The sequence below is a fragment of the Pseudomonas sp. CNPSo 3701 genome (assembly GCF_028674975.1).
In the GTDB taxonomy this organism is placed as follows: domain Bacteria; phylum Pseudomonadota; class Gammaproteobacteria; order Pseudomonadales; family Pseudomonadaceae; genus Aquipseudomonas; species Aquipseudomonas straminea.
Map to the genome: position 1 here is coordinate 112,834 of NZ_JAQZSI010000006.1, position 56,592 is coordinate 169,425.

Sequence of the window (56,592 nt, forward strand, 5' to 3'; positions counted from 1 at the left end):
GCCTAAGCGCCTTCGACCTGCATAGCCTGGAAGATCCGCTGTTCGGTGCCGGCGGCATTCGCGCGGTGCTCGACGGCCTGGCCGGGTTGCTCGCGGATATCGGTCAGGGCGCTGGCGCGGTCTCCGAGCAACTGAGCCTGCGGTTTTTTGCCCACGTGGCGGCCAGCCAGGGAACCCAGTCTTCATGAGCCGCCGTTACCAGGTGCTGCACGACACCCATTACCGCTACGCGGCGCCGGTTTCTCTGGCCCAGCAACTCGCGCATCTTTGGCCGCGGGAATGCGCCTGGCAGTGCTGCGATGCGCGGCAGCTGCTGGTCAGCCCCGAGCCCTGCCAGCGCCGCGATGGCGTCGAAGTATTCGGCAATCCGCTGACCCGTCTGGCCTTCGAGCGGCCCCACGATGCGTTGCACGTGCGGGCCCAATTGAGCGTCGAGGTGTTGCCGCGCCGCCCGGTCAACCTGCAGGGCTCACCTTCATGGGAATCCGTGCGTCAGGCGCTTTGCTACCAGCGCCGCGCCTTGTCCGCCGAGATGCTGGATGCGGTGCGTTATCGATTCGCCTCGCCCTATGTGGGGCTGGATGTGGCCTTCGACGCCTTCGCGGCCGACTGCTTCGCGCCCGAGCGCCCGCTGCTCGAAGCCGTACAGGCGCTAATGCACAAGATCCATGGCGAGTTCGCCTTCGACGCCAGCGCCACCTTGGTGGCGACGCCGCTGCTGACGGTACTCGAGCAGCGGCGCGGGGTCTGTCAGGACTTCGCTCACCTGATGCTCGCCTGCCTGCGCTCGCGGGGGCTTGCCGCCCGCTACGTCAGCGGCTACCTGCTGACCCAGCCGCCCCCCGGGCAGGCGCGGCTGATCGGCGCTGATGCGTCCCACGCCTGGGTATCGGTGTATTGCCCGCATAACGGTTGGGTGGACTTCGACCCCACCAACAACCTGTTGCCGGCGCTGGAGCACATCACCCTGGCCTGGGGCCGCGATTTCGGCGATGTATCACCCCTGCGCGGGGTGATTCTCGGCGGTGGCCATCATGATCCAGTCGTTCAGGTAACGGTCACGCCGCTGTAGGGTGGGGTTCAGGCCGCGATCACGCGGAGGACGGCGACCAGCTGGAAGGCGCAGAAGAAGCCCAGGGCGATGCGCAGCGGGGTGGACAGGTTGGCGCCGAGGCTGTCGCGAAGTGGCTTGAGCATGAAACTCGGGGTCAGGGCCAGGCCGATCACCAGCGAGACCACGGCGAACATCGAAAAGAACTCGCTGCTCATCGGCGGCACGCCCGAGGCGAAACCGTACAGGAGGCAACCAACGGCCACGGCGAAAAAGGCCGCAGAAATCAGGCGCTCCTTGGGTGTCCAGGACGAAAAGTTCACAGGCAGGCTCCACAGGCGAAAACGTTGGGGCGCAGTATAAGGAATGGCGTCTGCCTGGGCAGCCGTCGGTAACAAAGTAGCGGCAGCGGGCGAACGGCGCGCTCGGCCTAAAGACCTGTTCACGATCCTTCGGTTCGACTTCGGGATGTTGGCTGCAATGTGGCGAGAGCAGCATTTCACGAACTTGTGGGAGGGGCTTTAGCCCCGAGCTCTTTGTTTGCCCTGATAAAAGACTCGAGGCTAAAGCCTCTCCCACAAAGATCCGTGCCTGCCGTACGCTTTTGCTTTTTTGCAGCCGCTTTATGTCGCTTAAAAAGACCCTGAGCAGGCTCTAGAGAACGCCCGCCTTTTTCCAGGCCAGATAACGGTTGACCAGCTCCGGCCCCAGCTCGCCAGGACGCGCGTCGAGCACTGGCACGTTATGGGCCGCCAGGCGCTCATGCAGCGTGTTGCGGGCGTTGAGGTAATCCACCGCGCCGCAGTAGTTCAGCGCCGATTCGTAGTCCTGCACCTGGGTGTGGCGCAGGGTGTCGAGTACGTCCTCGCGCAGGCTGGCGATCAGTACGCGATGGCGACGCTCAAGGCGCTTGACGGCGGCCAGCAGGTCTTCGTCGTCCTCGTCACGCAGGTTAGTGATCAGCACCACCAGGGCGCGGCGGCTCTGGCGCTTGAGCAGGGCGTCCACCGCGTCGCTGTAGTCGGCGGGGCGCTGGCTGCTCTGCAGGTCATACACGGCGTTGAGCAGCACGTTGACCTGGGCCTGGCCCTTGACCGGCGGCAGGTAGCGGCGCTGCTCGCTGGCAAAGGTCATCAGCCCCACCGCGTCGCCCTGGCGCAGGGCGACGTAGCCCAGCAGCAGGCTGGCATTGAGGGCGTGATCGAAGTGCGACAGTTCACCGTCCTGGCTGCGCATACGGCGGCCGCAGTCGAGCAGGAAGAGGATCTGCTGGTCGCGCTCGTCCTGGTACTCGCGGGCAATCGGCGTGCGCTTGCGGGCGGTGGCCTTCCAGTCGATCTGGCGCAGCGTGTCGCCATCGCGGAATTCACGCAGCTGATGAAATTCCTGGCCCAGGCCACGGCGCTGGCGCTGGCGCACGCCCAGCTGGCTGATCCAGTCGTCCACGGCCATCAGCTGGGCGCCGTACAGGCGGGCGAAGTCCGGATAGACGCGGGTTTCGTCGCGCAGCTCGAGGTGGCGGCGCGATTGCCACAGGCGCAGCGGGCTGGGCAAGCCGACTTCGCAGCGCGGGAACACGAAGTGGCCGCGCACCAGCGGGCGCACCCGGTAGGTGAAGGTGGTGTGCTCGCCGGGGCGCAGCTCGACCTGCTGCGGCATGTGCTCGACGGCCATGTCCTGGGGCGCGTGATCGAATACCTCGATGTGCAGGCCGCGGTTATAGGCATGCTCGGCGCTCAGGCGCACCTCGCTCCAGCGGCCCAGCGGCAGGTTGCCCGGCAGCTGCCGGTGCAGGCGCGGCGAGGGCAGGCGACGCAGGCGCAGTGCGTCGGTCAGGGCTGCCAACGTGAGCAGCAGCAAGGCGCCCCACCACAGGGTGATGAGACGCTCGGGCACGGCCACCGACAGTGCGTCCAGCGTGCCGAGGACGATGGCGACCACGAGCAGAGCGCCCAGCAGGCGCAGCAGGGTGGAGGAGGGCTTCATGCCGCTTGATCCCGGTTCGAGTCGGTCATAGACGGGGCGCAGGCACCTGATCGAGCAGTTGCAGCAGAACCTGATCGACCGACAGCCCCTCGATGTCCAGTTCCGGCGACAGCCGTACGCGATGGCGCAGCACGGCCAGGGCGCAGCCCTTGATGTCGTCCGGCAGCACGAAATCGCCGCCGCGCAACAGGGCGCGGGCACGGGCGCCGCGCACCAGAGCGATGGATGCGCGGGGGCCGGCACCGATGGCCAGGCCCGGCCAGCTGCGGGTGGCGCGAGCCAGGCGCACGGCGTAGTCGAGCACCTGGTCGTCGAGCGGCAGGTCGCTGGCGATCTTCTGCATGATCAGCACGTCCTTGGCCTGCAGCAGGGTGCGCAGCGGGGTGACGTCGAGCATGTCGGCCTTCGGCGAGCGGGTGACCTGGCGAACCATGTTCAGCTCTTCGTGCTGCTCGGGGTAGTCCATGTGCAGCTTGAGCATGAAACGGTCGAGCTCGGCTTCCGGCAGCGGGTAGGTGCCTTCCTGCTCGATGGGGTTCTGGGTGGCCAGCACCATGAACGGCAGCGGCACCGCCAGCGGGCGACCTTCCAGGGTCACCTGGCGCTCCTGCATGACTTCCAGCAGCGCGGCCTGGGTCTTGGCCGGCGCGCGGTTGATCTCGTCGGCGAGCAGCAGGTTGGTGAAGATCGGCCCCTTGCGCAGCTTGAACTGCTCGCTCTGCAGGTCGTACACCGCGTGGCCGGTGATGTCGCTGGGCATCAGGTCCGGGGTGAACTGGATGCGCGCGAACTCGCCGCCGAAGCAGCGCGCCAGGGCGCGCACCAGTAGAGTCTTGCCGAGGCCGGGCACACCTTCGAGCAGCACGTGGCCGCCAGCGATCAGCGCGGTGAGCACGTCGTCGATCACCGCCGTCTGGCCGATCACCGCCTTCTGCAGTTCCTGGCGCAGGCCCTGAGCCAGTTGGCTGGCGCGCTGGCGCTGCTGGGCGATGTTGCCGGCCGAGGGCGCGGCGGCCGGCGCCGCGGTGGATTCGCCGATCGGGCTGCTCGGCTGGTCAGGCGTATTTTCGCTCATAGGGCATTCCTGAGTGTTTGCAGGTGGGCGACCTGGCGGGTGAAGTCGCTGGCGGACAGGCGTTTCTCGCCCAGGGGGCGCATGGCCTGGCTGATGATGGTGGAAGGCTGACGGCTGAGGCGGCCAAGAATCTGCCACTGGTCGGCCACGGCCAGGCGCTCGAAACCGGGGTGGCGACGGCGGGCGCGACGCAGGATGTCCTGCTGCAGGTTGCCGAGCAGACGTTGCTGGCCGCTCTGGCGAAGCAGGAAATCGGCGGCGGCGCGCAGGTGTTCCTGCAGCTGCCGGCGGCTGACCGGTTGCGGTTGCAGCAGCGGCCCGCGGCGCTGGCCGACGTGCCACAGGGTCAGCACCAGCAGCAGGGCCAGGGCCAGCAGGGCCGGGGCGAAATGGCGTTGCAGCAGGGTCAGCAGGCTGTCGCGGTCGGCGTTGTAGACCAGGGTCACGGCGCTGTCCTGGCTGAGGTACCAGAGCAGCCAGGCGTTGTCGTAGTTGCCGAGGTTCTCGTTCTGCCAGACCCAGGCATCGCTGACGATGCTGATCAGCCCGTCGCCGTGATAGATCTGCAGCAGATGCGTGGCTTCGCCGCTGTTGGCCCAGACGTGGGCCAGGTTATTGGCATCGTAGAGGTGAAAGTCGGTATCGAAGTCGATGTAGGCCGGTGCCTGCTCGTTTTCCAGGTACAGCTTTGTCAGATAGGGGTAGGCGTCCTTCGGCTGTTCTTCACCGTCTTCGCTCGCCGGCTCCTGATCGTCGGTGGCCTCGTCGCTTGCTTGCTCGGCTTCTTCCTCGTCGAGTTTCTCGACCGGGTATTGCTGGACGTTCAGCTTGTCGAGCAGCAGATCGCCGCTCTTGCCCTGTTCCTCGTCCCACATGCGCTCGGCAACGAACAGCAAGTGGCCGCCGCGGGCCGTCCATTCCAGCAGGCGCTCGTTCTGGCGTGGCGTCAGGTTGCTGCGGTTGGCGAGCAGCAGCAGGGTGTGGCCGCGACTCGGCAAGGTGTCGAGGCCGGCCAGGTTGTCGGCGCGGGCAACCTCGATGCCCTGCTTGCGCAGGAACTGTTCGGCGGCCAGATAGGGATTGGCGCGGGCCTCGGGTGAAGGGCCGTGGGTGACCACTTCCTCGTAGGATTCGGCGCGTTGCAGCAGGAAATTGCCGAGCAGGCCAAGAATCAGCACCAGCAGAACGAGCAGGCCGATACGCAGGGAGCGGCTCATGGGCGACCTCGCTGTTCGACCAGGCGGCGCCAGTCATTGCACAGCACCGGGCAAAGCGCGGTTGGCGGCAGGCGATGGCCGTAAGCGAGGTTCTGCCAGTGGCGCGTCAGGGTGTGGCTGAAGTTGCTCAGTTCCGGATCGTCGAGACCATCGACCAGCGGCAGCACTTCGGCTTCGGTGTGGGAACTCTTGAGCGGCAGCTTGTGATCGTGGATCAGACAGCTGAGCAGGGCACGGTAAAGCAGGCCCAGAGCGGCGCGCGGGTCCTCAGCCCAGAGCCGTTCGGCGCTGCTGGCCACATCGTCCGGCAGGCTTTCCGGCACTACGTCCAGGCTGAATAGCTGGTCCGGCGATTCGACTTTCTTCGTACGTTTTACCCGTGTGCGGCCGACGAAGGTGCCGAGCCACTCGCGGTAGCGCCACAGCACCAGGGCGATCAGGCCGATCACCAGCGCCCACAGGGCGGCCTCGAAGAACCGAGCCAGACCTTTCAGCGCTTCCCAGCCTTCGAGCATGTCGAAGAACTTCTCCAGCTTCTCGCTGGACCCAGGCTCTGCCTTGTCCTCTTTGGCCTCGTCGCCGAAGCGCCAGCGGGTCACGGTTTCACGGTTCTCGAAGGGCGGCGAGTCGAGAATTTGCAGCGCCGCTTCCCGGGAGGCCTGGCTGGTCAGCGGCTGGGCGAGCATGCGTGGCGCTTCCGGGCCGTTGGGGTCTTCGCTGGGTAGCGGGCAACTGGCGAGCGTATCGGCTAAGGCCGGCATCGGCGCCTGCAATGCCAGCATGCCGATGCCGAGCAGCAAGGCGTAGGCCACGCCGGTCAGGCGCTGGCGCAGGCGGCGGAAGGTCAGCTCGATATCCCAGCCTTCCAGGGCCGTGCGGCGGTTGAGGTACAGGCTGAAACCGCCAGCCACATAGATCGGCCCCCAGAGGACCAGCAGCAGCGCATAGGCCAGGTTGGACAGGTGCTCCAGCCACAGCCACTCGCTGGTGTCGCCGTTGATCAGGCTCTGCCAGTCCCATTCGGTGGAAACCTGGGTGGGAATGAGCAGGTAGACCAGACTGCCGAGGCCGATCCACAGGGCGGTTTCCAGGTGCACGCCGACCAGGGTCAGCCAGGTGGCCGCGCCTGAGTTGCGCTGCGCCAGTACGTTGAGGCGTTGGGTACGCGCCTTGCCCTTGAGGCCTTCGAGCTGCAGCACCGGCAGGTCGAAGCTGCGCGTCGGGCTAAAGCGGCGCCAGGTCAGGCTAGCCAGCAGCTGTGGTTTCAGCAGGGCAGGGAAGGCCTTGAGTGCCTGCTTGAGTGTCGGCGTATCGCCGAACAGCGAGCGCGAGAGGATGTATAGCGGCAGCCGCTCGTAAGCCGGCTTCAGCCACCAGAACACGAACATCGCCCAGGACGGGTACTGCCACAGTAGTGCGCAGAGCACGGCGAAAATCGGCAGGGTCACTGCAGCCCAGCTGGCCATTAGCAGGCGGCGATGCTGACGGGCCATCAGTACGCCGAGGTCGATGGCTTCCCAGGGCGTGCGCGGGCGGATCGCCACGCTGGCATCAGTCAGGCGCATGCTGCCTCCGGCCTGCCAGGCCCAGATAAGCCAGCACCAGCGCCCACAGGCCGGCGCCCACCCAGTATTTCACCGTGGGTGTGGAGAAGGTCATGGATGACCAGTAAGCCTCGATAAAGGCGGCGATCAGCAGAAACAGCGCAGCGCCGCCGAGCAGTCGGATGGCGCGGATCGCCGCCAGGCGCAGTGCTTCGCCACGGGGCAGGCGACCGGGTGCCAGCAACGCCCAGCCGAGCTTGAGGCCTGCAGCGCCGGCCAGGGCGATGGCGGTCAGTTCGAAGGCACCGTGGCCGATCACGAACGACCAGAAGGTTTCGCTGTAGCCCAACTGGGTCAGATAGCCGGCCACCGCGCCGATCATCAGGCCATTGAACAGCAGGAAGAACAGGCTGCCGACGCCGAACAGCAGGCCACTGGCGAAGGTCTGAAAGGCGATGCCGATGTTGTTCATGATGTAGAAGCCGAACATCATCCAGTCATCGCCCGCATCACGCTCGCCAAAGCGGCCCAGGCGCGTGGTGTCCGGGTTGTACATGCTCTCCATCTCGCTGACTCGGGCTGGATCCATGACGCTGTAGACCAGGTCTGGAAACAGGTAAACGAGAGTGCCCATCAGCGCCAGGCTACCGAAGAACAGCAGGCTGGCGATGCTCACCAGGCGCCACTCCTCGCGCACCAGACGCGGAAAGCCAGCCAGCACGAAGCCGATCAGCTGCGGGCCGATGGCGCTGCGATGGCGGTAGAACTGCTGGTGGCCACGCAGGGCCAGGTGCTGCAGTTCCTCGATCAGATGGTTGCTGTAGCCGCGGGCCCGGGCCAATGCCAGGTGCTGGCAGAGGCGGCGGTACTCGGCGGCGAATGTGCGGCTCTTGTCCGCATCGCGGTCACCGCTTTCCAGACGCGTGAGCTGTTCGGCGAAGGCCTGCCACTGGGGCTGGTGACGGGTTTCGAAAAGGCTCTGCTTCATATCGGGCCCAACAAGCCGCGGGCGATGCCGTTGATGCGGCCTTCGGCCTGGTTGGCATCGACCTGCAGTGGCTCGGCGAGAATGCCTGCCAGCTCGGCGCGGCGCGCGGTCGACAGGCCTTCACCCCGTTCTGCGAAAGCCAGCATGGCGCGTTGCTCGGCAAAATCCAGCGCGAAAGGCGCCGGCAGCGCCTCGGCCTCGGGCAGATTCGGCCGCTCGATAGCCTGCTCGCGGTAAACCACCAGGGTGCCGGCGGCGATATCGCCGAGGCGCTTGAAGGCGCGGGTGCTCAGGCAACTGATGATGCCCAGGGTGTAGGCGAACGGCAGCAGGTCGACGAAACGCAGCAGGTTGCGGGTCAGCGAGGCCGGCCAGCTGATCGGCGTGCCATCGTCATGCACTACGCGCAGGCCGAGCAACTGTTTGCCTGGCGATCGGCCCTGGTTGAGTACCTCGAACAGCACCATGTACCACCAGGTCACCAGAAACAGAATGATGGTCGCCAGGCCCATGCCCAGCTGGCCGAACAGGCCCAGTACCAGATAGACGACGGCGAGGATGGCACCGCGTATCAGCAGGTCGATGGTAAAGGCCAGGGCACGCGGCACCAGCCCGGCAGGACGCAGCGCGAGGTCGATCCCTTCCGGGGTTTCCACCTGATAGCGCGTGTCCAGCACGGCCTGCTGGGGTCGAGAAGAAGGGATGGCTGAGGAAGGTGGCATCGTCACGTCGTAGGGAGCAAAGCCCGATGCTAGCCAGCAGCGGAGCGGGAAGCAACCAGGCCGCGCGAACGCGGCCTGGGCTGCACATGCTTAACGTGCGACGGGCAGGACGCCGAAGATGGTGCGGTACAGCACGCCCATGACCATGACGAACAGCGGGATGGTCCAGATCAGGCCGATGCCCAGCGGAATGGCGCTGATGGACACGATCAGGCCGAGCAGCAGGAACAGGCCGAAGACCTTGAACCAGTGCTGGGTGATGGCCTTGCGCGAGGCTTCCATGGCCTGCCACGGCGACAGGCCACGCTCGACGATCAGCGGGATGGCCAGCATGTAGGCCACGGCCAGGTAGATGCCGGGGATCAGCAGCAGGATCATGCCCAGGTAGATCAGCAGCATCATCAGCACGGCAGCGATCAGCAGCGGTACGAGGCTGCCGAAGTGGCCGAAAATTTCGTTGAAGCTGATCGGCTGGCCCGCTGCGCGGCGAATGCCGACCATGGTCAGGCCGGCGAAGAACGGGTAGCTCACCGCCGAGGCGATGATGGTGGTCAGCAGCTGACCGATGATGATCAGCGCCAGGCTGTCGCTGAACATGCTGAAGATGCCCAGCACGCCACCGACCACGAACGAGGCTACCAGAATCGCCACGTAGAAGATCAGGAAGCCGCCGATGATGATGCCTTTGGTGCCTTTGGTCAGCTGCCAGGCTTCGCTGAGCAGGCCGCCAATGGTGAAGTCGTAGCCCCGGCTCAGGGCTTGTTCGACGCTCAGTGCTTGGGCGCCGGTGGGCGCGTCCTGCAGCTGGCTGGTGGGAACGGCATACGGATTGGTCGTGGTGTCACTCATGATTCATCCTTGGCGAGCGGCAATGAGATTGTTTCCTGATGTTAATGGTGGATTAGATCGCTAACAAGGGGGCACTCGCTGCCTCGTTGCCAAGGTCGTGAAGGCCATCAAGTTTTTGCCAGGCTGTCGTGGTTTGTGAACGAGCGGCAACAAACCTAGACTGCGACGCTCATTCGTCACAGGAGTCCGCCGTGCCTTCCAGTCTGTTCTGGTACGACTACGAAACCACCGGTATCGACCCGCGCCGTGATCGACCGCTGCAGGTCGCCGGCATCCGCACCGACGAGCAGCTCAACGAAATCGACGCGCCGATCAATCTGTACTGCCAGCCAAGCGACGATATTTTGCCGCACCCCGCGGCCTGCATGATTACCGGCATCGGCCCGGACCGGCTGGCGCGTGAAGGTTTGAGTGAAGCCGAATTCATGACCCGCGTACATGCCGAGCTGGCGCGCCCCGGCACCTGTGGCGTGGGCTACAACAGCTTGCGTTTCGATGATGAGGTGACGCGTTACAGCCTGTACCGCAACTTCTTCGACCCCTATGCCCGCGAATGGCAGGGCGGCAACAGCCGCTGGGATCTGATCGACATGGTGCGCACCGCTTATGCGCTGCGCCCCGAAGGCATCGAATGGCCACAGGACGAGCACGGCGTTAGCCTCAAGCTCGAGCGCCTGACCGCCGCCAACGGTATCGATCACGGTCAGGCTCACGATGCGCTGTCGGACGTGCGCGCTACCATCGCCCTGGCGCGGCTGATCCGCGAGCGCCAGCCCAAGCTCTATGACTACCTATACGGCCTGCGCAGCAAGCAGCAGGTGCTTGACCAGATCCGCCTGCTGCAACCCCTGGTGCATGTGTCCGGGCGCTTTTCCGGGGCGCGGCATTACCTGGCCGTCGTGCTGCCGCTGGCCTGGCATCCGCGCAACCGCAATGCGCTGATCGTCTGCGACCTGCACCTGGATGCGGCGCCGTTGCTGAATGAAAGCGCCGACACCCTAAGGCAGCGCCTTTATACGCGGCGCGATGACCTGGGCGGCGAACTGCCGGTACCGCTCAAGCTCATACATATCAATCGCTGCCCGGTGATCGCCCCCCTAGGCGTATTGCGCGACGAAGATTGCCAGCGCCTGCAGTTGGACAAGACCGAGTTGCAAGCGCGTGCCAAGCGATTGGCTGATACCCAGGAACAATGGCGAGACAAATTGCCGCAGGTGTATACGGAAGAAAGTTTCGCTTCGGTGATGGATCCCGAGCAGCAGTTGTACGATGGTTTTATTGGTGACCGCGACCGCCGACTTTGCGAGCAGGTGCGTAATTGTGATCCGGCCCAATTGGCTGCGCAGTCCTGGCCATTCGGTGATGCACGGTTGCCCGAGTTACTGTTTCGCTACCGGGCCCGTAACTTCGCGATGACCCTGAGCAGTGAAGAACAATTGCGCTGGCATGCGTTCTGCCGGCAGCGTCTTAGCCAGCCCGAGTTTGGTGCGCCCAATACGCTGGTGAGTTTCGAGACGGAGATGGCGCGTTATCTGACTGAGGCAAACGAAAGTCAGCAGGCAGCACTGCACGCCTGGCTTGCGCACGCGCAACAATTGCGTCAGCGATATGGTCTACAAAACGAAGGGAAATAAAACTGGTTGCCAGTGTTAAATCATCAGGTGGTCAATCGAATCTTTCTATTGAATTGATTGAATAGACGCCCATAAAAAACGCCAGCAATGCTGGCGTTCTTCATGGACTTACCGCCCCGGTCTGGCATCAGCCCAGCAGGGTAGCCCAGCCTTCGACGACGTCGGCGCCCCACTTGGCTTTCCACTCTTTCAGGGTCTTGTGGTTGCCACCTTTGGTTTCGATGACTTCACCGGTGTTCGGGTTTTTGTACTGCTTAACTTTGCGAGCACGCTTGCTGCCGGCGGCTGCTTTACCTGCTGCGCGCGGCGCTTTGCCAACTTTGGCTTCTGGATCGAGCAGCGCAATGATGTCGCGCAGCGATTTCTGATATTCGCCCATCAGGGTGCGCAGCTTGCCTTCGAACTCCAGCTCCTTTTTCAGCTTGTCGTCTTGCGACAGGCTTTTCAGACGCTCTTGCAGTTCTTTGATGTTTTCTTCGAGGCTGCGGTATTCAGTGATCAGCGACATGTGCGTACCTTTAATGCAATGCAAGGGAGGGGCTAAGTGTTGCTTATAGTAGACAGGGGCCGGTTTTAAGTAAACCGCTTTGTATTAAACAGACGTGCGCCAGGAAAAGAAGTTGCACGGCTGGGTGACTATTTAATTAGCGCTTAAATTAGCTTTAACACTAATCGCCGGCACCGCTAAACAGTGAAGGTATAACTGCAAGTGTCGGTGACTTCTTGCGGACCTGGCCGCATCGTCCATGCCCGGCACGACGGGCGCCTGGTACAGCTACTGCAGTTTTTTGTGGGTGTGGCTAAAATGCGAGCCTTCGCTAATTCTCTGGAGTTGTTCATGCGCACTTTTCGGCTGGTAATCGCCTGCCCTGATCGTACCGGCATCGTGGCCAAGGTCAGTAACTTCCTGGCGACCTACAACGGCTGGATCACCGAAGCGAGCCACCATTCGGACACGCAGAGCGGCTGGTTTTTCATGCGCCACGAAATCCGTGCCGATTCGCTGCCCTTCGACCTGGACGGCTTCAATCAGGCGTTCGCGCCCATCGCCCGTGAGTTTTCGATGGAATGGCGCATCACCGACTCGGCGCAAAAGAAGCGTGTGGTGCTGATGGCCAGCCGCGAGTCCCACTGTCTGGCCGACCTGCTGCACCGCTGGCACAGCAACGAGCTGGATTGCGACATTCCCTGCGTGATTTCCAACCATGACGACCTGCGCAGCATGGTCGAGTGGCATGGCATCCCGTTCATCCATGTGCCGGTGGACCCGCAGAACAAGCAGCCAGCATTCGATGAGGTCGCGCGCCTGGTCGAAGAGCACCGCGCTGATGTGATCGTGCTGGCGCGCTACATGCAGATCCTGCCGCCCAAATTGTGTCAGGACTATGCGCAGCGCGTGATCAACATCCACCACAGCTTCCTACCGTCCTTCGTCGGCGCCAAGCCCTATCACCAGGCCTCGCTACGCGGTGTGAAGCTGATCGGCGCTACCTCTCACTATGTGACCGAGGAGCTGGACGCCGGCCCGATCATTGAGCAGGACGTGGTGCGCGTCAGCCATCGCGAGACCATCGAGGAGATGGTGCGCCTGGGTAAGGACGTGGAAAAGATGGTGCTGGCCCGCGGTCTGCGTTATCACCTGGAAGACCGCGTGCTGGTGCACAACAACAAAACCGTGGTCTTCGACTGATCCCGGCCTGACAGGGGCTCTGCGATGGATGACGACGACAGGCCACAACCCGGCGCCGCCAAGCCGCCACCGACACTCGGTGATGGGTGCGTGCGACGGTACGACCCTGATGCGTTGAGCGACGAGGACGGGACCGAGTTCGAAGGCGCCGAAGCCTTGTGGCAACGCACGCAGCGTGAGCAGCAGCACTCCGACAGGTAGAGTCCGATAAATGAAAAAGGGCGCCAGTGGCGCCCTTTTTGTTGCTGTGGTTTCAGATTCGGAAGCTGTCGACCAGGTGCTTGAGGCGTGCTGCCTGTTGCTCTAGGTCCGCGCAGGCGCGCAGGGTGGCCTGCAGGTTTTCCACACCTTCCTGATTGAGGGTGTTGATCTCGGTAATGTCCATGTTCAGTGCCTCGATCACCGAGGTCTGCTCCTCGGTGGCTGTGGCCACGGACTGGTTCATGCCGTCGATCTCGCCGATGCGCAGGGTCACACTGCCCAGGCGCTCGCCCGCCTGGTTGGCGACCTCCACGCTCTGCTCGCTGTAATGCTGGCTCTCGGTCATGGTGGTGACCGACTCGCGGGAGCCGACCTGCAGCTCCTCGATCATCTTCTCGATTTCCTGGGCCGATTCCTGGGTGCGATGAGCCAGGTTGCGCACTTCATCGGCGACCACCGCGAAACCGCGGCCCGCCTCGCCAGCGCGGGCGGCTTCGATGGCGGCGTTGAGGGCCAGCAGGTTGGTCTGCTGGGAGATGCTCTTGATCACCTCGAGAATCTGCCCGATGTCCGTGGTCTTGCCAGCGAGCATCTCGATCTTGCTGCGGGCATCGACCACCTTGGCGGAAAGGTCGGTCATGGCATTGATCGCCTGCTGCACAACCTTGCCACCGTCTTCGGCCTGATGGCGGGCGTCGGAGGCCTGATTGGAAGCGTCTGCGGCGTTACGGGCGATTTCCTGGGCGGCGGCGCCCAGTTCGTTGATCGCCGCGGCCACGCTGTTGGTACGGCTGGCCTGTTCGTCGGAGTTGACGATCGAGGAGTTGGAAGCGTTGACCACCAGCTTGGCGACTTCGTTGACCTGGGCGGTGGCTGAGGACACTTCGCGGATCGAGGCGTGGATGCGCTCGACAAAGCGGTTGAACGAGCTGGCCAGCGCGCCGAATTCGTCGTGGGACTGGATGGCCAGGCGCTTGGTCAGGTCGCCTTCACCGCGGGCGATATCTTCCATGGCCTTGCCCATGGTGGTCAGCGGTTGCATCAGCACGCGGATCAGCACACCGAGCAAGGCGATGATCAGCGCCACGGCGATCAGCGTGGCGATGGCGGCCGACAGGCGGAATTCATCCAGCGCCGCATAGGCCAGGCTCTTGTCGATGGACAGGCCCACGTACCACTGTACGTCCGGCAGGCCTTTGACGGGGGCGAAGGTCAGCAGGCGCTGTTGGCCGTCCTGGGTGACTTCGGTGAGCTTGCTGTCCAGGCCGATGGTGGCGTTGGGGTAGAGGTCGCGCAGGTTCTTCATCACCAGGTCGCCCTGAGGGTGAACCAGCACGGTGCCATCTTTGCTGACCAGAAACGCATAACCCAGGTCGCCCAGGTCAATGGAGTTGATGATCTTCACCAGGGTATCCAGGCTGACGTCGCCGCCGGCCATGCCGAATGGCTTGCCGTCCGCGCCATGCACCGGGGCGATGGGCGAGATCACCAGGGTGTTGGTGATCTGGTCGACATAGGGCGCGGTGAGCAGGGTGCGGTTGGCCTGAGCGGTGTCCTTGTACCAGGGGCGGGTGCGCGGATCGTAGCCGGCAGCCATCTGGGTCGGTGGGCTGGACAGGAAGCGGCCGTCGCTCTGCACACCGACATAGGTGGACAGGAAAGCCTCCTTGTAGACCGGGCGGGAAATCACCTCCTGCAGGTTGCCCGCGGCGATGGCCAGCTCCAGATTCTGGGCCAGGCTCTCGACCAAAAGGATGCGCCCGGACAGCCAGCTTTCGATATTGCCGGCCGCGGCATTGCTGGCCTGGCTGAGGTTGCTCTGGAGCGAGGCCTGTATGCTGCTACGCTGGCGGCTGTCGTTATAGAAGCTGAACAGAGCGAAGGCGACCGTGACCACCAGGGTGGCGGCCAGGAGGATCTTGTGGCTGAACTGCAGGTTTCTCGTCATGGCGTCTTGCGTCCGGTAATCGCTGGAACCAGTCTTGTGGGGCGTCGCCAGGTGGCGAATGGGCAGGGCAGGCGGCCGAGCTTGGGCTGAATCGGCTATGGCCTGGCGGTTATGTCGGCAGCAGCACCCTAAAGCTTTAATCCAGAGGACGGTGGTATGGCTTTGAATCAGCAATTCGTTCTGGGCGCCGGTGGTGATGGCGAAGCCGTCGGCCAGTCGCTGCGCCTGGCCAACCGGCACGGCTTGATCGCCGGCGCCACGGGTACCGGTAAGACGGTCACGCTGCAGCGCCTGATCGAGAATTTCAGTGATGCCGGGGTTGCCGTGTTCGCGGCAGACGTGAAAGGTGATCTGTGTGGCCTGGGCGCCGCCGGTGCGCCCCAGGGCAAGGTGGCCGAACGCATCGCCAGCATGCCGTGGCTGGCGCACAGCCCGACGGCCTATCCGGTCAGCTTGTGGGATGTGCACGGGCAGAGCGGTCACCCGCTGCGCACTACGCTGAGCGAAATGGGGCCGCTGCTGCTTGGCGCGTTGTTGGAACTGACCGACAGCCAGCAGGCGGCGCTGTATGCGGCGTTCAAGGTGGCGGATCGCGAAGGCCTGCTGCTGCTCGACCTGAAGGATCTCAAGGCGCTGCTCAATCATCTCAAGGAGCAGCCCGAGGTGCTGGGCGCCGACAGCGCGTTGTTCACCAGCGGCTCGGCCCAGGCGCTGTTGCGACGCTTGGCCAGCCTTGAGCAGCAGGGCGGCGAGGCGCTGTTCGGCGAGCCGGCGTTGCAGCTCGAAGACATTCTGCAGCCGGATCGCGATGGCCGTGGGCGCATTCACCTGCTCGACGCCAGCCGCCTGGTGCACGAGGCGCCGAAGGTCTACGCGACGTTCCTGCTCTGGCTGCTGGCCGAATTGTTCGAGCAACTGCCCGAGCGCGGCGATGTCGACAAGCCGGTGCTGGCACTGTTTTTCGATGAGGCGCACCTGCTGTTCGCCGATACCCCTAAGGCGCTGCAGGCAAGACTGGAGCAGGTGGTGCGGCTGATTCGCTCCAAAGGCGTGGGCGTGTACTTCGTCACCCAGTCGCCGGGCGATCTGCCCGACGATGTGCTGGCGCAGCTCGGTCTGCGTATTCAGCATGGGTTGCGGGCGTTCACCACCCGTGAGCAGAAGGCGCTGCGCGCGGTGGCCGACGGCTTCAGGCCCAACCCGGCGTTGGATTGTCTGAGCGTGCTCACCGAGCTGGGTATCGGTGAGGCGCTGGTCGGCACCCTGGAGGACAAGGGCACGCCGGCCATGGTCCAGCGTGTCGCCATCGCGCCGCCACAATCACGTATCGGCCCACTGTCCGAAAGCGAACGCGCTGCATTGATTCGCCAATCGCCATTGGCCAGCCGTTATGACAAACCTTTTGATCGGGAGTCGGCCTACGAGATTCTGACCTCGCGTGCAGCCCAGGCCAGCCAGAGCGCGGCGCCGCCGGCCAAGCAGGAGTCGTCAACGGTCGGCAGTGCAGGCGAGTACTTGGGCGGTCTGGCGAGCCAGGCGTTGAAGAGCGCCATGCGTCAGGCAGCCACCCAGCTCGGGCGGCAACTGGCCAGGGGCTTGATGGGGTCGTTGCTTGGCGGCAAGTCCAAACGGCGTTAGAAAGTGCCACGCCGGCGTGCGCTTGTGCACAGTCGCCGGCGTTCTTCAGTCTCAGGCGCTTTCGGCTCTGGCCTCGGCTTTGCTGGACAGATCTTTTTCGATCTTTTCGATTTCTTTGTCGAAGGCCTGGTCGAGCAGGCTGGCCTTCTTGCGCCACGGCTTGCGTTCCGGATCCGGTTGGGCGGCGTAGGTGATCACTTCACCGCCGTATACATCCTTGTAACGCTGCGCCTGGCGCTCGAGTTCGGCGCGCAGTTCGTCTTTCGTCACGATAGTACCCATGGTTTCCAATAGAGAGATGGGCAACAACGTAAGACCGGGCGGTCTCACTGGTACGGTCGCCACACCTTTATGAAGCCTATACCCTTTCGATAGTTCAGGTTATTCGCAGATGCGACCGAACCCAGGGCAGGCGGGTGATTATCATCAACCCGCTCGGAAAGTCCAGCGCCGCGGCTCAGCGACGTGAACTGTTTGGCTAGCTCAGTGGGCGGTATTGCAGGCTTAGCGTCAGGCTGTGGCTTTGCTTCGGTTGCAGCAAAACCAGGCCAGGCTTGCCCGACATATGGTGGGCATTGACCGGATGGCTGACCGGCTCGAAGCAGAAGAACGGTTTGCCCTCAGGACAGAACAGCAGGTAAATGCCCTGATCGCTGCCGATCTCCAGGCTGTAGCCGGCCTGCGGTTCGATGATACGCGCCTGTCCGGTCCAGCCGATAAAGGCATTGTCAGTGTGCACGGCCGGCAACTGGCGCTCCTCGTCGAAATTCCAGTGTGCTGGCAACGCACTCAGGTGCGTGGGCAGGCTGGCGGCGTCGCAGTACCAGACCTGCTCGGCACTGGCCTGCAGGCCTGTGTGCGATGTGCGCGGAAAGTACGGGTGCAGGCCTATGCCATGCCACATCGGCGTATCGGCCTGATGGGTGACTTGCAGGTGAATCATCAGGCGACCCTCGTTGAGCTCGAAGCGCTGCTCGGCGCGATAGGCGAACGGCACCTGGCTGTCGAGGCGCAGCAGCACCGAACGCTCGCTATGCTCGATCACCTCCCAAGGCTGCTGCCAGGCGCTGCCATGGATCGGCAGGGGCGAGTTGTCGGCATTGGCAGCGAGGGCTAGCCAGCCTTCGGGGTTGTCGAAACCGCCTTCGGTGATGCGGTTGGACCAGGGCGCGAGCGGGTAGCAGCCGAGCAGACGTGGAGTGCCGGCGGCGAGCGCCCGTTCGTCGGCGTGGCGCAGCAGCGGCTGACCCGTGGCGATGACCGACCAGTTGGCGACGGCACCACCGATGCCCGGCGCCAGGGCTAGCCGGGTGATCCCGTCTTGCAGGTGCAGTGTGTCGAGCGACATGGGCATTACCTGTGCAAATGAGGCGCCGTTAGGCGGAGATAAACGAAGAACGTGTCATCATACAACTCTCTGATATATGATGGGCTTTGCCCATCCAGACGATAACGATATCTCTATGGAAACTCAGAACACGCAGCCACGCGCGCGGCGCAAGCATCGCAGCCTGGCCCAGGAGCTGGTCGCGGAATTGTCCCAACGCATTCGCGACGGGGTGATCAAGCGTGGTGAAAAATTGCCGACCGAGTCGGCGATCATGGAAGAGCAGGGCGTCAGCCGCACCGTGGTGCGTGAAGCCCTTTCGCGGCTGCAGGCGTCCGGCCTGGTGGAAACCCGCCACGGCATCGGTACCTTCGTACTGGATACGCCCAACCCCGGCGGTTTCCGCATCGACCCGGCGACCATCGTCACCCTGCGTGAAGTGCTGGCCGTGCTCGAGCTGCGCATCAGCCTGGAAGTGGAGTCGGCCGGCCTGGCCGCGCAGCGTCGCACGCCCGAGCAACTGGCTTCGATGCGCCAGGCGCTTGATGCGCTGAACGAGGGGGCTGCTCACGAAAGTGATGCGGTGTCGTCGGATTTCCAGTTCCACCTGCAGATCGCCCATGCCACGGGTAACCGTTACTTCACCGATATCATGAGCCACCTGGGTACCAGCATCATTCCGCGTACCCGCCTCAACTCGGCGCGTATCGCCCATGATGATCATGCTCATTACATGGCGCGCCTGGAGCGCGAGCACGAGCAGATCTTCGAGGCCATCGCCCGCCAGGATTCCGATGCGGCGCGCGCCGCCATGCGCCTGCACCTGACCAACAGCCGCGAGCGGCTGCGGCAGGCCCACGAGTCGGCTGAAGTCGCTGCCAAGCAGGCTTGAAACCAGCAAGACCCCGAGGGGCTTGGGTGCTGAAGCTACTTTCGTAGATGAGCACCCAAGCCCTTTTTCATTACCGCCGGGCCGACGCGCAGCTGATCGTAAATAGATGCTCAGGCGTCCTTGCGATAGGTCAGCAATACAATCCCCGCCAGCACGATCGCGCCGCCGATCATCTGCATGCCACTGAGCACCTGATCCAGCAGCAGCCAGCCGAACAGCAGGGTAGCGATGGGCTCCATGTTCATCACTGGGGCGTTCTTGGCCATGTTCAGGCGTGGCACGCTGATGAACAGCATGCAGAAAGCGATGCCGTAGAGCAGCACCAGGGCGCCGAGGGCGGTCCAGCCGGTGGCGTTGGCCGGCAGGTTCATGCCGCCGGGGATCAGGTCGGCACTGCCGGCCAGGGCCATGCTGCTGAACACGATCATCAGGGTCAGCATGCTGCGCACCGAGCCACGCAGGCTGGAGAGCTTGTGATCGGTGATCCACAGTGCACAGGCGAACACGCAGGCGGCCAGGAACGAGGCGCTCACGCCGACGATCCACTCCGGACCTACCTGTTCGCTGGCGCCCAGGCGTGCTGGCAGATCAAGGGCGAAGATCAGGCCGATCAGGATCAGCCCCATCAGCATCACCGTACGGCGTGTCGGCGCCGAGCCGCCCAGGGCCCAGGTGAGCAGGGCGAGCAGGATCGGGAAGGTATTGCCGATCAGCAGCGCCAGAGCCACCGGAATGCGCGCCACGGCCGAATACAGGCAGATGCTTTGGGTGGCGATCAACAGGCCCAGAAGAAGCTGCCAGCGCCAGGCACCGGGCGGCATCTGCAGGGCCTGGCGCTGCCACAGCACGATGCCGAGCAGCACCAGCATGGTCACGCCCGAACGGCAGAGAATCGCCAGCAGCAGGCCGGTCTGGTTGTCGAAGGCGATACGTGCGGCGATGTGATTGCCAGCGAAGGAGCAGGCCAGCAGCGCCAGGATCATCACGGCGATGTGGCGGGGAAACAGGGCAGGGGCAGTCATAAACAATTTCCGTATCGAGTTGAACCTTGAGCGCCTGACGGTTTGTACCGTTCTCGCTGCGCTAAAAAAAACGGCGGATCGCGTTGTGCACGCGACCCGCCGCGGGTGGAGCAGTATCAGAGTACGACGCTAGGCAACCACAGCGAGATCGCCGGAACGTAGGTGACCAGCATCAGCACCATGAACAGCGCCGCGTAGAAGGGCAGCAGCGCCTTCACGGTGTTCTCTATGGTGACCTTGCCGACCGCCGCACCGACGAACAGCACCGCGCCGACCGGCGGAGTGATCAGGCCGATACCCAGGTTGACCAGCATGATCATGCCGAAATGCACCGGGTCGACGCCGAACTGGGTCACCACCGGCAGCAGGATCGGCGTGAGGATCAGGATCAGCGGCGCCATGTCCATCAGCGTACCGAGCACCAGCAGCATGAAGTTGATGCACATCAGGATCACGTAGCGGTTGTCCGACAGGGTCAGGAACGCGGCGGTGATCTTCGACGGGATCTGCATCAGGGTCATGATGTAGCCGAAGGCGGCGGCAAAGGCGATCAGGATCATCACGATCGATAGCGTGCGCACCGTGCGGTGCAGCATCTTCGGCAGTTCATGCCACTTGTAGTCGCGGTAGATGAACATGGTCACGAAGAACGCCCAGATCACCGCCACGGCAGCCGATTCGGTCGCGGTGAATACGCCCGACAGGATGCCGCCGAGGATGATGCCCATGGTCATCAGTCCCCACAGTGCATCGACGCAGATCTTGATGGCCTGACGCAGCGGGATCACTTCGCCCTTCGGGTAGTTGCGCTTCTTGGCGAACCACAGGCACAGCGCGGCCATGGTAGCGCTCATCAGCAGGCCCGGACCGATACCGGCCATGAACAGCGCGGCGATGGATACCGTGCCGCCAGCGGCCAGTGAATAGATCACCGAGTTGTGGCTGGGCGGGGTGAGCAGTGCCTGCACCGAACCGGAAACGGTCACGGCGGTGGCGAACTCGCGCGGGTAGCCCTTCTTCTCCATTTCCGGGATCAGCACCGAACCCACCGAGGCGGTGTCGGCCAGGGACGAGCCCGAGATGGCGCCGAAGAAGGTCGAAGCGGTGATGTTCACCAGCGACAGGCCGCCGCGCACGAAACCCACCAGTACACCGGCAAAGGCCACCAGGCGTCGCGCCATGCCACCTTCGGCCATGATCGCCCCGGCCAGCACGAAAAACGGAATGGCCAGCAAGGAGAATTTATTCACGCCACCGGCGATCTGGATCATCACCGCGTGCAGTGGGATGTCGATGTACCAGGCGCCGATCAGTGCGGACATACCCAGGGCGTAAGCGACGGGCACGCGCAGCAGAATCAGAACGATGAAGCTACCTACGAGAATGGCGGCGTCCATTACACGGCCTCCTTGGAGTCTTCGACCGCTTCGAAATCAACTACGCGGCGTGCGTGCTGGTCGCCGTAAAGCAGTTGCTCGATGACGAACAGCAGGGTGATGAAACCCCCTACCGGAATCGGCATGTAGCTGATGCCAACGCGCATGGTGGGCAGGGTGCTGAGGAACTGGTTCCAGGTGGCCACGCACAGTTTGTAGCCCCAGATCAGCATGAACAGTGCGATGGCCCCCATGGCCAGGCGCACGAAAAGGGTGATCAGCGGCTGCGCAATGGTTGGCAGGCGATCGGTCAGTGAGGTCACGGCCATGTGAGCTCCGGCGCGGTAGCTGGCAGCAGCGCCGATAAAGGTGAACACCACCATCAGCAAAATGGCGATGGGTTCGGGCCAGCCCAGTCCCTGGCCCAGCACGTAACGGCTGAACACGCCCCAGGGGATGATCGTGGCCATGATCACGATCGCCAGGCCGGCGACGGTGATGCAGGCACGGTAGATGACGTCATTGACGCCCAGTACCAGGTTTTTCATGAGACTTCACCGGATGGCATGGAGCCGGCGGCTGCCGGCTCCATGCGCTTGCGCGAGATTTTTATCAGGTCATTGAAAAACGTCAGCGAGGCAGCCGATGCGAGGCAAAAACAGCCGAAAAAGCGGAGTGTACGAGTAGTACATGAGCATTTTGAGGTTGTTTTAAACGAAGCAGCGGCAACGCAGCTAGCTTTTCAAGACCTGTTACTTGACGGCTTCGATGCGCTTGATGAGGTCGGCGAATTGCGCGCCGTACTTCTCACGTACCGGAGCGGTCGCGTCGTAGAACGGCTTGGTATCGACTTCGATGAACTCGACGCCTTCAGCCTTGAGCTTCTCGTCGCTGGCCTTTTCCTTGGCGGTCCACAGTTCACGCTCTTCCAGCTGGGCTTCCTTGGCCAGTTTCTTGACCAGAGCCTGCTGCTCGGGGGTCAGCTTTTCCCAAGTGGTTTTGGACATCAGCAGCGGCTCGGGCAAGATCAGGTGGTGAGTCTGGGTGTAGTACTTGGCGACGCGGAAGTGGTTGTGCTCGAGCAGGGTCGGCGAGTTGTTCTCGGCGCCGTCGATCACACCGCTTTGCAGGGCGCTGAAGATTTCACCGGTGTCCATGGCGATGCCGTTGGCGCCCATGGCGTTGAGGGTGTCGATGAACAGCGGGTTGCCGATCACACGGATCTTCATACCCTTGAGGTCTTCGATCTTGCGCACCGGCTTCTTGGTGTAGAGGCTGCGGCTGCCGGCTTCCATCCACGCCAGGCCGACCATGTTGAAGTCGGAGTTGGTGATGGCGTCGAGGATTTCCTGACCGATCTCACCGTCCACCACTTTGCGCATGTGGTCGATGTCGCGGAACACGAACGGCATGTTGAACACGTTGGTGGTCGGGACCACCGGGCCAACCGAACCGAGGCTGACGCGGGTCAGCTGAACGGCGCCGATCTGGGTCTGCTCGATCACTTCCTTCTCGGAACCGAGAACGCCGCCAGCGAACATGCGGGCCTTGATCTCGCCGTTGGTGGCCTGCTCAAGCTTCTTGCCCAGGTTGTCCATGGCCACCACGGTCGGGTAGCCGGCCGGGTGGATCTCGGCGATCTTCAGGGTCATGTCAGCCTGAACCAGGCTGGACAGGCCCATGGCCAGGGGAAGTGCAGCGATGAGCAGCTTGCGCTTGAAATTCATGGGTGAATCTCCGTTTTGTTGTTGTTGGTGTGCAGCGTTGTGAAGCGACCTACGTCCCCAGGTAGCGGGACGCCAGCTATTGGTATCAAGGGTGGAACGGTGTTTCGGCGATGCCGCTGACCCCCGGTTGCAGGGCGAACACGCCGCCGGCCAGGGGCTGGTCATCCAGATCGCCACCGGGGCGGATCGAGGTCACGAACAGGGTATCCAGGTCGGCGCCGCCAAAGGCGCACATGGTCGGCTTCTTCACCGGTACTTCCAGCGAGCGGTCAAGACGGCCCTGCGGTGTGAAACGGTGAATCAGCCCGGCGTCATTGCCGCAGATCCAGTAGCAGCCATCGGCGTCTACCGCGGCGCCGTCGGGGCGACCCGGGTACTGGTTCATGTCGACGAACAGACGGCGGTTATGCGGCGTGCCGCTGTCGATGTCGTAATCGAAGGCCCAGATCGCCTGCACCGAAGGATGCGAGTCGGAGAGGTACATAGTGCGCCCGTCCGGGCTAAAGCCCAGGCCATTGGGCACGATCAGTTCATCAAGCAGAACGGGCAGGCTGCCTTGCCCGGCGCCATCGTAGCGATACAGGGCGCCGACGCGGGCGCCGGCAGCCATGTCCATCAGCATGGTGCCGGTCCAGAAGCGGCCCTGGCGGTCGCAGCGGCCATCGTTAAAACGCATGTTCTCGCGAGCATGGCTGACGCCCACCAAACGCTCGCCGTGCAGACGGCCATCGTCACCAGCAGTGAGCTGGAAAATCCCGCTTTGCATGCCGGCCACCCAGCTGCCATCGGCGCGCTGGGCGATGCAGGCGAGCATCTCGTCGGCTTCCCAGCTTTGTGTGGTGGCGTCTGCCAAGTCCCAGCGATACAAGCGCTTGTCGGGGATGTCGACCCAGTAAAGGGCCTGATCACGGGCACTCCACACCGGGCTTTCGCCCGTGGCGTTGCGGGCGTCGAGAATCAGTTCAGCTTGCATGGAGTGTGCGGACCTCTTGTTATTGTTATCGAGGACAGGGCGCGGGATCAGTCGTCACCAAAAGGGCCGGCTGCCGTGAATGCGCCGCCCTGATAGAGGGCATTGGGATCGTCTGCGGCGACGGGCGGCTGCGCCTCTACCTTGTCGCGGAAGACTTCCGAGGTGTCCTTTGGCGCGAAACCCAGGTGCGCAGCCTTGCTGTTGTCCCACCAGACGTTCTTGTTGGCTGATGCGCCGTAGACCACGGTATGGCCGACGTTCGGCGTGGTCAGGCTGCGTTGGATCAGTTGCACCAGGTCGTCGTAGCTCAGCCAGGTGCTCATCATGCGGCGGTTGAGCGGCTCGGTGAACGAGGAGCCAATGCGGATGCTGACGGTCTCGATTCCGTAACGGTCGAAATAGAAGCTGGCCATGTCTTCGCCATAGGACTTGGACAGACCATAGTAGCCGTCCGGGCGACGTGGCGAGTCAGCATCCAGGGTCTCGGTCTGTTTGTGGAAGCCAATGACATGGTTGGAGCTGGCGAAGATCACGCGTTTGACGCCATGGCGACGCGCAGCTTCATAAATGTGGAATACGCCGGCGATGTTCGGGCCGAGGATTTCCTCGAACGGGCGCTCGACCGATACACCACCGAAGTGCAGGATGGCGTCCACGCCTTCGACCAGTTGGTGAACGGCCTGCTTGTCGGCCAGATCGCACACCTGTACTTCGATATGCGGGCCTTCGGCCGGTGCCATCTCGGCGATGTCCGAAAGGCGCAGAATTTTGGTCAGGGGTTGCAGGCGCTCGCGCAGCACCTTGCCCAGTCCGCCTGCCGCCCCGGTGAGCAGCAGGCGATGGAAGGGCGGTTGCGCATTGGAGGGGGTAGTCATGGCGTGAGCAATCTCTGTTGTTTTTTTATGAGCTTGTTATCGGTTGTCGTATGACGTGAGAGGATTATCAACAGCCTCTGATTGCCCTGTCAACGCGACGCCGAAAAAAAGCGTTCGCTATGTTACGAGCAGGCTGCAGGCTTGAGACTCTGCGCCAATTTAGGGCTCTCCTGTGAGCCGCTTTATGACTCACCAGTCATCGTACTTAGGCTGTCGAAAGGACCGGTTGCGATGCCACGATGACGGATTACCCTAGCAAAAGGTCGTTCGGGGGGATGGTTTTAGTTACTGTCGTACGATAACGTATCTCAAGCGGCCGAGGCTGCCCACATATTCCACTTGCGTTACAGGGTTCGAAAGAATGACTCCACAAGAACTAAAATCCGTCCTTTCCTCCGGTCTGCTGTCCTTCCCGTTGACCGATTTCGATGCCAATGGCGAGTTCAATCCGGCGGGCTACGTGCGTCGTCTGGAGTGGCTGGCGCCCTACGGCGCATCGGCTCTGTTCGCCGCAGGTGGTACCGGTGAATTCTTCTCCCTGGCGGCTGACGAATATTCCTCGGTGATCAAGACCGCCGTCGACACCTGCGCCAAAAGCGTGCCGATCCTCGCCGGCGTCGGTGGTTCGACCCGCCAGGCCATCCAGTACGCACAGGAAGCCGAGCGTCTGGGCGCCAAAGGCCTGCTGCTGCTGCCGCATTACCTGACCGAAGCGTCCCAGGAAGGTGTTGCCGCTCACGTTGAGCAAGTCTGTAAGTCCGTGAAGATCGGTGTGGTGGTCTACAACCGTAACGTCTGCCGCCTCAACGCCACCCTGCTCGAGCAACTGGCCGAGCGTTGCCCGAACCTGATCGGTTACAAGGATGGCCTGGGCGACATCGAGCTGATGGTGTCGATCCGTCGTCGTCTGGGCGATCGTTTCAGCTACCTGGGCGGCCTGCCCACCGCCGAAGTCTACGCCGCGGCCTACAAGGCTCTGGGCGTGCCGGTTTATTCGTCGGCGGTGTTCAACTTCATCCCGAAAACCGCGATGGACTTCTACCACGCCATCGCCAAGGACGATCACGCTACCGTCGGCAAGATCATCGACGACTTCTTCCTGCCGTACCTGGACATCCGCAACCGCAAGGCCGGTTATGCGGTGAGCATCGTCAAGGCCGGCGCCAAGATCTCCGGCTACGATGCTGGCCCGGTCCGCGCACCGCTAACCGACCTGCTGCCGGATGAGTACGAGAAGCTGGCCGCACTGATCAAGGCGCAAGGCGCGCAGTAAGCGTCTGCGCGTGTTGCCAAAAAGGCCGCTGTTTACAGCGGCCTTTTTGCATTCTGGCGAAGGGGTGTAGGAAGAAAAGCCGGGGAGGGCGCCCAAAGGATGGTCCGGCGGGCCTGCCTTGTGTGGGAGCGGGCCATGGCCGCGATGAGATTCGATGTACGGCTGCGTTGCTGAGCACAGGGCGGTGTTAATCAGCTGGTGCTTGGAGCGTCGCGCGCAGGGTGCGCTCTCACAAAAAGCGCATCCACTCACTTCTTCTGCGCCTTGCCTTTTATGCAGAGCATTCAAATAAGTTCCTGCAATCGTAGGAACGAAACCAACAGACTTGGCTTTTCTATAGTTGTACGATAACGTATGACTTCAGTTGGCCAATATGGCCCCGCGTTATCAACAAAGGTGCAAGAAGATGACCCCACAAGAATTAAAATCCGTTCTCTCCTCCGGCCTGCTGTCCTTCCCGCTGACCGATTTCGATGCTGCCGGTGAATTCAACCCGGCCGGCTACGTGCGTCGCCTGGAGTGGCTGGCGCCCTACGGCGCCACTGCGCTGTTCGCCGCTGGCGGTACCGGTGAGTTCTTCTCCCTGGCGGCTGATGAGTACTCGTCCATTATCAAGACTGCCGTCGACACCTGTGCCGGTAGCGTGCCGATCCTCGCCGGCGTCGGTGGTTCGACCCGTCAGGCCATCCAGTACGCTCAGGAAGCCGAGCGCCTGGGCGCCAAAGGCCTGCTGCTGCTGCCGCACTACCTGACCGAGGCGTCCCAGGAAGGTGTTGCTGCCCACGTCGAGCAGGTCTGCAAATCGGTGAAGATCGGCGTGGTGGTCTACAACCGTAACGTCTGTCGCCTCAATGCCGATCTGCTCGAGCAGCTGGCCGAGCGCTGCCCGAACCTGATCGGTTACAAGGACGGCCTGGGCGATATCGAGCTGATGGTTTCCATCCGTCGCCGTCTGGGCGAGCGTCTGACCTACCTGGGCGGCCTGCCCACCGCCGAAGTCTACGCCGAGGCCTACAAGGCGCTAGGCGTACCGGTCTATTCGTCTGCAGTGTTCAACTTCATCCCGAAAACCGCGATGGATTTCTACCACGCCATTGCCCGCGAAGATCACGCCACCGTCGGCAAGATCATCGACGATTTCTTCTTGCCGTACCTGGACATCCGTAACCGCAAGGCCGGTTACGCGGTGAGCATCGTCAAGGCGGGCGCCAAGATCGCCGGTTACGACGCTGGCCCTGTGCGTGCACCACTGACCGATCTGCTGCCGGACGAGTACGAGAAGCTGGCTGCGTTGATCGACGCTCAGGGCGCTCAGTAATCCCGATGATGCAACCCGAAGCCCAGGCGCATTGCCTGGGCTTTTTGCGTTCAGGTGGCGGTGGTTTGTGGTTGGTCAAAGGTGTGGAGTTCACCTATGTGGCCCGGCCCATCTCTGGGCTGGCCAGGTATAAAGCGCTCGTGGCTAAAGCCCACTCCTCCAAGATCGCGACCGGCCGCTCCGGCCCTTGAGGCCCCTCGGTTCTTCCCGTCTGGCCGCTCGGTCTGTGGCGACTGTGGTTGCCAACTGAGCAGCTGGTTAAGATGCGCTATCCCTTATCCAACCGGCGGCCCTGGCATGGCAAAGAAATCCTCGCGCGTATCCTCGGCTGGTTCTGCGGCGGGCAAGGGCGCGAGTGTGACGCTGATCGACGTGGCCAAGGTGGCGGGCGTCTCGCCGATCACCGTATCCCGCGCCTTGCACCGGCCCGAGGTGGTTAGTGAGGCTGCCCGCAAGAAAGTGCTCGAAGCGGTGCGGGTGACTGGCTATGTGCCGAACATGCTGGCCGGCGGCCTGGCGTCCAACAGGAGCCGTTTGATCGCCATTTTCGTGCCGACCATCGCTCACTCGATCTTCGCCGATACGGTGCAGTCGTTGATGGATCACCTCACGGCGGCGGGCTACCAGACCATGATCGGCCTCACCGGTTATTCCGCCGAACAGGAGGAGCGCCTGCTCGGCGCGGTGCTTGGCCGGCGCCCGGACGGTATCGTGCTGACCGGTACGCTGCACACCGAAGAAAGCCGGCTGCGCCTGCAGGCGGCGGGCATTCCGGTGGTCGAGGCCTGGGACCTCGGCGCGTCGCCCATCGACATGCAGGTGGGCTTTTCCCATGAGCAGGTCGGCCAGGCGATTGCCAACCACCTCTACGGCAAAGGCTATCGGCGCTTCGCCATCGTGTCGGTCGACGACTCGCGTGCCCTCAAGCGCAGCGGCAGTGTGGCGACCCAGCTGCAAGCGCTGGGCATTGAATGGGTGCCGATGATGGTGCTCGCTGCGCCCGCCACTGTGCAGAGCGGCAGGGAAGGGCTGCGCCGGCTATTGGCCGACGGCTACGCGCCCCAGGTCATCATCTGCAGTTCCGATACGGTAGCCCAGGGCATTCTTGCCGAGGCCGCCAGCCGCGGCCTCGAAATCCCCGGGCAGCTGGCCGTGATGGGGTTTGGTGACCTCTCCAGCGCAGCCCATCTGTACCCGGCGCTGTCCACGGTGAATGTGGATGGCGGGCGAATGGGCGAGCTGACCGCCAATGCCTTGCTGCAGCGTTTGCGCAACGACGAGAAGCGCGAGCCTGTGCGTATCGATACTGGTTTCACCCTGATCGACCGTCAGACAACCTAAAGGGAATTTCGCTGACATCGGACAACTGATGACGACTGCATAAAGCGCTTGAATGATTGCGCAATCATAGTAGAGTCAGGCCACGATCACTGGCGCGCTGTGTCTTCGTGACCTGACTGATACAGCCCTCGATTGACACCAGTGGCCCGACTACGACGACCTGTTAGAGCAAGCAGTGCAGCCGACTTATCAAGGCTCGGCTTGTCGGCAGGCCGCTACAACAATAAAAGGATTGGCCCATGACCCTTATTCAGCATCAGGACTCGCCCCGTTATATCCGCCTGCACGCCGACGACAACGTCGGTGTGGTGGTCAATGAGCAGGGTGTCGCCGCGGGCGGTCAGTTCGCCGACGGTCTGCAGGCGCAGGAAGGTATCCCGCAGAGCCACAAGGTATCGCTGGCGGCGATTCCCGAAGGCGGCACTGTGGTGCGCTATGGTGAAGTGATCGGCTACGCGCTCAAGCCCATCGCCGCCGGCAGCTGGGTCACCGAGCAGGTATTGCGCATGCCCGAGCCGCCGGTACTGGACAACCTGCCCAAGGCGACCATCAAGGCGCCGGCGCCCGAGCCGCTGGAAGGCTACACCTTCGAAGGCTTCCGCAACCCGGACGGCACCGTCGGCACCCGCAACATTCTCGGCGTGACCACCACCGTGCAGTGCGTCGTTGGCGTGCTCGATCACTGTGTCGAGCGTGTCCGTAAGGAAATCCTGCCCAAATATCCGAACGTCGACGACGTGGTGCCGCTGTCGCACAGCTACGGCTGCGGCGTCGCGATCAACGCGCCGGACGCCGTGGTGCCGATCCGCACCCTCTACAACATCAGCCGCAACCCCAACCTCGGCGGCCAGGCGCTGTTGATTAGCCTGGGCTGCGAGAAGCTGCAGGCCAACCAGTTGATGGACGGTGATGCCCTGACCTGTGGCCAGGATGAGGAACAATGGCTGTTCCGCCTGCAGGATTCAGGCACCGGTTTCGCCGGCATGATCGAGCAGATCATGGGCATGATCGAAGACCGCCTGAAAGTGCTCGACCAGCGTCGCCGCGAAACCGTGCCGGCTTCCGAGCTGGTGGTCGGCATGCAGTGCGGCGGCAGTGACGCCTTTTCCGGCATCACCGCCAACCCGGCGTTGGGGGTGGCCGCCGACCTGCTGGTCCGTGCCGGCGCTACCGTGATGTTCTCCGAGAACACCGAAGTGCGTGACGGCATTCACCTGCTGACCCCGCGCGCCGCCAGCGTCGAAGTCGCCGACGCACTGATCCGCGAAATGGACTGGTACGACCGCTACTTGCAGCGCGGCATGGCCGACCGCAGCGCCAACACCACGCCGGGCAACAAGAAGGGCGGTCTGAACAACATCGTCGAGAAGGCCATGGGCTCCATCGCCAAGTCCGGCAACAGCCCGATTGCCGGCGTGGTCTCGCCAGGCGAGCGGATTCGCGGCAAGGGCCTGTGGTTCTGCGCCACGCCAGCCAGCGACTTCATCTGCGGCACGCTGCAGCTGGCCGCCGGCATGAACTTGCACATCTTCACCACTGGCCGTGGCACGCCCTATGGCCTGTCCATGGTGCCGGTGATCAAGGTGGCCACCCGCACGCAGCTGGCCGAGCGCTGGCCGGACCTGATCGACGTTGACGCCGGGCAGATCACCTCTGGGCGTATGAGCCTCGAGGAAATGGGCTGGCACATCTTCCAGCTCTACCTTGATGTCGCCAGCGGGAAGCAGCAGACCTGGGCGGAAAAGCATCGCTTGCATAACGATCTGGTGCTGTTCAATCCCGCCCCGGTCACCTGATCGATAACCATACAGGCATTTGCCACTGCCGCGCACCTGCGTCGGCGGTGGCAGGTATGATCCCTCCTTCACTGAACCTCACAGGAGAGCTGCATGAGTCGTCCCAATGTGCTTCAGGTCGGTCGTTTTCCGGCACGTTTCAACGAGCGTCTGCAGCGCGACTATCAACTGATTCGTCTCTGGGAGCAGCCAAACGTGCTGGCCGAGCGTGGTGCCGATATCGATATCGTGGTCACCTCGGCGCGTTACGGTTGCTCGGCCCAGCAGCTGGCGCAGATGCCCAACCTCAAGGCCATCTGCAGCTTCGGTGTAGGCTACGATTCGATCGCTGTCGATGACGCCAAGGCGCGCGGCATCGTTATCAGCACCACCCCGGACGTACTCAACGAGTGCGTAGCCGATACCGCCATTGGCCTGGTGATCGACACGGCACGGCAGTTCGCCGCCTGCGACCGTCACGTGCGCCAGGGCAAATGGCTCAACGGCCAGTACCCGCTGACCCGCAAGGTCAGTGGCAAGAAACTGGGCATCGTCGGCTTCGGGCGCATCGGCAAGGACATCGCCAAGCGCGCCGCCGGTTTCGACATGCAGATCCGCTACCACAAACGCCACGAGGATCCCGATAGCGGCTACCGCTTCGAAGCCGACCTCAAGGCGCTGGCCTCCTGGGCCGACTTCCTGGTGCTGGCGTGCCCGGGCGGCGCGGCTACCCATCACCTGATCAACGCCGATATCCTGGCGGCATTGGGCGCCGATGGCATCCTAGTGAATATCGCCCGCGGCACCGTGGTGGATGAGCAGGCGCTGGTCGCCGCGCTGCAGGCTGGCACGCTCGGTGGTGCCGGGCTGGACGTGTTCGAGGATGAGCCGAGGGTGCCCGAGGCGCTGTTCGACATGTCCAATGTCGTGCTGTTGCCCCACGTGGGCAGCGCCACCGAGGAAACCCGTCTGGCCATGGAGAACCTGGTGTTCGATAATCTCGATGCCTTTATCACGCGCGGTGAGCTGATCACCCCGCTCTGAGAACATGTTCACGATCTAGCGAGCTAGAGCCCTGCAAGGCCTAGGCGGCCCCGCAAAAACAGGCGAGGAAGCGGCCGGGGTCGCGGCCGACTGTGCTGGTGTACATGAGCATTCCGAGCCTGTTTTTAACGCCGCAGGGCCGACGCGCAGCAGATCGTGAGCATGTTCGAACCGAATAGGCGAGCCGCGCAAGCGATGCCGCTTATACGCGCCGGGCCACAAGCCCGAACGCGGTTTCTACCCTCGAGCAACACCCGGTGCGCCACAAGCGCACCGGTTCTCTAGGCCACCGTGGCCTCACGCTTTGCAATGAACGCCGTCATCAGCTGGTTGCCATCGAGGATGTCGGTGCAGATAGCCTGGCGTGCCGCCTCGCCATCACCGTTCTGCAGGGCATGGAAAACCTCCCAGTGATGCTCGATCGCTATGCGTTCGTTGAAGTCGCCATAGGCCAGGGCGATCAACGGGCCGGTGCGCATCCACAGGCTGTCGAGCACATCGCGCAGCAGTGGCATATCGGAGATTTCGGCCAGGGCGAAGTGGAACGCCTGATTGAGCTTCAGTGCCGCGATCAGGTCGCCGTCGTGCACGGCTTTCAGGTTGTCGCGGATATTGCGCTCGAGCATCTGCAACTGTTCAGCGCTCACCTTGGCGGCTGCGGTTTCGGCGGCCAGGCCTTCGAGCGCCAGGCGGATGTTGCGGATTTCTGCGTATTGCGCCTGGCTCAGTACCGGCACGCGGATGTCGCGCGGGGTCTTCAGGATCAGCGCCTTTTCCTTTGCCAGTTGCAGGATCGCATCGCGTACCGGCGTGACGCTGGTACCCAACTGCTCGGCCAGGTCGCGGATGCGTAGGCGGTCGTCCGGCTGGAAACGGCCGGTGATCAAGGCCTCGCGCAGCAAGGCATAAACGCCACTACCCAAGTAGGTGTGGCTGAGACCGTCGATGGGGTATTTCATGGTGGTGACTTCCAGGGCGCAGGCCAGGTGATTCTACCGTGCGGCGCCTCACACGTGCTGGCCACCGTTGACGTGAATTTCTGCGCCATTGACGTAAGTCGCCCCGGACGTGCAGAGAAAATACACCAGCGAGGCGACTTCCTCGGGTTTGCCCAGGCGATGCATGGGAATGTCGCGCTCGACGATCTGCTCGGTACCTGACGAAAGGATCGAGGTATCGATTTCGCCCGGCGCGATGGCGTTGACGCGCACCCCGTGGCAGCCGAATTCGTGGGCCATCTCGCGGGTCAGTGCCGCCAGCCCCGCCTTGGAGGCGGCGTAGGCGGAACCGGCGAAAGGATGCACCCGTGACCCGGCGATGGAGGTGACGTTGATGATACTGCCCTGGGCCGCCTTCAGTTCCTCGAACAGCCCGCGGGCGAGCAGGGCGGTGGAGAACAGGTTCACGTTGAACACCTGGGTCCAGATGGCGTAGTCACTGCCCAGCACGCCCAGGCGCTCGCCCTTGCTGCCTTTGGGCGACACGCCGGCGTTGTTGACCAGTGCATCCAGCCGCCCGCCGAGCTTCTCGCGGATCAGCGGCAGGCTCTCCTGCAAGTGCTTGATGTCCTCGAGGTCCAGGTGAATATGGTTGAGCTTGCCCTCGGCCCAGGGGCATTCGCTGACCCAGTCATGACGCGAGGCGGTGAAGATGCGCCAGCCCGCCGCGTTGAAGTGTTTGACCGTCGCATGGCCGATGCCGCGGCTGGCGCCGGTCAGCAGCAGGGTTTTCTGATCGCTCATGGCATATCTCCGCAGGAGTGGGCGTGCGCAAGCACTGTAGCTGAGCAGATCATCTCTCAATGAAAAATATGATGCATCATATTTTTATGAGTGCTTTAATGATGTTGCCGTGTACGCCAATAACAACAAATAGATGGCCTGGTAGATCTGCTCAGCTCTTCAGCGCCGTGCCAGTGGTTCTTGTCGGTAAAGCACCGGTGTTTCTTCCTTGAAGCTGCCCTTACCCAACCAGAGCCCCGGCTCTGCCAGGAGCAACCCTCAATGTTCAAGAAAACCGCACTACTGATCGCCTTCACCTGCAGCGCCGCCACGTTGCAAGCGGCTGACAAACTCGCCGTGGTTTCCAACAAGGTGGTTCAGGAAACCGCGTTCTACAAACCCTTCGAGGCGCGCGAGAAGGTGCGCATCGAAGCGTCCGCGTACAACGGCGAGATGGCCAAGATCAAGGTCATGGCCGACACCGGGCAGGTTTCCTGGGACGTCGTTGAAGTGGAGACCCCGGAACTGATCCGTGGTTGCAGTGAAGGGCTGTTCGAGCCGCTGGACTGGGCGAAGATCGGCAAGCGTGAGGATTTCATTCCCGAAGCGGTGAGCGATTGCGGCGCCGGGATCTTCATCTGGTCGACGGTGCTGACCTACGACAGCAGCAAGCTCAAGGGTGCCCCCGCGGGCTGGGCGGATTTCTGGGATGTGCAGAAATTCCCGGGAAAGCGCGGCCTGCGCCGCGGCGCCAAGTTCACCCTGGAGTTCGCCCTGCTTGCCGACGGCGTGGCGCAAGCCGATCTTTACAAGGTGCTGGGCACCGAAGAAGGCGTCGAGCGGGCGTTCCGCAAGCTCGATCAGCTCAAGCCCAACATCCAGTGGTGGGAAGCCGGCGCGCAGCCGCTGCAATGGCTGGCCGCCGGTGACGTGGTGATGACCTCAGCCTACAACGGCCGCGTGACCACCGCGCAGAAGGAAGGCCGCGACTTCGTCATGCAATGGAATGGCAGCCTTTACGACCTCGATCACTGGGCCATCGTCAAGGGCAGCAAGAACAAAGAGCTGGCCGAGAAATTCATCGCCATGGCCACTACGCCGCAGTTGCAGAAGGTCTATGCCGAAGGTATTCCCTACGGTCCGACCAACACCCACACCATGGCGCTGATCGACCCGGCCATACAGGGCAGCCTGCCGACGGCGCCGCAGAATCTCAAGAACGCCCGCGCCATGGATATCGAGTTCTGGATCGACCATGGCGAAGACCTGGAGCAGCGTTTCAACGCCTGGGCCAGCAAATAAAAAAGGTAACAGGCCCCAGGAGTGACAGCGGGCCATGGCCGCTGATTACGGGCATGGCCGGATCACTCCTTGGGGCTGCCCTTGTGACAACAGGCAGTACATGAATTTAACGATGGCCAGATCCTGGCGGAGTGTATCGATGTGTCGCTGAATACCCAGGTTGTGCATGACCCCTTACTGCAGACGCAGCCGGCGCAGGTCAGCGCGGTGCGCGCCGGTATCATCGCCAGCGAAAGCTTCGGCGTGCTGGGCAGCGTTCGCCCGTTGGCCGGTGAACGCGACCTGAATTTCCAGCTCGCCTGTGCGGACGGTACGTCCTATCTGCTGAAGATTTCCCATCCGCTGGAAAATCCGCAGGTGGTGGATTTCCAGAACCAGGCGCTGCTGCAGATCCAGCGCGCCGATCCCGAGCTGCCGGTGCAGCGTGTGTATGCCGCGCGTGACGGTCGCTACCAGGCCGCCGTCGATATCGATGGCCAGACCATGCTGGTGCGTCTGCTGTCGTTCGTCGAAGGCCTGCCTCTGCATCAGGTCAGCGTGTGCAGCGTCTTGTTGCGCCAGAACCTGGGCGACGCCATGGCGCGGCTCGACAGGGCGCTGGCCGACTTCCGACATCCGGCAGGGGGGCACGAGCTGCTTTGGGACATGCAGCAAGCCGCCCGGCTGCGGCCACTGCTGGCGCATATCGATGACCAGCCGTTGCGCGCGCTGGTATGCGAGGCGCTGGACGCCTTCGAGATGCGGGCGTTGCCGCGTTATCCGACGTTGCGCCGTCAGGTAATCCACAACGATCTCAACCCTCACAATGTCATCGTCGACCGGCAGCAGCCGGAGCGTGTGCTGAACATTCTCGATTTCGGCGATATGGTCGAGGCGCCGTTGATCAACGAGGTTGGCGTGGCGGCGGCCTATCAACTGGGCCGCGGGGGGGACGTGCTGGCGCCAGCGCTGGACTTCGTGGCCGCCTATCATCGTGGCAACCCATTGCAGGAAGACGAGCTGGATATTCTCGGTGAGTTGATCGCCATGCGGCTGGTGATGACCATCGCCATCACCGCCTGGCGCGCCAGCCTGCACCCGGAAAATCGCGACTACATCCTGCGCAACGTGCCCCAGGCCAGCGCCAGCCTGCGCTGGTTGGCGGCCATCGAACCGGCGCGGGTGCGCCAACGAATCCATCAAGCCTGCCGGGGAGCCTTGCAGCCATGAGCATGATCAACGGGTTCAGCGCGGCGGATGCCGAACGGCTGACTGAAAAGGAGCGCAGCCTCATCGAGCGCCGCGAGCGGCTGCTCGGACCGGCCTATCGATTGTTCTACGAGCGTCCGCTGCACACCGTGCGCGGCGAGGGCGTATGGCTTTACGACGCCGCGGGGCGGCGTTACCTGGACGCCTACAACAACGTGGCCTCCATAGGCCATTGTCACCCGCGGGTGGTGCAGGCGATTGCCGAGCAGGCAGCGGTGCTCAATACCCACACCCGATACCTGCAGGAAGGCATTCTCGATTATGCCGAGCAATTGCTGGCGACCTTCCCGGCCGGGCTCGAGCAGGTGATGTTCACCTGCACGGGCAGCGAGGCCAATGACCTGGCGTTGCGTATCGCCCGCCACTACACCGGCGGTACCGGAGTGATCATCACCCGTTTCGCCTACCACGGGGTGACCGGCGATATTTCCGCGCTGTCGCCATCGCTCGGCGCCAGCATCCAACTTCCCGGCCATGCCCGTACCGTGCGCGCTCCGGATGTCTATCGCCTCGGGCCCGAGGCGGGCAAGCTGTTCGCCCAAGACGTGCGTGCCGCCATCGCCGATCTGCGCGCCCACGGCATCAAGCCGGCTGCGCTGCTGATCGACGGCATCTTCGCCAGCGATGGCATCTTCGCAGGGCCCGAAGGCTGTATCGCCGAAGCGGTTGCGGTCGCCCAGGCAGAGGGGCTGCTGTACATCGCCGATGAAGTGCAAAGTGGCTTCGCTCGCACCGGCTCGCATATGTGGGGCTTCCAGCGCCACGGCGTGCAGCCGGATCTGGTCAGCCTCGGCAAACCCATGGGCAACGGCCAGCCCATCGCCGGCGTGGTGGTGCGCCCCGAGGTGCTCGAGCCCTTTGGTCGCAGCATGCGCTACTTCAACACTTTTGGCGGCAACCCGGTGTCCTGCGCCGCCGGCCAGGCCGTGCTCGACGTGATCCGCGACGAAGGCTTACAGCAACGCTCGGCGCAGATCGGCGACTACCTGCTGAACGGCATCCGCCAGCTGGCCCAGCGCCACGAACTGATCGGCGATGTGCGCGGGGCGGGGATGTTCATCGGCGTCGAGCTGGTCAGCGACCGCACCAGCAAGGCGCCGGCGGCCGAGCAGGCCAAGCGGGTGGTCAACGGCATGCGCGAGCGCGGCGTGCTGATCAGCGCGGCCGGGCCGCTGGAGAACATCCTGAAGATCCGGCCGTTGTTGGCGTTCGAGCAAAACCATGCCGATCTGTTGATCAAGGCCCTGGATGAGGCCCTGCAAGCGCTGGCCTGAGCGAATCAGGCCCGCTTGAGAAACTCGGCGGGCACGGCTTGCGTCAGCCACACGCCATTGTCGGCCTGGAAGAATTCGAAGCCTTGCGCGTGCATGCGTAGCGCGTCGACTTCGAGAATCACCGGGCTGCCGTAGCGTTGGCCGACCTGCAGGGCGGTTGGCACATCCTGGGACAGATGCACATGATGGCGCGCCCCGGCGACCAGGCCCTGGCTTTCGATGGACTCCAGAAAACGGCTGGCGGTGCCGTGGTAGAGGCGCTCGGGTGGCTGTTTCCGTACGTGCTGGAGCTGCACCTGAGCGGTCGAATGACCTTGCGCAGCGCGGATCCTGCGACCATCGGCCGATAGGCTGAAACGCTTCTTGTCGCTGCTGGCAACTACGTCATGGATGGTTGCGAGGTCGAGTTGGCGACCGCTGCGTGCAGCGCCTTCGATCAGCGCGTCGATGTCGGCCCAGCCTTGGTTATCCAATGGCCTGGGGTTCATGACGCAGCACGTAGCTGAGGAATTTGCTGATTTCGTCGCGGCTCATCTTTCAATCACATCCTTGTACTGATAACGAGGCTCAGGCGCCGGGCTTGCTGTCCAGCGCCTTGCAGCTGGCGGCGAAGTTCTGTTTGCAGGCGCTCTGGAACAGGCGGCGCGCCTGGTTGGGGTCACGCTGTACGCCATCGATGCCGCGTAGGTAAAGGTTGCCGAGAATATGTTGGGCCATTGGGTTGCCGCTGCTGGCGGACTGGTTCAGGTACTTGAGCATGGCGGGCGGGTTGCGGAACTCCGGGTTGTCGCGGCCGGTGTAGAGATAGGCCAGGCTGACGGCCGCCTCGGCATGGCCGCGGTCGGCGGCCCGCTTCCACCAGTATTCGGCCTGCTTGAGATCCTTCTGCGGCTTGCCGACGAAATAGAAGCTGCCGAGTTTGAATTGGCTGTCCAGGTCGCCGCGTTGGGCCAGTTCGGTCAGGCGCTGGAAGTCGCCCTCGGCGGCCTGCTGCTGCGGCGAAGTGCTGCTGGTCGCGCCCTGGTTTGCAGGCGCCTGGGTTTCGTCGCGGTTGGCGCAACCGGCGAGCAGGGCTAGCAAGCTGGCGAGTAGCAATGGCGTGGTCAAGGCGGACAGTCGGTTCATACGTGGGCTCCAGGGCAAGGGACGGCCTGCGCTGCATGGCTGCGGAGAGCCAGGGAGCCGTCGGTGCTGTGATGATTGTCGTGCTTCGACCCGCCTGTCGGCGAACCGTTCGCCTGCTGGTAGAGGATGTTGCTTGGTGATGTGAAATTAATCGTGTATTTTTTCATGAAATATCTATTCGATAATTTCATGCCATGTTCCACCAATCCACTCATCACATCGGCACTTACTATGCCGGCACCTTCCCGGGTGTCATTGCCGAGCGTGCTCCGTTGGAAGAGAGCCTGAATTGCGATGTGGTGATTGTCGGCGCCGGTTTCAGCGGCCTGCATTGCGCCTTGCGCCTGGCTCTGGACGGCAAGCGAGTGGTGGTGCTGGAAGCCAGCCGGGTGGCCTGGGCTGCTTCGGGGCGCAATGGCGGACAGGCGCTGCTCGGCTGGTCGTGCGATATGCCCCCGCTGGAAAAGGCCCTTGGCCTCGATGGCGCCCGCCAGCTATGGGACAGCATGTGCTGGGCCGCACAGGAGCTACGCGAGCTGCCGGCCCGCCACGGCTTCGAGGTGGACTACCGCCTTGGCAGCCTGTGGACAGCGGTGCTGCCGCGTCGCGTCGGTCAGCTTCGTGAGGCGCAGCACAAGTGGGGCTACTACGACCTGCGGCTGATCGAAGGTACCGAGCTGCGCGAGTGGGTCGACAGCCCGCGTTACGTTGCGGCCCTGCATGATGCACGCGGCGCCCACCTTAACCCGCTCAAGCTCGCCCAGGGCCTGGCCGCAGCCATCGAGCAGGCCGGCGGTCGTATCTTCGAGCAAACCCGCGCCTTGGCTTACGAAGCCCTGCCGGACGGCTACCGGGTGCGCACGCTCCAGGGCGAGGTGCGCGCCGACGTGTTGGTACTGGCCTGTAACGCCTACCTTGATGAGCTGGATAGACCGCTTTCACAGCGTGTCTTGCCCGTGGGCTCCTATCAGGTGGCCACCGCGGTGCTTGACCCGCAGCTGGCGCGTTCGCTGCTGCCGCAGAACAGCTGCGTGATCGACAACCAGTTCGTGCCTGACTATTTCCGCCTGACCCCGGACAATCGCCTGCTGTTCGGCGGTGGCTGCACCTATCTCGGCGGCTTGCCGAAAGATGTGCCCGCGGCGACCCGCCCCTATCTGGAGCGCGTATTTCCCCAGCTCAGGGGCGTGGCCATTGAGTATGGCTGGGGCGGGCATATCGATGTCACCATGAAGCGCACCCCGGATGTCGGGCGCACCGGCCAGCGCTACTGGCTGCAGGGCTTTTCCGGCCACGGCGTTTTGCCGACCCTGGCTGCGGCACGGGCGGTGACCGATGCGATTGCCGGCGATGAACAGTTGCTGGCGCTCTACCAGCGCATCGGCAACCCACATTTTCCCGGCGGCACCTGGCTGGCGGCGCCGTTGGAGGCCGCGGGCAAGGCCTGGTATCGGCTGCGTGACTTTTTATGAAGGGCTCGACCGGCATGGACATGCAGGAAGAAATCGAAGGCCTCGCGATCCTGATCCGCGACCTGCGCAAGCACAAGAACCTTACGCTCGGCGAACTGGCCGCGCGTATTGGCCGCTCGGTGGGCTTTCTGTCCCAGGTTGAGCGTGGCCTGTCGAAGCCGACCGTGGCGGACCTGACCGCCATCAGCGAAACCTTGGGCGTGCCAACCACCTATTTCTACAGCCTCGACAAACCCCGCGAGCTGCCCTGGGTCACCCGTCCAGGCGAGCGGCGCACGCTTTATTACGCTGGTGGCATCACCGATGTGCTGGCCTCGCCAAGCATGTCAGCCGGCTTTTCCATGCTGGAAAGCCACCTGGCGCCTGGCGCCACCAGTGGAGAGGGGCACCTGAACGACAGCTCGGAGCAGGGCGGCTTCGTGCTCGAAGGCCAACTGAGTATCTGGCTAGATGACCAGCCCGAGCCGGTCACCCTCGGCCCCAATGACAGCTTTCAGCTACCGCCGCACAGCCAGTTTCGCTACGCCAACCTTACCGACCAGCCCGCACGGGTACTCTGGGTGTTCCGCTAGGCGGACACGGGAAATCACACATGACCTTCACCAGCCTGTCCGACGAAGTCCGCGCCTTTCGCGCCGCTCACCCCGACGTGCGTTATGTCGATCTGATCTGTCTGGACATCCCCGGGCATTTCTACGGCAAGCGCTACCCCATCGACATGCTGGAGAAGGTCGCCGCTGGCAGCCTGCTCAAGCTGCCGCAGAACTGCGTACTGCTGGGTGCCCAGGGCGGCCTGCACGAGATCGGTGACTATTGCTTCAATGACGGTGACCCGGACGCCACGCGGCGGCTGATTCCCGGCACGCTGAAATCCGTGCGGTGGGAGCAGCAGCCACTGGGGCAGATGCTGATCAGCTCGGACGGCACCGAATCGCCCATCGAGTTCGAGCCTCGGGAAGTGCTGGCCCGCGTGTTGGCGCGCCTGGCGGCCAAGGGCATTCATCCGGTGGTGGCTTTCGAGCTGGAGTTCTATCTGTTCGACCGGGCGCTGAAGGACGGTTTGCCGCAATTCCCCCGCGATCCGTTGTGCGGCGACGAGGACGACCAGCCCAACTTGCATATCGAGCGTCTGTCGCGGTTCTCCCCGGTGCTGCACGAGATCGTCGAGGTGGCCAATGAGCAGGGCATCGACGCCAACGTAATCACCGCAGAGATCGGCCCCGGGCAGTTCGAGATCAATTTCGGCCATTGCGAGGATGGCCTGCAGGCGGCCGACTGGGCGGCATTGTTCACCCGTCTGACCCGCGGCGTGGCGCTCAAGCATGGTCATCGGGCGAGCTTCATGAGCAAGCCTTACCTGGATGCTCCGGGCAGCGGTATGCACGTGCACGTGAGTCTCTATGACGGGCAAGGCGATAACCTGCTGGCGCCGGATGATGGCCAGCCGCTGCGCCACGCCGTGGCCGGTTGCCTGGACTGGCTGCCGCACTGCATGCCGATTTTCGCGCCGCACCACAACGCCTATCGCCGCTACGGCTCGCGGGTGAACGCAGCCAGTCGTGCCAGCTGGGGTTACGAGGATCGCGATGCCTGTGTGCGGATTCCCGACTCCGACGCCCGCAACCTGCGCATCGAACACCGCCTGGCCGGGGCCGATGCCAACCCGTATCTGGTGCTGGCTGCCATCCTTTCGGCCATGGAACACGGCCTGGAGCAGCGCGCCGAACCCATCGCGCCGCTGAACAAGAATCGTCAGAGCGGTATCGACTTTCCCATGGACATGCTTGGCGCGGTGGCGCAGATGCGTCATCACCCAGCAGTAAATGCCGGGCTGGGCGAGGAGTTCGTGATGGTCTACTGCGAGAACAAGCGCCAGGATCATCTGGCGTTCATGGAGCATATCAATGCCCGCGAGTACCGATGGTTCCTATGATGTACGTGCATAAATAGAAAACCCGCCAATGGCGGGTTTTTCTATGGAGCAGTGGGTTATCGGAACAGTGACCAGCTCACCGCATAGTCATTGAAGCCCAGGCCCCACAGCGCCACGGTCAGGGCCAACAGCAGTTCCAGTACCAGCACGCCGATGGCCAGGGTGCCGCCAGAAATGGTCAGGCCTTCGTTGACCGGGATGCGCAGGAACGCCGGCATGCCCACGTAGAGCAGACGTGCGCTGTACGCCAAGGCGATGATGCCAACAATCAGCAGTAGCCAGGCTTTCGGATATAGCAAGGCGATGCCGGCGATGAACAGTGGCGTTGCCACATAGCCGGCGAAGATGATGCAGCGGCTACGGCTCGGGCGGCTGGCGAAGGAGTCGGACATCCAGTGGATGACGTTACCCATGATCGCCACGCCGATCAGCATCAGGATGTAGAACACGATGCCCAGCACTGCCGCGGTCGGTACCGCCACCTGGTACGCATCACCGCCCAGTTGCCAGCCGATCTGGGTGGTACCGATGAAAGCGCTGACGACGGGGATGAGTGCCATCAGCAGAACGTGTCGTGCATAAAGGTTGGTGATGCTTTCCTTTTCCCGGTCGATGTTGCGCCACTCGCGGCCCGGATTGGACAGCAACCCCCAAATGTGATTGATCATGACTCTTCTCCTCTGGCTCCAGCATCGCGCCGGCATGAGATCTCCGAGAGCTGATCAGCCTGGATTGTGCGGCAATTGCCATTCAATTCAGCCCTCACAGGTATGAGTGAAGATCACCGCAATAGGTTTGACCAGAAATTCGCCGCCTCCATGTATACAGCCTGTTCATAGAACGCCGTGTCGCGGTCCCATGCCCCGGCTGGAGGCGCATAGCGGTGCTCACGGACAAGCGGCAACGCCTCGTAACGGGGTATGTCGAGACTTGACTAAAGCCGGGCTGCCACTAGCGCCAGAAAACCTGCACCCGTGGGTCTGGCGGGCTGTAAAGGCAGTGGAGGGCTATTCCCATATTTTTTATATGTGCTTTTTGGCCTCTGCCTCGGGATGGGCAAAAATGCTATGTTGCGCACCCTCTCAGGCAGGGCTAGAACATGAGCGACGACAAGGCACTTAATCGATCCCCCGAGCAGTTGGACAGCGGCAAGCGCGGTGGTTGTCTGTGGCTGACCCTGCTGGGCCTGGGTTTTATCGTGCTGGTGTTCGGCATCATCATCTATGCCATCACCCGTGAGCAGACGGCTGACGTGCAGGCCAACGAACAGCGTGCCATTCAGGCCTGCTGGGTCAAGGCCAACGACCCGTCGGCCACGCCCACCTCCCGTGCTTTTGCCACCGACAGCTGCAAGGAAATGGAAAAGCAGTTCCGCATCAAGTACGGGCAGGATTCCGAGCGATGAGTCAGGAGCAGGCCGCACCGTCCAAGCGCTTCTTGTTGAGCCTGTGTCTGGTGGCGCTGATCATCGTCGTGGCCATGGCGGCCTGGGCGTGGAGCCGCTTCGGGGTGTCGTACCTGCGGCCTTTTGGTGATCAGGAGCAGCAGGCGGTGTTCTTCCAGGGCGGCGGCCTCAAGCTGCCCGATGAGTTGGCTGGGCCGGGCAAGATTCGTGTGGTGCACTTCTGGGACCCGCAATGCCCCTGCCACAAGGAAACCGACGCTCACCTCAATTACCTTATCGGCCTGTACCGGTTTTCCGGCGTCGAGTTCTACAGCGTGCAGAAGCCGGGCAGCAAAGGTGAGATGCTGCCGTTTCTGCGCGGCAAGCTGACGCCTCTGGAATCCATCGAAGGCATGGAATCGATTCCGGCCAGCCCGGCCATCGCCATCTGGGATCAGAAGGGCAACCTGGCCTATGCCGGCCCTTACAGCGAGGGGCTGGTGTGCAACTCATCGAACAGTTTCGTCGAGCCGATTCTCGACGCGCTGTCGGCCAACCGCAGCGTCTCGGCGGCCAATACCATGGCGGTGGGGTGCTACTGCGACTGGCAGGCGAAAGAGGGTTCTTGATTCATCGCAGTAACCCATGGTTTTTTTGGGGTTACTGCTGTGCGACATATTGACGCGCAAATGCGCCGATATGAGCCACTATTATATATCGCAACGCTCCCGGTAATTCGCGCTCGGCCTCTGGGCGATCTCTCGCTCTCTGGCTGTAGCGGTGATCATGTGGGGCTTTGCGAGTTGAGCGAGCTGTTGCCAGCTGCTGGATTGCGGCTGGGTTGGCAGGGTCGGGGCAGGGCGGGGCGGCTAGTACACCCCGACTATTTGTAGGCCCATCGTCGTTATGCGGTTGGTTTTTTTGGCCGCGTAACCGAAAATGTCGCCCCCTCCGTTTAGTAGTTTCGAAGCTGAAACGATTTCGGTGCCTCGGCGCATCGTTTTCCTGGCATGCCCTGCTGTATTGGGCGTCGTCAGGCTGAACAGAACGCTATGTGGGATATCACTTTGCTGAAGGTCGTGAAATGAGAGAAGAGAAGTACCACCGCTTGTTCCGCACGCTTCTGACGATTGTCGTGGCCGTCTCCCTGAGTGGCTGCGACTGGGTTCTTTTCGATTCGAAAGGCCAAATCGGCATTGAGCAGCGCAACCTGATCATTACCGCCACTCTGCTGATGCTGATCGTGGTGGTACCCGTCATTTTCATGACCATTCTGTTCGCCTGGCGCTATCGCTCCTCGAACAAGGACGCGACCTACGCGCCTGAGTGGGCTCACTCGCACAAGATCGAGGCCATCGTCTGGGGCGTCCCTTGCGTGATCATCATCGTGCTGGCGGTGATCACCTGGAAAACCACCCACTCGCTCGACCCCTACAAGCCCCTCGAGCACGAGAACAAGCCGCTGACCGTTGAAGTGGTTTCGCTGGACTGGAAATGGCTGTTCATCTACCCGGAGCAAGGTGTCGCTTCGGTCAATGAGCTGTACATCCCGGCCAACACGCCGATCAGCTTCCAGATCACTTCGCAGACCGTGATGAACACCTTCTTTATCCCGCAGCTCGGCGGCATGGTCTACGCCATGGGCGGTATGCGCACCCAACTGCACCTGATCGCCAACGAAGAGGGCGAGTTCTTCGGCCTGTCCGGTAACTACAGCGGTCACGGTTTCTCCGGCATGAAGTTCCAGACCCATGCGACCAGCCAGGAAGAGTTCGACCAGTGGGTCGCCAAGGCCAAGCAGTCGCCCAACACTCTGGACTTCAACGGCAGCTATCAGATGCTCGCCAAACCGAGTGAAAACAACCCAGTCGAGTACTTCAATGCTCAGCCAGGTCTGTTCCGGCAGATCCTCGGCCAGTACATCGATTACAAGAGCAACCCTGTGAGCGAAGCCGCGCACGCTTCAGGTGCGGAGGAATAAACGATGTTCGGAAAGCTGACACTAGATGCAATACCCCTGCACGAGCCCATCCTTGTAGTCACCATGATTGCGGTGGTTCTGGGTGGTCTCGGGCTGGTCGGTGCCCTGACCTACTTCAAGAAGTGGGGCTACCTGTGGCACGAGTGGCTGACTTCGGTCGACCACAAGAAAATCGGCGTGATGTACATTCTCGTCGCCCTGGTCATGCTGCTGCGTGGCTTCGCTGACGCGATCATGATGCGTACCCAGCTGGCGATCGCCACGGGTGGCTCCGAAGGCTATCTGCCACCGCACCACTATGATCAGATCTTCACCGCTCACGGTACGATCATGATCTTCTTCGTGGCCATGCCACTGGTGGTCGGTCTGATGAACATCGTCACGCCGCTGCAAATCGGTGCGCGCGACGTTGCCTTCCCGTTCCTGAACTCGCTGAGCTTCTGGCTGTTCGTGGTTGGCGTGCTGCTGACCAACATCTCCCTGTTCGTGGGTGAGTTCGCCATGACCGGCTGGGTCGCGTATCCGCCATTGTCGGGGATCGAGTACAGTCCGGGGGTCGGGGTCGACTACTACATATGGGCGCTGCAGATATCCGGTATCGGTACGCTGCTCACCGGTGTCAACTTCTTCGTGACCATCATCAAGATGCGTGCCCCTGGCATGACTCTGATGAAAATGCCGATCTTCACCTGGACCATCCTGTGCACCAGCGTGATCATCTGCGGCGCGTTCCCGATCCTGACTGCCGTACTCGGCATGCTGACTCTGGACCGTTACCTGGATTTCCACTTCTTCACTAACGAAGCAGGTGGCAACCCGATGATGTACGTCAACCTCCTGTGGGCCTGGGGCCACCCTGAGGTGTACATCCTGATCCTGCCGGCTTTCGGTGTGTTCTCCGAAGTCACTGCAGTGTTCGCACGCAAGCGTCTGTTCGGTTACGCCTCGATGGTCTGGGCTACCGTGGCGATCACCGTGCTGTCGTTCGTGGTATGGCTGCACCACTTCTTCACCATGGGTTCTGGCGCCAGTGTCAACGCCTTCTTCGGTATCGCGACGATGATCATCGCCATTCCGACCGGTGTGAAGATCTTCACCTGGCTGTTCACCATGTACCGCGGTCGTCTGGAGTTCACTTCGCCGATCCTGTGGACCCTGGGCTTCATCATCACCTTCTCCATCGGTGGTATGACCGGCGTACTGCTGGCCGTTCCGGGTGCTGACTTCCTGCTGCACAACAGCCTGTTCCTGATCGCCCACTTCCACAACGTGATCATCGGCGGTGCGGTATTCGGCTATATGGCCGGTATCACCTTCTGGTTCCCGAAAGCGTTCGGCTTCAAACTGCACGAAGGCTGGGGCAAGGCGTCCTTCTGGTTCTGGATCGTCGGCTTCTACTTCGCCTTCATGCCGCTGTACGTACTGGGCTTCATGGGCATGACCCGTCGCCTGAACAGCACCACCAACCCCGAGTGGGAACCGTGGCTGTACGTGGCCGTTTTCGGCGCCGTGCTGATCGGTATCGGTATCCTGTGCACCCTGATCCAGTTCGCTGTGTCGATCATCAAGCGCAAGGAACTGGCCGACGTGACTGGCGACCCGTGGGACGCCCGTACCCTGGAGTGGTCGACTTCCTCGCCACCTCCGTTCTACAACTTCGCCGTTACTCCGCATGCTGACCGCATCGACGAGTTCCATGAGCAGAAGCGTGACGGCCTCAAGCCTGCGCCTAGCAAGTACTCGCCGATCCACATGCCGAAGAACACCGGCGTTGGCTTGATCATGTCCATTGGCGCGCTGGCCTTCGGCTTCGCCCTGATCTGGCATATCTGGTGGCTGGCTGCATTGAGCTTCGTAGGTACTTTCGCCGTTCTGATCCGCAACAGCTACAACACAGACGTCGATTACTACGTGCAGCCCGATGAGATCGAGCGCATCGAGAATGCACACATTCAAGCAAAGGCTAAGCAGGCGTAAACCATGTCCAGTGAAGTTTTGAGCAACCACGCCGCTCATGACGATGATCATGAGCACGAGCATCACCACGACGCGGGTGAAATGAAGGTCTTCGGGTTCTGGATTTACCTGATGACCGACTGCATCCTGTTCGCGAGTATCTTTGCAGGCTTCGCGGTGCTCAGCACCGCGTACGCCGGCGGGCCTACTCCGAAGGATCTGATCGACCTGAAGCTGGTTCTGGTCGAAACCTTCGCCCTGCTGTTCTCCAGTATCACCTACGGCATGGCCATGCTGGCCATGTACCGTGGCGACAAGGGCAAAGTGTTGTCCTGGCTCGCCGCGACCTTCCTGTTCGGCCTGGTGTTCATCTCGATAGAGTTGTACGAGTTCCACCACCTGATCCATGAAGGCGCCGCGCCACAGGTCAGCGCCTACTGGTCGGCATTCTTCACGCTGGTCGGCACCCATGGTCTGCACGTCAGTGCCGGCCTGTTGTGGATGGCCGTGATGATGCACCAGGTCGCCAGCCGTGGCCTGACTCCGGTCACCCAGACGCGCCTGAGCTGCCTGAGCCTGTTCTGGCACTTCCTCGATGTGGTCTGGATCTGCGTGTTTACCGTTGTTTACCTGATGGGGGCTCTGTAATGGCTCATGATCACCACTCTGCCGCTGGCGCGAGCCACGGCAGCACCAAGGATTACGTCGTCGGCTTCGTGCTGTCGGTGATCCTCACCGTGATCCCGTTCGCGATCGTGATGAATCCCGTCATGTCGAAAGCGGCCACGCTGTTCACCATCGTCGCGTTCGCGGTCGTGCAGATCTATGTGCACCTCGTGTACTTCCTGCACATGAACACTTCGTCCGCTCAGCGTTGGAACACGGTTGCTTTCGTGTTCACCATCCTGATCACCATCATCGTCGTAGCGCTCTCCATCTGGATCATCTGGAGCATGCACTACTACATGATGGCCAATTAAAAGAGAGCAGCCTGATGTTCAAGCAATACCTGCTCCTGACCAAGCCGGGCATCGTCTTCGGGAACATGATTTCCGTGGCCGGTGGTTTCTTCCTGGCTTCGAAGGGGGATATCGACCTGATGCTGTTCCTGGCAACAGCATTCGGCGTCGCTCTGGTGATTGCTTCCGGTTGCGTGTTCAACAACTACATCGATATGGACATCGATGAAAAGATGGAGCGGACCAAGAACAGGGTGCTGGTAAAAGGCCTGGTTCCGCCGACTCATGCCATCGTTTACGCCTGCATCCTCGGGATTGCAGGCGTTGCCTTGCTCTATAAAGCCACGAATCTGCTTGCAGTCGCCTTGGTCCTCATGGGCTTCGTCGTCTACGTCGGGCTGTACAGCCTGTACCTCAAGCGCAATTCGGTTTATGGAACCCTGGTTGGCAGTCTGTCGGGCGCCGCTCCGCCTGTTGTGGGCTATTGCGCTGTAAGCAACGAGTTCGACATGGGGGCAGCGATTCTGCTGCTGATCTTCAGCCTCTGGCAGATGCCCCACTCGTACGCTATCGCCATCTTTCGTTTCAACGACTACCAGGCCGCCAACATTCCGGTGTTGCCGGTGATCAAGGGCGTACCTGCTGCCAAGCGCAGTATCGTCCTGTACATCGCCGCGTTCCTGGTCGCCACCCTGATGCTGACCATCAGTGGTTACGCGGGCTACAGCTACTTCGTGGTAGCGGCAGTCAGCGGCGCCTACTGGTTGTGGATGGGGGTGTCGGGTTACAAGGCCGTCGATGACAAGGTCTGGGCACGCAAGCTGTTCGTGTTCTCCATCGTCACCATCACCGCCCTGAGCGTGATGATGTCGGTTGACTTCCAGGCCACGCCGAGCCAGATGCTGATGACCTCGGTCAATCACATCTGCGGCGTCGACAACGTCAGTGGTTTCTGTGCGGCATTTGCCTCGCGCTGAGCCTTGACGAGCGAATCAGGCGGGCCCCGTCATCACTGGTGACGGGGCCCGTTTTCGTTAGGCGCTGATAATCTGTGTACGCCGAATTCTGAGAGTGGAAAACATGACCGTGAACGATAAAGACGCTTTCATCATCGGCCTCAAGGAGCGCTTGCCTGAAGACCTGCGCGACTCCTTCAGCGCCGAGCAGCTCGCCGCGCTCAAAGTGGCCTTCGGTGCACGGCAGTGGGGCAGCCACCCCGTCGACCTACGCGGGACATTGAGGATATGGCGCTGGCGCTACTACTTCGTGTTTCTGGCCGGTCGCAACCGCCGTGACCTGACGCGCGCTCAGCAGGAGCTATCGCTGACCGCCAAGGCGCTGGGCATGAGCCTGTTCCTGATGGTCTCCCTGGCGATTGGCCTGCTGTTCCTCTACCTGATCAAGTCCGCACTAGGCATCAACCTGTTTTCCAACTTCTCCCTGGGGCTTTGGGACTGGTTCAACCGCGCCTGAACAGCAACACCTTGAGCCCGCCTTCAGGGCTCACGTCGGGAAATTCCGGCGGGTTGTCCAGGCGGCGCTCGAAGTGCAACTCAGGCGCTTCGCTGGACATGCCGGCAATCACGAAGTCGCTGCCGATATCCGGGTCGTTGACGCAGGCCAGCACCGAGCCTTTAGGGCTGAGCAGTTCGGGCAGCCGGCGCAGGATCTTCTGGTAGTCGCGGGTCAGGGCGAAGCTGCCTTTCTGGAAGGAGGGCGGGTCGATGATGATCAGGTCGTAGGGGCCATGGCGCTTGACCTTGCCCCAGGACTTGAACAGTTCGTGGCCGAGAAAACTCACGCGGCTCAGGTCATGGTCGTTGAGACGGTGGTTGTCACGCCCGCGGGCCAGGGCCGCCTTGGCCATGTCCAGGTTGACCACATGCTCGGCACCGCCAGCCAGCGCAGCGATCGAAAAGCCGCAGGTGTAGGCGAACAGGTTGAGCACCCGCTGGCCTTTGGCATGTTCGCGCACCCAATGCCTGCCCAGGCGCATGTCGAGAAACAGGCCGGTGTTCTGCTTGCGGCCCAGGTCGAGCAGAAAACGCAGGCCGTCTTCCTTGATGATCCACTCTTCGGGCAGCTCACCAAGCAGACACTGCATCGGGCTGTCGGGCAGGTAGCGTTGCTGCAGCAGCAGGCTGTGGGCGCCGCTGCCTCGCCACTCATTCGACTCGCTCAACTGTTGCAGCATGGTCTGCAGGGCTTGCAGCTGATCGGCTTGCGGCTCGCGAAACAGGCACACCAGCATGATACCTTGCAGCCAGTCTACCGTGATGTGTTCGAGCCCCTCCCAACAACGGCCACGGCCATGAAACAGGCGGCGTGTTTCACTTGGCGGAGTTAGCAGGGCTTTGGTCAGGTGTTGGCGTAGCAGGGCGAGTTGACTGACATTCATTGGTGCGGAGCTATTGGTGGACGGGCGCGGCAGTGTAAACCAAAGCCATCGGCGCCTCATGGGCGGGGCAGTTTCATTGCGTATAAAAAAGCCCGTCACGAGGACGGGCCAAGATATGCCACTGGAGTTCAGCGATGCGATGTAAGTGTTACAGGATCGACAACGGGTAGTTGAAGATCAGGCGGTTCTCACTGGCGTCCTGGCCGACATCGCGGCGGACGCTGGAGTTACGCCAGCGGATGCTCAGGTTCTTGAAGGTGCCATCCTGCACGGTGTAAGCCAGTTCGGATTCGCGTGCCCACTCTTCAGCATCGCTGCGACCAGAGGTGTGAATGTTCGAGCCACTCATGTAACGGTTCATCAGCACCAGGCCAGGGATGCCCAGACCAGCGAAGTTGTAATCGTGACGAACTTGCCAGGAGCGCTCTTCAGGGCTGTCGAAGCTGGTGGTGAAACCGTCGTTGACCAGCGTACCGCCGCTGGCGCCGTCTACGCGCATGAATTTGGTGTCACCACCCATGCGCTGGTAGGCGACGAGGAAGGTATTGTTACCGCGCTTGGCGGACAGAGCGCCCTGATAGACCTTGTTATCCAGGTCGCCGGCTTTAGCCGAGCCTTCATCCTTACCAGTGACGTAGCCGAGGTTGGCACCCAGAACCCAATCGCCAACAGGCTGGCTGTGAGTCAGTTGCAGGTAGCTTTGCTGATAGATGTCTTCCAGGCGGGCGTGCCACAGACCGACCAACGTATTGTTACCGTTGAACTTGAACTCGCCGCCGCCAAAGTTGAAGTTGCCGCCGGAAATACCGCTATAAGACATGTCTTCGCGGCTGGCATCGAAACGTTGGCTGTTTCTCCAGAATTGGCCACCGAAGAGGGTCAGGCCGTCGATTTCAGCGGACGTGATCTGCGCGCCCTGGAAGGTTTGCGGCAGCGAACGGCCATCGTCGGCGCGCAGGATCGGCAGCACTGCGAACCACTCGCCGACCTTGAGTTCGGTTTTGGATATCTTGGCCTTTGCGGCTACAGCGGTACGCCCGAAGTCGTCAGGAACGTTGCGATTGCCAGCTGGGCCATGCTCTGGCAGCAGGCCGCTGTTGCTGGTATTGGCATTGCCGTCCAGCTTGACCGAGTAGAGGCCCAGTACATCGATGCCGAAGCCTACGGTGCCAGCGGTGTAGCCGGAGCGAGCATCGAGAATGAAGCTCTGCGTCCAGCCCTCAGCCTGACCTTGGCGCTCGCCATTGATGACCGGGTCGGTACCGTTGAGGTAGTTACGGTTGAAGTAGTAGTTGCGCAGGTTCAGCGACACCTTGGCATCGTCTACGAAGCCTTCGGCATGGGCGGCGAACGGCACGGCCAGGGCCATGGTTCCGGCCCCGATCAGGCCCAGCGAGATGAGTTTGCGTGCGGTCATTGTTGTTGTGCTCCCGGTTTTTGAACTGCCCGCCCTCTGCCAATCGATGATCGACATGCCGTGAGGCCGGTATGGAAATGCCCTTTACAGGGCGCAGACCTGCGCGTTCACGCAGGGCTCTGCCTCAGGCCCTAGCCATCGGCGAATAGGTAGCGCGCAGGTAACGAGATGAATGCGACGGGTCGGGCGCGGTTGCCCGGAAGAGGATATGCAGGTGACGTGAAGACTGGCTTCATGGTGCGACCTTTTTTGTTTTTATAAGGCTTGTTGTCATACAACATTGGCGGCGATTATCGACACCTCCCAATCGGCTTGTCAACGCAAGCCGATGAAAAGATCACCTGATATTTCCGTGTGCGCTGTTTCGTTACTCTGCACCTATAGCCAATGCCTAGTGAATAGAGGTTTTCAGGTTATGGCAGGGTACTCTGCAAGGCCTGTTCGCAATGCTTTAGAAGCAGTAGGGGCGTGGCCTCGCCAGCTTGTCTATGTTGTGCGATAACGGATGACAAGATCAAAACAAGAGAAATGCCATGCCACATTGCCTGATCGAAGGTTCCCGCTCGCTGCTGCAAACCGTGGACGGTAGCGAACTGGTAACGAGGGTTCACACGGCCGCCATGGGCAGCGGTTTGTTCAAGGAAGGCGAGGTGAAGGTGCGGCTAAGCCTTTACGATCACTTCACGGTCGGCGGCAGCGAGGAGGATTTCGTGCACGTGATCTTCTATTTGCTAGCCGGTCGTACGGACGAGCAGAAGAAGGCGCTGTCGATGGCCATCGTGCGTGCGCTGCTGGAGCGTCTGCCGGATATTCAGAGCCTGTCGGTGGATGTGCGTGATATACGCCGCGAGGTGTTCAGCAACCGACGCAGTTGCCTGGAGGCCGACTGAGAAAAGGGCGGCAGTGCGCCGCCCTCGAAGCCTTAACCGCGGTAGTAGCGCTGGGCCACGAACGGCGTTTGGGCGACCTTCATGGCGACGCGCTTGCCGCGCACCAGCGCCCAGACCTCGCTATCCACGGCGACATGGCTGCTCGGCACGTAACCCATGGCCAGTGGAGCGCCCAGGCTGGGGCCGAAGCCGCCACTGCATACCTGACCGATGACTTCGCCCTCGGCGTTCACCAGCTCGGCACCTTCGCGTACCGGCGTACGCTCCTGGGGCAGCAGGCCGACGCGCTTGCGAGCGACGCCATCGCGCTGCTGGGCGAAGATCCGCTCCGCGCCGGGAAAACCGCCCGGGCGAGCGCCGTCGGCGCGGCGTGCCTTGGAGATGGCCCACAGCAGGCTGGCTTCGATGGGCGTGGTATCGGCACTCATGTCATGGCCGTACAGGCACAGGCCGGCTTCCAGGCGCAGAGAGTCGCGAGCGCCGAGGCCGATGGGCTGCACTTCCGGCTCGGCCAGCAGGCTGCGCGCCAGCGCTTCGGCGTGTGCGGCGGGCACAGAGATCTCGAAGCCATCCTCGCCGGTGTAGCCGGAGCGGCTCACGTAGCAATCCACGCCGAGCAGGCGCACGGGCTTGAACTGCATGAAGGTCATCTTTACCACTTCTGGCGCCAGACGGGTCAGTACTTCGACTGCCTTGGGGCCTTGCAGGGCGAGCAGGGCACGCTCGAAGCGCGACTCGACCTGACACTGGTTGGCGATCCGCTGCTGAAGGTGCATCAGATCCTGATGCTTGCAGGCGGCGTTGACCACCAGGAACAGCGTGTCATCGCCCAGGTTGGCGACCATCAGGTCATCGAGAATGCCGCCGTTTTCATCCGTGAACATGGCGTAGCGCTGCATGCCGACCGGCAGGTCGACGATATCCACCGGCACCAGGCTTTCCAGTGCCTTGGCTGCGCCAGCGCCACGCAGGATGATCTGGCCCATGTGCGAGACGTCGAACAGGCCAGCGGCCTCGCGGGTGTGCAGGTGTTCCTTCATCACGCCGAGCGGGTACTGCACAGGCATGTCATAGCCGGCGAACGGCACCATGCGTGCACCGAGTTCCAAGTGCAGAGCATGGAGTGGGGTTTTCGCCAGGATTTCAGTGGTCATGGCGCTCTCCTGTAAGAGGCTGTGAGCGGCCCGCGACAGCGCGCGGGCATCGTGGAAGAGGAGGCGGCTGCCGAGCGAGTCGGCAGCCGGGGCGCGATTAGGCGTCCTGATAGGCCTCGATGGGCGGGCAGGCGCAGACCAGGTTGCGGTCGCCGAACACGTTGTCGACGCGGCCCACCGGTGGCCAGTATTTGCCGTCGATCAGGCTGCGGGTCGGGTAGACCGCCTGCTCACGGCTGTACGGGTGCGTCCATTCGCCCACCAGTTCGGCGGCGGTGTGTGGGGCATTCTTCAGCGGGTTGTCGTCAGCATTCAGCTGGCCGCGTTCGACCGCGCGAATTTCTTCGCGAATGGCGATCATGGCGTCGCAGAAACGATCCAGCTCTTCTTTGGACTCGCTCTCGGTCGGCTCGATCATCAGCGTGCCGGCCACCGGGAAGGACATGGTCGGGGCGTGGAAGCCGAAGTCGATCAGGCGCTTGGCCACGTCGTCGACGCTAATACCGCTGCTGTCTTTCAGCGGGCGCAGGTCGAGGATGCACTCGTGAGCCACCAGGCCGCCTTCACCGCTGTACAGCACCGGGTAGTGCTCCTCCAGACGGCGGGCGATGTAGTTGGCGTTGAGGATCGCCATCTGCGACGCCAGGCGCAGGCCGGTACCGCCCATCATGCGGATGTACATCCAGGTGATCGGCAGGATGCTGGCGCTGCCGAACGGCGCGGCGCTGACGGCACCTTCCTTGCGGGCCATGTGGCCATGGCCGGGCAGGAACGGCGCCAGGTGGGCCTTCACGCCGATCGGGCCGACGCCCGGGCCGCCACCGCCGTGGGGAATGCAGAAGGTCTTGTGCAGGTTCAGGTGCGAGACGTCGCCGCCGAACTTGCCCGGTGCGCAGAGGCCAACCATGGCGTTCATGTTGGCGCCGTCGATATACACCTGGCCACCGTTGTCATGGACGACGGCGCAGATCTCGCGAATGCCTTCCTCGAACACGCCGTGGGTCGACGGGTAGGTGATCATGATTGCGGCTAGCTGGTCACGATGCTGCTCGGCCTTGGCGCGCAGGTCATCGATGTCGACGTTGCCGCGGGCGTCGCAGGCGGTCACCACCACGCGCATGCCGGCCATGTGTGCGGTGGCCGGGTTGGTGCCGTGGGCCGATTGCGGGATCAGGCAGATGTCGCGTTTGTCGTCGCCGCGGCTGTGGTGATAAGCGCGAATCGCCAGCAGGCCGGCGTATTCACCCTGGGAACCGGCGTTGGGCTGCAACGACACGGCGTCGTAACCGGTGGCGGCACAGAGCATGGCTTCCAATTCGTCGGTCAGTTGCTGGTAACCGGCGCTCTGTTCGGCAGGCGCGAAAGGATGCAGGTTGCCGAACTCGGCCCAGGTGACGGGGATCATCTCGCTGGCCGCGTTGAGCTTCATGGTGCAGGAGCCCAGCGGGATCATGCTGCGATCCAGTGCCAGGTCCTTGTCGGCGAGCTTGCGCAGGTAGCGCATCAGCTCGGTTTCCGAGTGGTAGCGATTGAACACCGGGTGCTCGAGAATCACCGACTGGCGCAGTTGCTCTGCGGGCAGGCTGCTATCTGCCTGGTTAGCCAATGCAGCGAAATCCGGCGCCGGCTTGCCGTCTGCCAACAGCGACCAGAGTTGCTCGATATCCGCCTGGGTAGTGGTTTCATCGAACGACAGGCCGAGACGCTCGGCATCCACTTCACGCAGGTTGATGCTGGCGGCGCGAGCTTTGCTGTGCAGTGCTGCGGTCTGCGCGCCGGTACGCAGAGTGACGGTGTCGAAGAACGCCTGCTGCTCGACAGCAAGGCCAAGGCTCTGCACGCCGCGGGCGAAAATCACGGTCAACTGGTGGACGCGCTGGGCAATCCGCGTCAGCCCCTGTGGGCCGTGGTACACGGCGTACATGGCGGCGATGTTGGCGAGCAGCACCTGGGCGGTGCAGATGTTGCTGGTGGCCTTCTCGCGGCGGATGTGCTGTTCGCGGGTCTGCATGGCCAGGCGCAGGGCCGGGTTACCGAAGCGGTCTACCGACATGCCAACCAGGCGTCCCGGCATGTCGCGCTTGAACGCATCACGGGTGGCGAAGTAAGCCGCGTGCGGGCCGCCGAAGCCCAGTGGCACGCCGAAGCGCTGGGCGCTGCCCAGGGCAACGTCGGCGCCGAATTCGCCAGGCGCTTGCAGCAGGGTCAGGGCCAGCAGGTCGGCAGCGACGGCTACCAGGGCATTGGCTGCGTGGAAACGCTCGACCACTTCGCGGTAATCGTAGATGTCGCCATTGCTCGCTGGGTATTGCAGCAGGGCGCCGAAGAAGGCACTGGCGTCACTGATGGCGGCTTCGTCACCCACCACCACTTCGATGCCCAGGGGCTCGGCGCGGGTGCGCAGCACGTCGAGGGTCTGCGGGTGGCAATGCCGGGATGCGAAGAAGGCGTTGGCGGCCTTGTTCTTCGACAGGCGCTTGCAGAAGGTCATGGCCTCGGCGGCGGCGGTGCCTTCGTCGAGCAGCGAGGCGTTGGCGATCGGCAGGCCGGTGAGGTCGCTGATCAGGGTCTGGAAGTTCAGCAGCGACTCCAGGCGGCCCTGGGAAATTTCTGGCTGGTAGGGGGTGTAGGCGGTGTACCAAGCCGGGTTTTCCAGCAGGTTGCGCAGGATGGGCGACGGCGTATGGGTGCCGTAGTAACCCTGGCCGATATAGTTGCGAAACAGCTTGTTCTTGCTGGCGATGGCCTTGATGGCGGCCAGGGCATCGGCTTCGCTCTGGCCGTCGCCGGCCGGCAGCACGCTGGTGCCCTTGATGCTGCTCGGGATCACGCTGGCGGTCAGCGCTTCCAGGTCGCTGTAACCCAGGGTTTCCAGCATGGCGGCGGTGTCTT

At 62.5% G+C, this 56,592-nt stretch carries 52 protein-coding genes and 1 pseudogene (2 of these 53 cut by a window edge); 26 read left to right on the top strand and 27 right to left on the bottom strand.

Annotated elements, in window-relative coordinates:
• A protein-coding gene (locus PVA39_RS18445) for a circularly permuted type 2 ATP-grasp protein (protein ID WP_274125265.1) crosses the window boundary here: on the top strand, positions 1-188 show its end. Its footprint begins 2,275 nt before the window's first position; 188 of the gene's 2,463 nt are visible here — the last part of the coding sequence; its start codon lies off the left edge, out of view; the stop codon is at positions 186-188.
• Positions 185-1,072, top strand: coding sequence for a transglutaminase family protein (locus PVA39_RS18450; protein WP_274125266.1), 888 nt, complete (start codon positions 185-187; stop codon positions 1,070-1,072). The genes PVA39_RS18445 and PVA39_RS18450 overlap by 4 nt, the downstream gene beginning before the upstream one ends.
• Before the next feature lie 8 nt (positions 1,073-1,080).
• On the opposite strand, the gene PVA39_RS18455 is transcribed toward PVA39_RS18450, so the two are convergent.
• From PVA39_RS18455 to PVA39_RS18490, 8 genes are all read right to left on the bottom strand, one after another.
• Complete coding sequence (locus tag PVA39_RS18455; protein ID WP_274125267.1) at positions 1,081-1,374, bottom strand: hypothetical protein; 294 nt, start codon at positions 1,372-1,374, stop codon at positions 1,081-1,083.
• A gap of 331 nt (positions 1,375-1,705) precedes the next feature.
• On the bottom strand, positions 1,706-3,037 hold the full coding sequence (locus PVA39_RS18460) for a DUF58 domain-containing protein (protein WP_274125268.1): 1,332 nt from the start codon (positions 3,035-3,037) through the stop codon (positions 1,706-1,708).
• A gap of 25 nt (positions 3,038-3,062) precedes the next feature.
• Complete coding sequence (locus tag PVA39_RS18465) at positions 3,063-4,112, bottom strand: AAA family ATPase (protein ID WP_274125269.1); 1,050 nt, start codon at positions 4,110-4,112, stop codon at positions 3,063-3,065.
• Entirely contained in the window at positions 4,109-5,329 is a 1,221-nt protein-coding gene (locus PVA39_RS18470) for a DUF4350 domain-containing protein (RefSeq protein ID WP_274125270.1), read from the bottom strand. Before PVA39_RS18470 ends, PVA39_RS18465 begins: the two co-directional genes overlap by 4 nt.
• Positions 5,326-6,894, bottom strand: a complete 1,569-nt coding sequence (locus PVA39_RS18475) for a DUF4129 domain-containing protein (RefSeq protein WP_274125271.1) — start codon at positions 6,892-6,894, stop codon at positions 5,326-5,328. The genes PVA39_RS18470 and PVA39_RS18475 overlap by 4 nt, the downstream gene beginning before the upstream one ends.
• Positions 6,881-7,861 (bottom strand): stage II sporulation protein M, encoded by a 981-nt coding sequence (locus tag PVA39_RS18480; RefSeq protein WP_274125272.1) that lies wholly within the window; start codon positions 7,859-7,861, stop codon positions 6,881-6,883. Before PVA39_RS18480 ends, PVA39_RS18475 begins: the two co-directional genes overlap by 14 nt.
• Entirely contained in the window at positions 7,858-8,583 is a 726-nt protein-coding gene (locus PVA39_RS18485; protein WP_274125273.1) for an RDD family protein, read from the bottom strand. Before PVA39_RS18485 ends, PVA39_RS18480 begins: the two co-directional genes overlap by 4 nt.
• 90 nt (positions 8,584-8,673) lie before the next feature.
• Positions 8,674-9,432, bottom strand: a complete 759-nt coding sequence (locus tag PVA39_RS18490) for a hypothetical protein (protein WP_093505741.1) — start codon at positions 9,430-9,432, stop codon at positions 8,674-8,676.
• 191 nt (positions 9,433-9,623) lie between these two features.
• Here PVA39_RS18490 and sbcB point away from each other — a divergent pair, with 191 nt between their 5' ends.
• On the top strand, positions 9,624-11,066 hold the full coding sequence (gene sbcB, locus PVA39_RS18495) for an exodeoxyribonuclease I (RefSeq protein ID WP_274125274.1): 1,443 nt from the start codon (positions 9,624-9,626) through the stop codon (positions 11,064-11,066).
• 127 nt (positions 11,067-11,193) lie between these two features.
• On the opposite strand, the gene mvaT is transcribed toward sbcB, so the two are convergent.
• Positions 11,194-11,574, bottom strand: coding sequence for a histone-like nucleoid-structuring protein MvaT (gene mvaT, locus PVA39_RS18500; RefSeq protein WP_274125275.1), 381 nt, complete (start codon positions 11,572-11,574; stop codon positions 11,194-11,196).
• Between the two features lie 330 nt (positions 11,575-11,904).
• Between mvaT and purU the strand changes: the two genes are divergently transcribed.
• Positions 11,905-12,756: a formyltetrahydrofolate deformylase gene (purU, locus tag PVA39_RS18505; RefSeq protein WP_274125276.1), complete on the top strand. Its 852-nt coding sequence runs from the start codon at positions 11,905-11,907 to the stop codon at positions 12,754-12,756.
• Between the two features lie 253 nt (positions 12,757-13,009).
• Here the strand turns inward: purU and PVA39_RS18510 are convergent, their stop codons facing one another.
• Positions 13,010-14,905, bottom strand: a complete 1,896-nt coding sequence (locus PVA39_RS18510; protein WP_274125277.1) for a methyl-accepting chemotaxis protein — start codon at positions 14,903-14,905, stop codon at positions 13,010-13,012.
• A gap of 156 nt (positions 14,906-15,061) precedes the next feature.
• Here PVA39_RS18510 and PVA39_RS18515 point away from each other — a divergent pair, with 156 nt between their 5' ends.
• Entirely contained in the window at positions 15,062-16,543 is a 1,482-nt protein-coding gene (locus PVA39_RS18515; RefSeq protein WP_274125278.1) for a helicase HerA-like domain-containing protein, read from the top strand.
• Positions 16,544-16,594: 51 nt separating this feature from the next.
• Here PVA39_RS18515 and PVA39_RS18520 read toward each other — a convergent pair whose 3' ends face one another.
• Both PVA39_RS18520 and PVA39_RS18525 read right to left on the bottom strand, forming a co-directional pair.
• The gene (locus PVA39_RS18520) at positions 16,595-16,813 is read right to left on the bottom strand and encodes a hypothetical protein (protein ID WP_027906000.1); all 219 of its coding nucleotides are present in this window, start codon (positions 16,811-16,813) and stop codon (positions 16,595-16,597) included.
• Between the two features lie 208 nt (positions 16,814-17,021).
• Entirely contained in the window at positions 17,022-17,891 is an 870-nt protein-coding gene (locus PVA39_RS18525) for an aldose 1-epimerase (protein WP_274125279.1), read from the bottom strand.
• A gap of 115 nt (positions 17,892-18,006) precedes the next feature.
• Here PVA39_RS18525 and PVA39_RS18530 point away from each other — a divergent pair, with 115 nt between their 5' ends.
• A complete protein-coding gene (locus PVA39_RS18530; protein WP_274125280.1) occupies positions 18,007-18,762 on the top strand; it encodes a FadR/GntR family transcriptional regulator in 756 nt (251 codons plus the stop codon).
• Between the two features lie 110 nt (positions 18,763-18,872).
• Here PVA39_RS18530 and PVA39_RS18535 read toward each other — a convergent pair whose 3' ends face one another.
• From PVA39_RS18535 to PVA39_RS18560, 6 genes are all read right to left on the bottom strand, one after another.
• Positions 18,873-19,784, bottom strand: coding sequence for an EamA family transporter (locus tag PVA39_RS18535; RefSeq protein WP_274125281.1), 912 nt, complete (start codon positions 19,782-19,784; stop codon positions 18,873-18,875).
• Positions 19,785-19,900: 116 nt separating this feature from the next.
• The gene (locus tag PVA39_RS18540) at positions 19,901-21,181 is read right to left on the bottom strand and encodes a TRAP transporter large permease (RefSeq protein ID WP_274125282.1); all 1,281 of its coding nucleotides are present in this window, start codon (positions 21,179-21,181) and stop codon (positions 19,901-19,903) included.
• A complete protein-coding gene (locus PVA39_RS18545; protein WP_274125283.1) occupies positions 21,181-21,708 on the bottom strand; it encodes a TRAP transporter small permease in 528 nt (175 codons plus the stop codon). Before PVA39_RS18545 ends, PVA39_RS18540 begins: the two co-directional genes overlap by 1 nt.
• A gap of 204 nt (positions 21,709-21,912) precedes the next feature.
• Entirely contained in the window at positions 21,913-22,887 is a 975-nt protein-coding gene (locus PVA39_RS18550; protein ID WP_274125284.1) for a TRAP transporter substrate-binding protein, read from the bottom strand.
• A gap of 85 nt (positions 22,888-22,972) precedes the next feature.
• Positions 22,973-23,860, bottom strand: coding sequence for an SMP-30/gluconolactonase/LRE family protein (locus PVA39_RS18555; RefSeq protein WP_274125285.1), 888 nt, complete (start codon positions 23,858-23,860; stop codon positions 22,973-22,975).
• A gap of 47 nt (positions 23,861-23,907) precedes the next feature.
• Positions 23,908-24,735, bottom strand: a complete 828-nt coding sequence (locus tag PVA39_RS18560) for an NAD-dependent epimerase/dehydratase family protein (protein WP_274125286.1) — start codon at positions 24,733-24,735, stop codon at positions 23,908-23,910.
• Between the two features lie 361 nt (positions 24,736-25,096).
• Here PVA39_RS18560 and kdgD (PVA39_RS18565) point away from each other — a divergent pair, with 361 nt between their 5' ends.
• From kdgD (PVA39_RS18565) to PVA39_RS18585, 5 genes are all read left to right on the top strand, one after another.
• On the top strand, positions 25,097-26,008 hold the full coding sequence (gene kdgD, locus PVA39_RS18565; RefSeq protein ID WP_274125287.1) for a 5-dehydro-4-deoxyglucarate dehydratase: 912 nt from the start codon (positions 25,097-25,099) through the stop codon (positions 26,006-26,008).
• Positions 26,009-26,414: 406 nt separating this feature from the next.
• Positions 26,415-27,326, top strand: coding sequence for a 5-dehydro-4-deoxyglucarate dehydratase (kdgD, locus tag PVA39_RS18570; RefSeq protein ID WP_274125288.1), 912 nt, complete (start codon positions 26,415-26,417; stop codon positions 27,324-27,326).
• 297 nt (positions 27,327-27,623) lie between these two features.
• Entirely contained in the window at positions 27,624-28,667 is a 1,044-nt protein-coding gene (locus PVA39_RS18575; RefSeq protein WP_274125289.1) for a LacI family DNA-binding transcriptional regulator, read from the top strand.
• Between the two features lie 239 nt (positions 28,668-28,906).
• Complete coding sequence (garD, locus tag PVA39_RS18580; RefSeq protein WP_274125290.1) at positions 28,907-30,463, top strand: galactarate dehydratase; 1,557 nt, start codon at positions 28,907-28,909, stop codon at positions 30,461-30,463.
• Between the two features lie 93 nt (positions 30,464-30,556).
• Positions 30,557-31,486, top strand: a complete 930-nt coding sequence (locus tag PVA39_RS18585; RefSeq protein WP_274125291.1) for a 2-hydroxyacid dehydrogenase — start codon at positions 30,557-30,559, stop codon at positions 31,484-31,486.
• Between the two features lie 281 nt (positions 31,487-31,767).
• Here the strand turns inward: PVA39_RS18585 and PVA39_RS18590 are convergent, their stop codons facing one another.
• Together PVA39_RS18590 and PVA39_RS18595 are read right to left on the bottom strand one after the other, a co-directional pair.
• The gene (locus tag PVA39_RS18590; protein ID WP_274125292.1) at positions 31,768-32,445 is read right to left on the bottom strand and encodes a GntR family transcriptional regulator; all 678 of its coding nucleotides are present in this window, start codon (positions 32,443-32,445) and stop codon (positions 31,768-31,770) included.
• Between the two features lie 48 nt (positions 32,446-32,493).
• The gene (locus PVA39_RS18595) at positions 32,494-33,228 is read right to left on the bottom strand and encodes an SDR family NAD(P)-dependent oxidoreductase (protein ID WP_274125293.1); all 735 of its coding nucleotides are present in this window, start codon (positions 33,226-33,228) and stop codon (positions 32,494-32,496) included.
• 261 nt (positions 33,229-33,489) lie between these two features.
• Between PVA39_RS18595 and PVA39_RS18600 the strand changes: the two genes are divergently transcribed.
• From PVA39_RS18600 to PVA39_RS18610, 3 genes are all read left to right on the top strand, one after another.
• Positions 33,490-34,509 (top strand): ABC transporter substrate-binding protein, encoded by a 1,020-nt coding sequence (locus PVA39_RS18600; RefSeq protein ID WP_274125294.1) that lies wholly within the window; start codon positions 33,490-33,492, stop codon positions 34,507-34,509.
• A 141-nt stretch (positions 34,510-34,650) separates the two neighbouring features.
• A complete protein-coding gene (locus PVA39_RS18605) occupies positions 34,651-35,718 on the top strand; it encodes a phosphotransferase (RefSeq protein ID WP_274125295.1) in 1,068 nt (355 codons plus the stop codon).
• Positions 35,715-37,031: an aspartate aminotransferase family protein gene (locus PVA39_RS18610; protein WP_274125296.1), complete on the top strand. Its 1,317-nt coding sequence runs from the start codon at positions 35,715-35,717 to the stop codon at positions 37,029-37,031. Before PVA39_RS18605 ends, PVA39_RS18610 begins: the two co-directional genes overlap by 4 nt.
• Positions 37,032-37,036: 5 nt before the next feature.
• Here the strand turns inward: PVA39_RS18610 and PVA39_RS18615 are convergent.
• Positions 37,037-37,565 (bottom strand): annotated as a pseudogene (locus PVA39_RS18615) (RNA 2'-phosphotransferase).
• 33 nt (positions 37,566-37,598) lie between these two features.
• Positions 37,599-38,156 (bottom strand): tetratricopeptide repeat protein, encoded by a 558-nt coding sequence (locus PVA39_RS18620; protein ID WP_274125297.1) that lies wholly within the window; start codon positions 38,154-38,156, stop codon positions 37,599-37,601.
• A 194-nt stretch (positions 38,157-38,350) separates the two neighbouring features.
• On the opposite strand from PVA39_RS18620, the gene PVA39_RS18625 reads away from it, so the two are divergent.
• From PVA39_RS18625 to PVA39_RS18635, 3 genes are read left to right on the top strand one after another with little or no spacing between them, the layout of a single operon-like run.
• On the top strand, positions 38,351-39,628 hold the full coding sequence (locus tag PVA39_RS18625; RefSeq protein ID WP_274125298.1) for an NAD(P)/FAD-dependent oxidoreductase: 1,278 nt from the start codon (positions 38,351-38,353) through the stop codon (positions 39,626-39,628).
• Between the two features lie 14 nt (positions 39,629-39,642).
• Entirely contained in the window at positions 39,643-40,200 is a 558-nt protein-coding gene (locus tag PVA39_RS18630; RefSeq protein ID WP_274125352.1) for a helix-turn-helix domain-containing protein, read from the top strand.
• 20 nt (positions 40,201-40,220) lie between these two features.
• The gene (locus tag PVA39_RS18635; protein ID WP_274125299.1) at positions 40,221-41,561 is read left to right on the top strand and encodes a glutamine synthetase family protein; all 1,341 of its coding nucleotides are present in this window, start codon (positions 40,221-40,223) and stop codon (positions 41,559-41,561) included.
• 56 nt (positions 41,562-41,617) lie between these two features.
• Here PVA39_RS18635 and PVA39_RS18640 read toward each other — a convergent pair whose 3' ends face one another.
• Positions 41,618-42,229, bottom strand: coding sequence for a Yip1 family protein (locus PVA39_RS18640; RefSeq protein ID WP_274125300.1), 612 nt, complete (start codon positions 42,227-42,229; stop codon positions 41,618-41,620).
• A 431-nt stretch (positions 42,230-42,660) separates the two neighbouring features.
• Between PVA39_RS18640 and PVA39_RS18645 the strand changes: the two genes are divergently transcribed.
• From PVA39_RS18645 to PVA39_RS18680, 8 genes are all read left to right on the top strand, one after another.
• The gene (locus PVA39_RS18645) at positions 42,661-42,966 is read left to right on the top strand and encodes a hypothetical protein (protein WP_093505796.1); all 306 of its coding nucleotides are present in this window, start codon (positions 42,661-42,663) and stop codon (positions 42,964-42,966) included.
• Positions 42,963-43,574: a DUF6436 domain-containing protein gene (locus PVA39_RS18650; RefSeq protein ID WP_274125301.1), complete on the top strand. Its 612-nt coding sequence runs from the start codon at positions 42,963-42,965 to the stop codon at positions 43,572-43,574. The genes PVA39_RS18645 and PVA39_RS18650 overlap by 4 nt, the downstream gene beginning before the upstream one ends.
• A 455-nt stretch (positions 43,575-44,029) precedes the next feature.
• Complete coding sequence (cyoA, locus tag PVA39_RS18655; protein WP_093505800.1) at positions 44,030-44,926, top strand: ubiquinol oxidase subunit II; 897 nt, start codon at positions 44,030-44,032, stop codon at positions 44,924-44,926.
• A gap of 3 nt (positions 44,927-44,929) precedes the next feature.
• Positions 44,930-46,903, top strand: a complete 1,974-nt coding sequence (cyoB, locus tag PVA39_RS18660) for a cytochrome o ubiquinol oxidase subunit I (protein ID WP_093505802.1) — start codon at positions 44,930-44,932, stop codon at positions 46,901-46,903.
• 3 nt (positions 46,904-46,906) lie between these two features.
• Entirely contained in the window at positions 46,907-47,530 is a 624-nt protein-coding gene (gene cyoC, locus PVA39_RS18665) for a cytochrome o ubiquinol oxidase subunit III (protein ID WP_093505804.1), read from the top strand.
• Positions 47,530-47,862: a cytochrome o ubiquinol oxidase subunit IV gene (locus tag PVA39_RS18670; RefSeq protein ID WP_013790124.1), complete on the top strand. Its 333-nt coding sequence runs from the start codon at positions 47,530-47,532 to the stop codon at positions 47,860-47,862. Before cyoC ends, PVA39_RS18670 begins: the two co-directional genes overlap by 1 nt.
• An 11-nt stretch (positions 47,863-47,873) precedes the next feature.
• Positions 47,874-48,818 carry a heme o synthase gene (cyoE, locus tag PVA39_RS18675; RefSeq protein WP_208604546.1) on the top strand — a complete coding sequence of 315 codons (945 nt, stop codon included), beginning with the start codon at positions 47,874-47,876 and terminating at the stop codon, positions 48,816-48,818.
• 103 nt (positions 48,819-48,921) lie between these two features.
• On the top strand, positions 48,922-49,314 hold the full coding sequence (locus tag PVA39_RS18680) for a 3-phosphoshikimate 1-carboxyvinyltransferase (protein ID WP_093505806.1): 393 nt from the start codon (positions 48,922-48,924) through the stop codon (positions 49,312-49,314).
• Here PVA39_RS18680 and PVA39_RS18685 read toward each other — a convergent pair.
• Together PVA39_RS18685 and PVA39_RS18690 are read right to left on the bottom strand one after the other, a co-directional pair.
• Positions 49,301-50,239, bottom strand: a complete 939-nt coding sequence (locus tag PVA39_RS18685) for a class I SAM-dependent methyltransferase (protein ID WP_274125302.1) — start codon at positions 50,237-50,239, stop codon at positions 49,301-49,303. The genes PVA39_RS18680 and PVA39_RS18685 overlap by 14 nt on opposite strands.
• A 148-nt stretch (positions 50,240-50,387) precedes the next feature.
• A complete protein-coding gene (locus PVA39_RS18690; RefSeq protein WP_274125303.1) occupies positions 50,388-51,656 on the bottom strand; it encodes an OprD family porin in 1,269 nt (422 codons plus the stop codon).
• A gap of 533 nt (positions 51,657-52,189) precedes the next feature.
• On the opposite strand from PVA39_RS18690, the gene PVA39_RS18695 reads away from it, so the two are divergent.
• Complete coding sequence (locus PVA39_RS18695; protein WP_274125304.1) at positions 52,190-52,546, top strand: 5-carboxymethyl-2-hydroxymuconate Delta-isomerase; 357 nt, start codon at positions 52,190-52,192, stop codon at positions 52,544-52,546.
• A 32-nt stretch (positions 52,547-52,578) separates the two neighbouring features.
• On the opposite strand, the gene gcvT is transcribed toward PVA39_RS18695, so the two are convergent.
• On the bottom strand, positions 52,579-53,700 hold the full coding sequence (gene gcvT, locus PVA39_RS18700) for a glycine cleavage system aminomethyltransferase GcvT (RefSeq protein WP_274125305.1): 1,122 nt from the start codon (positions 53,698-53,700) through the stop codon (positions 52,579-52,581).
• A 97-nt stretch (positions 53,701-53,797) separates the two neighbouring features.
• Positions 53,798-56,592 carry the 3' portion of an aminomethyl-transferring glycine dehydrogenase gene (gene gcvP, locus PVA39_RS18705; RefSeq protein ID WP_274125306.1) on the bottom strand. 58 nt of this gene lie beyond the right edge of the window, so 2,795 of the gene's 2,853 nt are visible here — the last part of the coding sequence; its start codon lies beyond the right edge, outside the window; its stop codon occupies positions 53,798-53,800.

Coding starts and splice junctions, on each gene's coding strand:
- PVA39_RS18450 (WP_274125266.1), top strand. CDS start 185: ATGAGCCGCCGTTACCAGGTGCTGCACGACACCCATTACCGCTACGCG.
- PVA39_RS18460 (WP_274125268.1), bottom strand. CDS start 3,037: ATGAAGCCCTCCTCCACCCTGCTGCGCCTGCTGGGCGCTCTGCTCGTG.
- PVA39_RS18465 (WP_274125269.1), bottom strand. CDS start 4,112: ATGAGCGAAAATACGCCTGACCAGCCGAGCAGCCCGATCGGCGAATCC.
- PVA39_RS18470 (WP_274125270.1), bottom strand. CDS start 5,329: ATGAGCCGCTCCCTGCGTATCGGCCTGCTCGTTCTGCTGGTGCTGATT.
- PVA39_RS18475 (WP_274125271.1), bottom strand. CDS start 6,894: ATGCGCCTGACTGATGCCAGCGTGGCGATCCGCCCGCGCACGCCCTGG.
- PVA39_RS18480 (WP_274125272.1), bottom strand. CDS start 7,861: ATGAAGCAGAGCCTTTTCGAAACCCGTCACCAGCCCCAGTGGCAGGCC.
- PVA39_RS18485 (WP_274125273.1), bottom strand. CDS start 8,583: ATGCCACCTTCCTCAGCCATCCCTTCTTCTCGACCCCAGCAGGCCGTG.
- PVA39_RS18490 (WP_093505741.1), bottom strand. CDS start 9,432: ATGAGTGACACCACGACCAATCCGTATGCCGTTCCCACCAGCCAGCTG.
- mvaT (WP_274125275.1), bottom strand. CDS start 11,574: ATGTCGCTGATCACTGAATACCGCAGCCTCGAAGAAAACATCAAAGAA.
- purU (WP_274125276.1), top strand. CDS start 11,905: ATGCGCACTTTTCGGCTGGTAATCGCCTGCCCTGATCGTACCGGCATC.
- PVA39_RS18510 (WP_274125277.1), bottom strand. CDS start 14,905: ATGACGAGAAACCTGCAGTTCAGCCACAAGATCCTCCTGGCCGCCACC.
- PVA39_RS18515 (WP_274125278.1), top strand. CDS start 15,062: ATGGCTTTGAATCAGCAATTCGTTCTGGGCGCCGGTGGTGATGGCGAA.
- PVA39_RS18525 (WP_274125279.1), bottom strand. CDS start 17,891: ATGTCGCTCGACACACTGCACCTGCAAGACGGGATCACCCGGCTAGCC.
- PVA39_RS18530 (WP_274125280.1), top strand. CDS start 18,007: ATGGAAACTCAGAACACGCAGCCACGCGCGCGGCGCAAGCATCGCAGC.
- PVA39_RS18535 (WP_274125281.1), bottom strand. CDS start 19,784: ATGACTGCCCCTGCCCTGTTTCCCCGCCACATCGCCGTGATGATCCTG.
- PVA39_RS18540 (WP_274125282.1), bottom strand. CDS start 21,181: ATGGACGCCGCCATTCTCGTAGGTAGCTTCATCGTTCTGATTCTGCTG.
- PVA39_RS18545 (WP_274125283.1), bottom strand. CDS start 21,708: ATGAAAAACCTGGTACTGGGCGTCAATGACGTCATCTACCGTGCCTGC.
- PVA39_RS18550 (WP_274125284.1), bottom strand. CDS start 22,887: ATGAATTTCAAGCGCAAGCTGCTCATCGCTGCACTTCCCCTGGCCATG.
- PVA39_RS18555 (WP_274125285.1), bottom strand. CDS start 23,860: ATGCAAGCTGAACTGATTCTCGACGCCCGCAACGCCACGGGCGAAAGC.
- PVA39_RS18560 (WP_274125286.1), bottom strand. CDS start 24,735: ATGACTACCCCCTCCAATGCGCAACCGCCCTTCCATCGCCTGCTGCTC.
- kdgD (WP_274125287.1), top strand. CDS start 25,097: ATGACTCCACAAGAACTAAAATCCGTCCTTTCCTCCGGTCTGCTGTCC.
- kdgD (WP_274125288.1), top strand. CDS start 26,415: ATGACCCCACAAGAATTAAAATCCGTTCTCTCCTCCGGCCTGCTGTCC.
- PVA39_RS18575 (WP_274125289.1), top strand. CDS start 27,624: ATGGCAAAGAAATCCTCGCGCGTATCCTCGGCTGGTTCTGCGGCGGGC.
- garD (WP_274125290.1), top strand. CDS start 28,907: ATGACCCTTATTCAGCATCAGGACTCGCCCCGTTATATCCGCCTGCAC.
- PVA39_RS18585 (WP_274125291.1), top strand. CDS start 30,557: ATGAGTCGTCCCAATGTGCTTCAGGTCGGTCGTTTTCCGGCACGTTTC.
- PVA39_RS18590 (WP_274125292.1), bottom strand. CDS start 32,445: ATGAAATACCCCATCGACGGTCTCAGCCACACCTACTTGGGTAGTGGC.
- PVA39_RS18595 (WP_274125293.1), bottom strand. CDS start 33,228: ATGAGCGATCAGAAAACCCTGCTGCTGACCGGCGCCAGCCGCGGCATC.
- PVA39_RS18600 (WP_274125294.1), top strand. CDS start 33,490: ATGTTCAAGAAAACCGCACTACTGATCGCCTTCACCTGCAGCGCCGCC.
- PVA39_RS18610 (WP_274125296.1), top strand. CDS start 35,715: ATGAGCATGATCAACGGGTTCAGCGCGGCGGATGCCGAACGGCTGACT.
- PVA39_RS18620 (WP_274125297.1), bottom strand. CDS start 38,156: ATGAACCGACTGTCCGCCTTGACCACGCCATTGCTACTCGCCAGCTTG.
- PVA39_RS18625 (WP_274125298.1), top strand. CDS start 38,351: ATGTTCCACCAATCCACTCATCACATCGGCACTTACTATGCCGGCACC.
- PVA39_RS18630 (WP_274125352.1), top strand. CDS start 39,643: ATGGACATGCAGGAAGAAATCGAAGGCCTCGCGATCCTGATCCGCGAC.
- PVA39_RS18635 (WP_274125299.1), top strand. CDS start 40,221: ATGACCTTCACCAGCCTGTCCGACGAAGTCCGCGCCTTTCGCGCCGCT.
- PVA39_RS18640 (WP_274125300.1), bottom strand. CDS start 42,229: ATGATCAATCACATTTGGGGGTTGCTGTCCAATCCGGGCCGCGAGTGG.
- PVA39_RS18645 (WP_093505796.1), top strand. CDS start 42,661: ATGAGCGACGACAAGGCACTTAATCGATCCCCCGAGCAGTTGGACAGC.
- PVA39_RS18650 (WP_274125301.1), top strand. CDS start 42,963: ATGAGTCAGGAGCAGGCCGCACCGTCCAAGCGCTTCTTGTTGAGCCTG.
- cyoA (WP_093505800.1), top strand. CDS start 44,030: ATGAGAGAAGAGAAGTACCACCGCTTGTTCCGCACGCTTCTGACGATT.
- cyoB (WP_093505802.1), top strand. CDS start 44,930: ATGTTCGGAAAGCTGACACTAGATGCAATACCCCTGCACGAGCCCATC.
- cyoC (WP_093505804.1), top strand. CDS start 46,907: ATGTCCAGTGAAGTTTTGAGCAACCACGCCGCTCATGACGATGATCAT.
- PVA39_RS18670 (WP_013790124.1), top strand. CDS start 47,530: ATGGCTCATGATCACCACTCTGCCGCTGGCGCGAGCCACGGCAGCACC.
- PVA39_RS18680 (WP_093505806.1), top strand. CDS start 48,922: ATGACCGTGAACGATAAAGACGCTTTCATCATCGGCCTCAAGGAGCGC.
- PVA39_RS18685 (WP_274125302.1), bottom strand. CDS start 50,239: ATGAATGTCAGTCAACTCGCCCTGCTACGCCAACACCTGACCAAAGCC.
- PVA39_RS18690 (WP_274125303.1), bottom strand. CDS start 51,656: ATGACCGCACGCAAACTCATCTCGCTGGGCCTGATCGGGGCCGGAACC.
- PVA39_RS18695 (WP_274125304.1), top strand. CDS start 52,190: ATGCCACATTGCCTGATCGAAGGTTCCCGCTCGCTGCTGCAAACCGTG.
- gcvT (WP_274125305.1), bottom strand. CDS start 53,700: ATGACCACTGAAATCCTGGCGAAAACCCCACTCCATGCTCTGCACTTG.